This is a genomic window from Mesorhizobium sp. M8A.F.Ca.ET.021.01.1.1, assembly GCF_003998025.1.
Lineage (GTDB): Bacteria > Pseudomonadota > Alphaproteobacteria > Rhizobiales > Rhizobiaceae > Mesorhizobium.
Genome location: NZ_RZSJ01000003.1, coordinates 1 through 51,240 on the forward strand (window position 1 = coordinate 1; position 51,240 = coordinate 51,240).

At 63.9% G+C, this 51,240-nt stretch carries 54 protein-coding genes, 1 tRNA gene and 3 pseudogenes; 24 read left to right on the top strand and 34 right to left on the bottom strand.

All coding sequences use genetic code 11. The features are described 5' to 3' along the window. The 7 genes from EOA36_RS01090 to gcvA form a co-directional block, all read right to left on the bottom strand. The coding region (locus EOA36_RS01090; RefSeq protein ID WP_145969098.1) for a mannitol dehydrogenase family protein at positions 1–804 on the bottom strand (804 nt) is incomplete at its 3' end. Between the two features lie 148 nt (positions 805–952). After that, the gene (locus EOA36_RS01095; protein ID WP_127275234.1) at positions 953–1,723 is read right to left on the bottom strand and encodes an L-iditol 2-dehydrogenase; all 771 of its coding nucleotides are present in this window, start codon (positions 1,721–1,723) and stop codon (positions 953–955) included. A gap of 24 nt (positions 1,724–1,747) precedes the next feature. Next, the gene (locus EOA36_RS01100) at positions 1,748–2,752 is read right to left on the bottom strand and encodes an ABC transporter ATP-binding protein (protein ID WP_127275235.1); all 1,005 of its coding nucleotides are present in this window, start codon (positions 2,750–2,752) and stop codon (positions 1,748–1,750) included. Between the two features lie 50 nt (positions 2,753–2,802). Further along, positions 2,803–3,627 carry a carbohydrate ABC transporter permease gene (locus tag EOA36_RS01105; protein WP_127275236.1) on the bottom strand — a complete coding sequence of 275 codons (825 nt, stop codon included), beginning with the start codon at positions 3,625–3,627 and terminating at the stop codon, positions 2,803–2,805. Positions 3,628–3,638: 11 nt separating this feature from the next. After that, complete coding sequence (locus EOA36_RS01110) at positions 3,639–4,511, bottom strand: sugar ABC transporter permease (protein ID WP_127275237.1); 873 nt, start codon at positions 4,509–4,511, stop codon at positions 3,639–3,641. Positions 4,512–4,635: 124 nt separating this feature from the next. Beyond that, positions 4,636–5,946, bottom strand: a complete 1,311-nt coding sequence (locus EOA36_RS01115; RefSeq protein ID WP_127275238.1) for a sugar ABC transporter substrate-binding protein — start codon at positions 5,944–5,946, stop codon at positions 4,636–4,638. 221 nt (positions 5,947–6,167) lie between these two features. After that, positions 6,168–7,073, bottom strand: a complete 906-nt coding sequence (gcvA, locus tag EOA36_RS01120; RefSeq protein ID WP_127275239.1) for a transcriptional regulator GcvA — start codon at positions 7,071–7,073, stop codon at positions 6,168–6,170. Positions 7,074–7,183: 110 nt separating this feature from the next. Between gcvA and EOA36_RS01125 the strand changes: the two genes are divergently transcribed. After that, positions 7,184–7,369: a hypothetical protein gene (locus EOA36_RS01125; protein WP_127275240.1), complete on the top strand. Its 186-nt coding sequence runs from the start codon at positions 7,184–7,186 to the stop codon at positions 7,367–7,369. A 25-nt stretch (positions 7,370–7,394) separates the two neighbouring features. Here the strand turns inward: EOA36_RS01125 and EOA36_RS01130 are convergent, their stop codons facing one another. Continuing rightward, on the bottom strand, positions 7,395–8,354 hold the full coding sequence (locus tag EOA36_RS01130; RefSeq protein WP_127275241.1) for a sugar-binding transcriptional regulator: 960 nt from the start codon (positions 8,352–8,354) through the stop codon (positions 7,395–7,397). 243 nt (positions 8,355–8,597) lie between these two features. Between EOA36_RS01130 and EOA36_RS01135 the strand changes: the two genes are divergently transcribed. After that, positions 8,598–9,230 carry an HAD family phosphatase gene (locus tag EOA36_RS01135; RefSeq protein ID WP_127275242.1) on the top strand — a complete coding sequence of 211 codons (633 nt, stop codon included), beginning with the start codon at positions 8,598–8,600 and terminating at the stop codon, positions 9,228–9,230. Positions 9,231–9,447: 217 nt separating this feature from the next. Here the strand turns inward: EOA36_RS01135 and EOA36_RS01140 are convergent, their stop codons facing one another. The 8 genes and pseudogenes from EOA36_RS01140 to ureC all read right to left on the bottom strand — a co-directional run bounded on the left by EOA36_RS01140 (position 9,448) and on the right by ureC (position 15,747). After that, on the bottom strand, positions 9,448–10,215 hold the full coding sequence (locus EOA36_RS01140) for a class II aldolase and adducin N-terminal domain-containing protein (protein ID WP_127275243.1): 768 nt from the start codon (positions 10,213–10,215) through the stop codon (positions 9,448–9,450). An 80-nt stretch (positions 10,216–10,295) separates the two neighbouring features. After that, complete coding sequence (gene ureG / locus EOA36_RS01145) at positions 10,296–10,937, bottom strand: urease accessory protein UreG (RefSeq protein ID WP_127275244.1); 642 nt, start codon at positions 10,935–10,937, stop codon at positions 10,296–10,298. Further along, positions 10,934–11,374 carry a DUF3995 domain-containing protein gene (locus EOA36_RS01150; RefSeq protein ID WP_127275245.1) on the bottom strand — a complete coding sequence of 147 codons (441 nt, stop codon included), beginning with the start codon at positions 11,372–11,374 and terminating at the stop codon, positions 10,934–10,936. Before EOA36_RS01150 ends, ureG begins: the two co-directional genes overlap by 4 nt. Further along, positions 11,371–12,042, bottom strand: a complete 672-nt coding sequence (locus tag EOA36_RS01155) for an urease accessory protein UreF (protein ID WP_127275246.1) — start codon at positions 12,040–12,042, stop codon at positions 11,371–11,373. The genes EOA36_RS01150 and EOA36_RS01155 overlap by 4 nt, the downstream gene beginning before the upstream one ends. Then, positions 12,035–12,590 (bottom strand): annotated as a pseudogene (locus EOA36_RS01160) (urease accessory protein UreE). The gene EOA36_RS01155 and the pseudogene EOA36_RS01160 overlap by 8 nt, the downstream one beginning before the upstream one ends. Before the next feature lie 70 nt (positions 12,591–12,660). Further along, complete coding sequence (locus tag EOA36_RS01165; RefSeq protein WP_127275248.1) at positions 12,661–13,296, bottom strand: glutathione S-transferase family protein; 636 nt, start codon at positions 13,294–13,296, stop codon at positions 12,661–12,663. 44 nt (positions 13,297–13,340) lie between these two features. Continuing rightward, entirely contained in the window at positions 13,341–13,934 is a 594-nt protein-coding gene (locus EOA36_RS01170) for a hypothetical protein (protein ID WP_127275249.1), read from the bottom strand. A 97-nt stretch (positions 13,935–14,031) separates the two neighbouring features. After that, a complete protein-coding gene (ureC, locus tag EOA36_RS01175; protein WP_189522215.1) occupies positions 14,032–15,747 on the bottom strand; it encodes an urease subunit alpha in 1,716 nt (571 codons plus the stop codon). A 164-nt stretch (positions 15,748–15,911) separates the two neighbouring features. Here ureC and EOA36_RS01180 point away from each other — a divergent pair, with 164 nt between their 5' ends. Both EOA36_RS01180 and EOA36_RS01185 read left to right on the top strand, forming a co-directional pair. Then, positions 15,912–16,289: a hypothetical protein gene (locus EOA36_RS01180; protein ID WP_127275251.1), complete on the top strand. Its 378-nt coding sequence runs from the start codon at positions 15,912–15,914 to the stop codon at positions 16,287–16,289. Between the two features lie 114 nt (positions 16,290–16,403). After that, positions 16,404–16,898, top strand: a complete 495-nt coding sequence (locus EOA36_RS01185; protein ID WP_127275252.1) for a hypothetical protein — start codon at positions 16,404–16,406, stop codon at positions 16,896–16,898. A gap of 74 nt (positions 16,899–16,972) precedes the next feature. Here EOA36_RS01185 and EOA36_RS01190 read toward each other — a convergent pair whose 3' ends face one another. Genes EOA36_RS01190 through EOA36_RS01210 form a run of 5 tightly spaced genes read right to left on the bottom strand, consistent with a single transcriptional unit; the run spans position 16,973 to position 19,334 of the window. Then, positions 16,973–17,278 (bottom strand): urease subunit beta, encoded by a 306-nt coding sequence (locus EOA36_RS01190; protein WP_127275253.1) that lies wholly within the window; start codon positions 17,276–17,278, stop codon positions 16,973–16,975. A 6-nt stretch (positions 17,279–17,284) separates the two neighbouring features. Further along, positions 17,285–17,872 carry a HupE/UreJ family protein gene (locus EOA36_RS01195; protein ID WP_127275254.1) on the bottom strand — a complete coding sequence of 196 codons (588 nt, stop codon included), beginning with the start codon at positions 17,870–17,872 and terminating at the stop codon, positions 17,285–17,287. Between the two features lie 23 nt (positions 17,873–17,895). Continuing rightward, positions 17,896–18,150, bottom strand: coding sequence for a DUF1272 domain-containing protein (locus EOA36_RS01200; protein ID WP_127275255.1), 255 nt, complete (start codon positions 18,148–18,150; stop codon positions 17,896–17,898). Positions 18,151–18,160: 10 nt separating this feature from the next. Continuing rightward, a complete protein-coding gene (locus EOA36_RS01205; protein WP_127275256.1) occupies positions 18,161–18,463 on the bottom strand; it encodes an urease subunit gamma in 303 nt (100 codons plus the stop codon). Positions 18,464–18,491: 28 nt separating this feature from the next. Beyond that, a complete protein-coding gene (locus EOA36_RS01210; RefSeq protein ID WP_127275257.1) occupies positions 18,492–19,334 on the bottom strand; it encodes an urease accessory protein UreD in 843 nt (280 codons plus the stop codon). Positions 19,335–19,535: 201 nt separating this feature from the next. Here EOA36_RS01210 and EOA36_RS01215 point away from each other — a divergent pair, with 201 nt between their 5' ends. The 3 genes from EOA36_RS01215 (at position 19,536) to EOA36_RS01225 (ending at position 21,890) form a co-directional block, all read left to right on the top strand. Next, positions 19,536–19,790 carry an acyl carrier protein gene (locus tag EOA36_RS01215; RefSeq protein WP_127275258.1) on the top strand — a complete coding sequence of 85 codons (255 nt, stop codon included), beginning with the start codon at positions 19,536–19,538 and terminating at the stop codon, positions 19,788–19,790. Positions 19,791–19,794: 4 nt separating this feature from the next. After that, a complete protein-coding gene (locus tag EOA36_RS01220; protein WP_127275259.1) occupies positions 19,795–21,003 on the top strand; it encodes a beta-ketoacyl-[acyl-carrier-protein] synthase family protein in 1,209 nt (402 codons plus the stop codon). 182 nt (positions 21,004–21,185) lie between these two features. Further along, positions 21,186–21,890 carry a glutathione S-transferase N-terminal domain-containing protein gene (locus tag EOA36_RS01225; RefSeq protein WP_127275260.1) on the top strand — a complete coding sequence of 235 codons (705 nt, stop codon included), beginning with the start codon at positions 21,186–21,188 and terminating at the stop codon, positions 21,888–21,890. 25 nt (positions 21,891–21,915) lie between these two features. On the opposite strand, the gene EOA36_RS01230 is transcribed toward EOA36_RS01225, so the two are convergent. The 4 genes from EOA36_RS01230 to EOA36_RS01245 form a co-directional block, all read right to left on the bottom strand. Beyond that, positions 21,916–22,260, bottom strand: a complete 345-nt coding sequence (locus EOA36_RS01230) for a hypothetical protein (protein ID WP_127275261.1) — start codon at positions 22,258–22,260, stop codon at positions 21,916–21,918. Between the two features lie 114 nt (positions 22,261–22,374). Next, positions 22,375–22,986 (bottom strand): nucleoside triphosphate hydrolase, encoded by a 612-nt coding sequence (locus EOA36_RS01235; RefSeq protein WP_127275262.1) that lies wholly within the window; start codon positions 22,984–22,986, stop codon positions 22,375–22,377. An 81-nt stretch (positions 22,987–23,067) separates the two neighbouring features. After that, entirely contained in the window at positions 23,068–24,165 is a 1,098-nt protein-coding gene (locus EOA36_RS01240; RefSeq protein ID WP_127275263.1) for a hypothetical protein, read from the bottom strand. A 122-nt stretch (positions 24,166–24,287) separates the two neighbouring features. Then, on the bottom strand, positions 24,288–26,099 hold the full coding sequence (locus tag EOA36_RS01245; protein WP_127275264.1) for a methyl-accepting chemotaxis protein: 1,812 nt from the start codon (positions 26,097–26,099) through the stop codon (positions 24,288–24,290). Between the two features lie 226 nt (positions 26,100–26,325). On the opposite strand from EOA36_RS01245, the gene EOA36_RS01250 reads away from it, so the two are divergent. From EOA36_RS01250 to EOA36_RS37955, 5 genes and pseudogenes are all read left to right on the top strand, one after another. After that, on the top strand, positions 26,326–27,219 hold the full coding sequence (locus tag EOA36_RS01250; RefSeq protein ID WP_127275265.1) for a D-alanyl-D-alanine carboxypeptidase family protein: 894 nt from the start codon (positions 26,326–26,328) through the stop codon (positions 27,217–27,219). 403 nt (positions 27,220–27,622) lie between these two features. After that, positions 27,623–28,549, top strand: coding sequence for a DUF1003 domain-containing protein (locus tag EOA36_RS01255; RefSeq protein WP_127275266.1), 927 nt, complete (start codon positions 27,623–27,625; stop codon positions 28,547–28,549). A 199-nt stretch (positions 28,550–28,748) separates the two neighbouring features. Beyond that, positions 28,749–28,825, top strand: a tRNA-Arg gene (locus EOA36_RS01260). A 342-nt stretch (positions 28,826–29,167) separates the two neighbouring features. Next, positions 29,168–29,452: a YciI family protein gene (locus tag EOA36_RS01265; protein WP_127275267.1), complete on the top strand. Its 285-nt coding sequence runs from the start codon at positions 29,168–29,170 to the stop codon at positions 29,450–29,452. Positions 29,453–29,455: 3 nt separating this feature from the next. Continuing rightward, a pseudogene (locus EOA36_RS37955) lies at positions 29,456–29,545 on the top strand (DNA-3-methyladenine glycosylase I); the annotation flags it as partial. Between the two features lie 95 nt (positions 29,546–29,640). Here the strand turns inward: EOA36_RS37955 and EOA36_RS01275 are convergent. Then, positions 29,641–30,285, bottom strand: coding sequence for a TetR/AcrR family transcriptional regulator (locus EOA36_RS01275; protein WP_189343555.1), 645 nt, complete (start codon positions 30,283–30,285; stop codon positions 29,641–29,643). An 87-nt stretch (positions 30,286–30,372) separates the two neighbouring features. Between EOA36_RS01275 and EOA36_RS01280 the strand changes: the two genes are divergently transcribed. From EOA36_RS01280 to EOA36_RS01300, 5 genes and pseudogenes are all read left to right on the top strand, one after another. Further along, on the top strand, positions 30,373–31,056 hold the full coding sequence (locus EOA36_RS01280) for a hypothetical protein (RefSeq protein ID WP_210212391.1): 684 nt from the start codon (positions 30,373–30,375) through the stop codon (positions 31,054–31,056). A 579-nt stretch (positions 31,057–31,635) separates the two neighbouring features. Then, positions 31,636–32,325: pseudogene (locus tag EOA36_RS01285) on the top strand (HAD family hydrolase); the annotation flags it as partial. A gap of 465 nt (positions 32,326–32,790) precedes the next feature. Further along, positions 32,791–33,555 (top strand): SDR family NAD(P)-dependent oxidoreductase, encoded by a 765-nt coding sequence (locus tag EOA36_RS01290; RefSeq protein WP_127275270.1) that lies wholly within the window; start codon positions 32,791–32,793, stop codon positions 33,553–33,555. A gap of 150 nt (positions 33,556–33,705) precedes the next feature. Further along, the gene (locus EOA36_RS01295; protein ID WP_127275271.1) at positions 33,706–34,023 is read left to right on the top strand and encodes a metalloregulator ArsR/SmtB family transcription factor; all 318 of its coding nucleotides are present in this window, start codon (positions 33,706–33,708) and stop codon (positions 34,021–34,023) included. Next, positions 34,020–34,505, top strand: a complete 486-nt coding sequence (locus tag EOA36_RS01300) for an SRPBCC family protein (protein WP_127275272.1) — start codon at positions 34,020–34,022, stop codon at positions 34,503–34,505. Before EOA36_RS01295 ends, EOA36_RS01300 begins: the two co-directional genes overlap by 4 nt. A gap of 33 nt (positions 34,506–34,538) precedes the next feature. Here EOA36_RS01300 and EOA36_RS01305 read toward each other — a convergent pair whose 3' ends face one another. Both EOA36_RS01305 and EOA36_RS01310 read right to left on the bottom strand, forming a co-directional pair. After that, positions 34,539–35,339, bottom strand: a complete 801-nt coding sequence (locus EOA36_RS01305; protein ID WP_127275273.1) for a class I SAM-dependent methyltransferase — start codon at positions 35,337–35,339, stop codon at positions 34,539–34,541. A 109-nt stretch (positions 35,340–35,448) separates the two neighbouring features. Further along, positions 35,449–36,570 carry a LacI family DNA-binding transcriptional regulator gene (locus tag EOA36_RS01310; RefSeq protein ID WP_189553059.1) on the bottom strand — a complete coding sequence of 374 codons (1,122 nt, stop codon included), beginning with the start codon at positions 36,568–36,570 and terminating at the stop codon, positions 35,449–35,451. Positions 36,571–37,172: 602 nt separating this feature from the next. On the opposite strand from EOA36_RS01310, the gene EOA36_RS01315 reads away from it, so the two are divergent. The 6 genes from EOA36_RS01315 to EOA36_RS01340 all read left to right on the top strand — a co-directional run bounded on the left by EOA36_RS01315 (position 37,173) and on the right by EOA36_RS01340 (position 43,329). Then, a complete protein-coding gene (locus EOA36_RS01315; protein WP_127275274.1) occupies positions 37,173–38,135 on the top strand; it encodes a sugar-binding protein in 963 nt (320 codons plus the stop codon). 212 nt (positions 38,136–38,347) lie between these two features. Then, positions 38,348–39,886 (top strand): sugar ABC transporter ATP-binding protein, encoded by a 1,539-nt coding sequence (locus tag EOA36_RS01320; RefSeq protein ID WP_127275287.1) that lies wholly within the window; start codon positions 38,348–38,350, stop codon positions 39,884–39,886. A 99-nt stretch (positions 39,887–39,985) separates the two neighbouring features. Beyond that, positions 39,986–40,981, top strand: coding sequence for an ABC transporter permease (locus EOA36_RS01325; RefSeq protein WP_127275275.1), 996 nt, complete (start codon positions 39,986–39,988; stop codon positions 40,979–40,981). An 83-nt stretch (positions 40,982–41,064) separates the two neighbouring features. Continuing rightward, entirely contained in the window at positions 41,065–41,844 is a 780-nt protein-coding gene (locus tag EOA36_RS01330) for an SDR family NAD(P)-dependent oxidoreductase (RefSeq protein WP_127275276.1), read from the top strand. An 8-nt stretch (positions 41,845–41,852) separates the two neighbouring features. Next, positions 41,853–42,446, top strand: a complete 594-nt coding sequence (locus tag EOA36_RS01335) for an SDR family oxidoreductase (RefSeq protein ID WP_127275277.1) — start codon at positions 41,853–41,855, stop codon at positions 42,444–42,446. Then, on the top strand, positions 42,430–43,329 hold the full coding sequence (locus EOA36_RS01340) for an aldose 1-epimerase (RefSeq protein ID WP_127275278.1): 900 nt from the start codon (positions 42,430–42,432) through the stop codon (positions 43,327–43,329). The genes EOA36_RS01335 and EOA36_RS01340 overlap by 17 nt, the downstream gene beginning before the upstream one ends. On the opposite strand, the gene EOA36_RS01345 is transcribed toward EOA36_RS01340, so the two are convergent. From EOA36_RS01345 to EOA36_RS01360, 4 genes are read right to left on the bottom strand one after another with little or no spacing between them, the layout of a single operon-like run. Then, positions 43,326–44,087 carry an SDR family NAD(P)-dependent oxidoreductase gene (locus tag EOA36_RS01345; protein WP_127275279.1) on the bottom strand — a complete coding sequence of 254 codons (762 nt, stop codon included), beginning with the start codon at positions 44,085–44,087 and terminating at the stop codon, positions 43,326–43,328. The two genes, EOA36_RS01340 and EOA36_RS01345, sit on opposite strands and share 4 nt — an antisense overlap. Further along, on the bottom strand, positions 44,084–45,634 hold the full coding sequence (locus EOA36_RS01350) for a sugar ABC transporter ATP-binding protein (protein WP_127275280.1): 1,551 nt from the start codon (positions 45,632–45,634) through the stop codon (positions 44,084–44,086). The genes EOA36_RS01345 and EOA36_RS01350 overlap by 4 nt, the downstream gene beginning before the upstream one ends. Before the next feature lie 54 nt (positions 45,635–45,688). Further along, entirely contained in the window at positions 45,689–46,651 is a 963-nt protein-coding gene (locus tag EOA36_RS01355) for a substrate-binding domain-containing protein (RefSeq protein WP_127275281.1), read from the bottom strand. 54 nt (positions 46,652–46,705) lie between these two features. Further along, a complete protein-coding gene (locus EOA36_RS01360) occupies positions 46,706–47,716 on the bottom strand; it encodes an ABC transporter permease (RefSeq protein WP_127275282.1) in 1,011 nt (336 codons plus the stop codon). A gap of 242 nt (positions 47,717–47,958) precedes the next feature. Between EOA36_RS01360 and EOA36_RS01365 the strand changes: the two genes are divergently transcribed. Further along, on the top strand, positions 47,959–48,990 hold the full coding sequence (locus EOA36_RS01365; RefSeq protein ID WP_127275283.1) for a substrate-binding domain-containing protein: 1,032 nt from the start codon (positions 47,959–47,961) through the stop codon (positions 48,988–48,990). Positions 48,991–49,106: 116 nt separating this feature from the next. Here the strand turns inward: EOA36_RS01365 and EOA36_RS01370 are convergent, their stop codons facing one another. After that, positions 49,107–50,288, bottom strand: a complete 1,182-nt coding sequence (locus EOA36_RS01370; RefSeq protein ID WP_127275284.1) for a mandelate racemase/muconate lactonizing enzyme family protein — start codon at positions 50,286–50,288, stop codon at positions 49,107–49,109. A 9-nt stretch (positions 50,289–50,297) separates the two neighbouring features. Then, a partial coding sequence (locus EOA36_RS01375) for a transketolase C-terminal domain-containing protein (RefSeq protein WP_127275285.1) occupies positions 50,298–51,240 on the bottom strand: 943 nt, incomplete at its 5' end.

A 51,240-nucleotide genomic window follows, 5' to 3' on the forward strand; every position in this document is an offset into this window, starting at 1 on the left:
GTCTTCCAGCACCCATTGCCGGAATGGCTCGCAGAACACCGGCCAATTGTCTTCGAGGCCGAAATCGTCGGCGAGGATCTTGCGCTCGCGGTCGCTGGTCGCCGGCGTGATCCGATCGACCATGGCGTTCGGGAAGGCGACGTGGTCGCTGACCCAGCTCGCCAGGTCCTCGTCGATCAGGCGGGCAAGGCCGATCACACCGTCCGACGTGACATGGCCGTTATGGGGAATGTTGTCGCAGGACATGACGGTGAACGGCACGATGCCGTCCTGACGGCGGCGCAGGAGGCCAGCCAGGATGATGCCGAACACGGTCTTTGGTGTGGCGCCCGGCTGCGCGTCGGCGACAATATCAGGATGAGTCGGATTGAAGACTCCGGAGGCCGGATCGATGAAATAGCCGCCTTCAGTGATGGTCAGCGATACGATCCTGATCGCCGGATCGGCCAGCCGCTCGATGATGGCGGCGGCATCGCCCGGCATCAGGAAATCGATCATCGCGCCGGTGACGCGGGCGCTCATGTGGCCTTCGTCCTGCTCGACCACGGTGGTCAGCCAGTCCTGCTCTTCGAGCTTGCCGCGGCCGATCTTCTCGCCGTCGAACACGCCGGCGCCGACCAGCGCCCAATCATGGCCGATGCCCTGACCGAACAGGTCGTCGAGATAGACGGCCTGATGCGAGCGGTGGAAATTGCCGACACCGAAATGCACGATGCCGGCTTTCAACGCCGACCGGTCATAGTTCGGACCTGCGACCTTGGACGGAAGCGTGGCGAGGCTCGAGGAAGAGAGTTTCACGGTCATCTGCTTTACCCTTTGGCCGATTTGCAGCCCGACTGTTTCGCCTCCTTCGGGAGGGCGAGGATGAGGGGCCGCACCTGATGTTCCAGTATGCTGCCCCTCACCGCCCCTCGGCACTTCTCTGGAGGAAATGAGAGAAGCGCCTTCCCCCTCAACTCATCCATTGGCCGCCATCGACATTGTAGGTCTGGGCGACGATGTATTCGGCCTCGTCGCTGGCGAGGAACACGGCCATGCCCGCGAGGTCTTCCGGCTTGCCCATGCGGCCGTACGGTACGCCCTCGCCGACCAGCCGTTTCTTTTCGCCTTTCGGCCGGTTCTCGTATTTGGCGAACAAGGCATCGACCTCGTCCCACATGTCGCTGTCGACGACGCCGGGCGCGATGCCGTTGACATTGATGCGGTGTTTGATCAGGTCGAGTCCGGCTGACTGCGTCAGCGAGATGACCGCGGCCTTGGTGGCGCAATAGACCGCGACCAGCGGTTCGCCGCGACGCCCGGCCTGGCTCGCCATGTTGATGATCCTGCCGCCCTTGCCCCGCGCGATCATCGACCGGGCGGCTGCCTGCAACATGAACAGCGTGCCGGCGACATTGACGGAAAACAGCTTTTCGTAGCTCGCCCTCGAGATCTCCACGATCGGCGCCAGGTCGAACAGAGCGGCGTTGTTGATCAGGATATCGAGGCCGCCGGTCCTGCTCTCCACCGCCTTGACCGCGGCATCGATGGATGCCTGATCGGTGACGTCAAGCTTTAGCGCATAGGCGTGGTCACCGATTTCAGCCGCGGTCTTGCGTGCTGCGTCGAGGTTGATATCGGCAATCGCCACGGTGGCGCCTTCGCGCACATAGGCTTCGGCGAAGGCTCTGCCGATGCCGCGCGCCGACCCCGTGATCAGCGCCGATTTGCCTGTCAGCCTCACCGCTCCATCCTCACCGCTCCATCCTCACTGGGCCATCGCCTTGCCGTCGGGGCCGAAGCGGTGCAGCTTGGCTTGGTCGGGCGTGAGATAGATGGTGTCGCCATGGCGGACCGCCAGTTCGCCGTCTGCGCGCACCGTCAGCGGCCCGACACCATCGGCCTGGACGTGCAGGAACGTGTCGGAACCCAGATGCTCGGCCACGCCGACGGCGGCCTTCCAGTCGCCCGCCGTGGTCGAGATCTGCATATGTTCAGGCCGGATGCCGATCGTCTTGGCGCCATATTTGGCGGCCGGTGCGCCCTCGATCAGGTTCATCTTCGGCGAACCGATGAAGCCGGCGACGAACAGGTTGCGCGGCGTCTTGTAGAGCTCCATCGGCGAGCCGACCTGCTCGATGTTGCCGGCGTTGAGCACGACGATCTTGTCGGCCATGGTCATGGCCTCGACCTGGTCGTGGGTGACGTAGATCATCGTCGTCTTGAGCTGATGGTGCAGCTCGCTGATTTCGAGCCGCATTGTGCCGCGCAGTGCCGCGTCGAGGTTGGACAAGGGCTCGTCGAACAGGAAGGCCGAGGGCTGGCGCACGATGGCGCGGCCGATGGCGACGCGCTGGCGCTGGCCGCCGGAGAGCTGGCCGGGACGGCGTTCGAGATAGTTGGTGAGGTTCAAGACGCGCGCCGCGTCCTTCACCTTCCTGTCGATGGTCGCCTGATCCTCGCCCGCCATCTTCAATGGGAAGGCGATGTTCTTGGCAACCGTCATATGCGGGTAGAGCGCATAGGATTGGAACACCATGGCGAGCTTGCGCTTGGCCGGCGCCTCGCCGGTTACGTCACGGCCATCGATGTTGATGGTGCCGCCGCTGGTGTCTTCCAGGCCGGCGATCAGCCTCAGCAATGTCGACTTGCCGCAGCCCGACGGGCCGACGAAGACGACGAACTCACCATTCTCGATCACCAGGTCGAGACCGGGGATGATGGACGTCGATCCAAAGGATTTGGAGACGTTCTTGAGCGTGATGTTTCCCATGGTTTCCTCCCCGAGAGCTATTTTTCGCCGATTGCTTCAGGCAATTTCCGTTACTTCACCGCACCAAAGGTCAGGCCTCGTACCAGCTGCTTCTGGCTGAACCAGCCCATGATCAGGATCGGTGCGATGGCCAGCGTCGAGGCCGCCGAAAGCTTGGCCCAGAATAGGCCTTGCGGGCTGGAGAAGGAGCTGATGAAGGCGGTAAGCGGTGCTGCTTCCGTGGTCGTCAGCCGGATCGTCCAGAATGCCTCGTTCCAGGCCAGGATGATGTTGAGCAGCATCGTCGAGGCGATGCCCGGCACCGCCATCGGCGTCAGCACATAGATGATCTCGTTCCACAGCGAGGCGCCGTCCATGCGGGCCGCTTCCAGGATCTCGCCGGGGATCTCGCGGAAATAGGTGTAGAGCATCCAGATCACGATCGGCAGGTTGATCAGCATCAGCATGACCATCAGGCCGATGCGGCTGTCGAGCAGACCGGTGTCGCGGAAGATCAGGTAGATCGGAAACAGCACCGCGACCGCCGGCATCATCTTGGTGGACAGCATCCACATCAGGATGTCCTTGGTCCGCTTGGTCGGCGAGAAGGCCATCGACCATGCCGCCGGAATGGCGACGAGCAGGGCCAGGACGGTCGAGCCGACCGAGAGCAGCACCGAGTTGAAGAAGAACTTGAAATAGCCGCTCTGCGCTTGGACCTCGGAATAGCTTTCGAAGGTTCCCGACGGGATCAGGTTGAAGCCCTGGATCGCCTCCTGTTCCGACTTGAACGAGGTGATGATCGTGTACAGGATCGGAAAGAAGATCAGCAGGGCGACGATCCAGGCGGCTGCCGTCGCGATGGTCTTGTGCTGGGTGGTGACTGCGCGTGCCATCTTGTCCTCCCTTACTTGTCCAGGTTCTTGCCGACGGCGCGCATGGCGAAGAAGGCGACGATGTTGGCGAGAATGACGGCGATCACACCGCCCGCGGATGCCTGGCCGATTTTGAACTCCAGCAGCGCCTTCTGGTAGACGAGGAAGGGCAGGTTGGTGGAGGCATAGCCGGGGCCGCCATTGGTGGTGACCAGGATCTCGGCATAGACGGAGAGCAGGAAGATCGTCTGGATCAGGATGACCACGGTGATCGCTCGCGACATGTGCGGCAGCGTCAGATAGATGAAGCGGCTGATGAAGCCGGCGCCGTCCATCTCGGCGGCTTCCTTCTGCTCGCCGTCGAGCGATTGCAGCGCGGTCAGCAGGATCAATGTCGCGAAAGGCAGCCATTGCCAGGCGACGATGATGATGATCGCCGTCATAGGATGCTGCCCGAACCAGTCGATCGGTTGCGCCCCGAAGAAGCGCGCTATGTCGGCGAAGACGCCATATTGCGGGTGCATGATCATGTTCTTCCACACCAGAGCGGCGACCGGCGGCATGACGAAGAACGGCGAGATGACGAGGATGCGCACGATCCCTTGGCCCCACATCGGCTGATCGATGAGCAGTGCCAGCAGGATGCCGCCGATCACCGTGATCAGCAGCACGCTGACCACCAGGACCAGCGTGTTGAGGATCGACTGCAGGAAAGCCGGGTTGGAATAGAACAGCGCGTAGTTCGAGAGGCCGACGAAGCCATCGCGAACCGGATTGAGCGGGTTGTACTGCTGGAAGGAGAACCACAGCGTGAGAGCGAGCGGAACAACCATCCAGACCAGCAGCAGCACCACGGATGGCGCCATCATGAATCGGGCAAGCGAACGGGTCTGCTGAGTAGCCATGACGGTCACCCTTCAAGGATCAGACTGAATTTTCACAGGCGTTGGAAAGGCGGCCGCCCGAACTGGGTTTCGGGCGGCCGTTGCCGGTCGAGGAGGTGACCGGCATTCGGCACCGGGAGGAGCCTTACTTGATATAACCGCCCTCGGTCATCGCCGCGGTCGCGGCGTCCTGGGCCTGCTTCAACGCATCGTCGACGCTCGACTGACCGGCAAGTGCCGCCGAGAAGAGCTGGCCGACGGTTGTGCCAAGGCCCTGGAATTCAGGGATGGCGACGAACTGCACGCCGACATAGGGCACCGGCTTGACGGTCGGATGCGTCGGGTCGGCGGCGTTGATGGAGTCCAGTGTCATCTTGGCGAACGGAGCCGCCTTCTGGTACTCGGCGTTCGCATAAAGCGAGGAGCGCGTGCCCGGAGGTACGTTGGCCCAGCCTTCCTTCGACGCGGCGAGCTCCGCATAGTGCTTGCTGGTCGCCCAGGAGACGAACTTCTCGGCAGCGTCGGCCTTCTGCGTGCCGGCGGGGATCGCCAGCGACCACGCCCATAGCCAGTTGCCGCGCTTGCCAAGGCCGTTGTCAGGCGCCAAGGCGTAACCGACCTTGTCGGCGACGGTCGAGTTCTTCGGGTCGGAGACGAAGGACGCCGCGACTGTGGCGTCGATCCACATGCCGCACTTGCCCTGCTGGAAGAGCGCCAGGTTTTCGTTGAAGCCGTTGGAGGACGCGCCTTCGGGGCCGTCGGCCTTCATCAGGTCGACATAGAACTGCAGCGTCTTCTTCCACTCGGGCTGGTCGAACTGCGGCTTCCAGTTCTCGTCGAACCAGCGGGCGCCGAACGAGTTCGACATGGCGGTCAGGAAGGCCATGTTCTCGCCCCAGCCGGCCTTGCCGCGCAGGCAGACGCCGTTCACGCCATTGGCGCGGTCGGTCATCTTGTCGGCGGCCTGTTTGATGAAGTCCCAGGTCGGCGCATCGGGCATCTTCAGCCCAGCCTTCTCCATCAGGTCCTTGCGGTACATGACGAAGGAGCTTTCGCCGTAGAACGGCGCGGCATAGAGCTTGCCGTCGACCGAGAGGCCGCCGGCGATGGCCGGGATGATGTCCTTGGCGTCGTAGTCGTCGCCGAGCTTGTCGAGCGGCAGCAGCCAGCTCTGCTTGGCCCAGATCGGAACCTCGTAGGTGCCGATGGTCATCACGTCATACTGGCCGCCCTTGGTGGCGATGTCGGTGGTGACACGCTCGCGCAGCACGTTCTCTTCGAGCGTGACCCAGTTGAGCTGGATGTCGGGGTTGGCCTTGGTGAAGTCGTCGGTCAGCTTCTGCATGCGGACCATATCGCCATTGTTGACGGTGGCGATGGTGATGGATTCGGCATGTGCGGCGAAAGCCAGCGCGCTGGCCGAGCACAAGCCCAGGATGAGCGTACGAAGTTTCATCAAATTCCTCCCATGGACCAAGATGAGCATTTGCCTTGGCTGTGAGCAATTACTCACTAAGTGTGAATTATGTCAAGCCGGATTCGATGCTGCAGCGCAGCACCGGGCTTGCCGATGGACCGCCGACGGATGGAAGTTGGAGACGACGAGCCGCGCGCGTGCCGGATATCAGGCAACGGGACAGGAAGGGGTCCAGGATCGAAGCGGGCGCGACGAACCGGTCAGCAGGCGATCTCGGCCAGCAGCCAATCGCGGAAGGCGCGGATCTTGGGCACGTTGCGGCGGGCTTCCGGATAGACCAACCAGTAGGCGTGGCCGTCGTCGCCGACCAGGTCGAACGGCTGGATCAGGCGGCCGTCGGCGAGTTCGGCCTTGAACAGGGCCCGGGTCAGGATGGCCACGCCATGGCCCGATATGGCCGCGTTGGCTTCATAGGCTTGCGCGCCCATGCTGCTGCCGGGCCGCCTGGCAAGGTCGTGGCTGTGCACGCCGGCGGCCTCGAACCATTGCGTCCACCAGATATCGCTGGGATCGAGGATCGGCAGCTTGAGCAGATCGGCCGGTTCGTTGATGCCGCCGATGCTCGCCGCGAGCTTCGGGCTCAGCATCGGCGTGAAATCGGCATCGAGCAGCTTGTGGGCTTCCAGCCCGGGCCATTTGCCGCCGCCAGAACGAATGGCGAGGTCGACGTCCTCGCGGGAGAAATCCGTCAGCCGGCTCGACGTCTCGAGCCGCACGGCAAGCGACGGATGCGCGATCTGGAACGCGCCCAGATGATGCGCCAGCCAATTCGAGGCAAAGGTCAGCACCGTGGTGACACATAGCAGCCCGTCCGCGCCGCCGCGCGCGGCGGCATAGGCCTGGCTGAGGATGGCAAAGGCCTCGCTGACAGCCGGCGCTAGGCGCTGGCCCGCTTCGGTCAGTTCGATCTGTCGCGGCCGGCGCAGGAACAGCGGCGCGCCGACGCGCTCCTCCAGCACCTTGATCTGGTAGCTGACCGCGGCTTGCGTCATGGCGAGTTCCCCGGCGGCCTTGGTGAAAGAAAGATGCCGCGCCACCGCCTCGAACACCCGGATCGCCTGCAATGGCGGCAGTTGCGAAACCTGCGGCGCGCTGAGGTCAGGCATAAAGCCTCCTTATGGGTCGTTATCGACGTTCGATTGGCAAAGGCGGCCGGCAAGGCCGACATTCATCCTCAACCCGTCATTCGGGTTCAGGATAGCGAAGGTTGACGATCATGACCATGACGCAGCAAAAATGCACTCCCGCTCCCGATCATCGCTGGATTTCGTGGTTGGTGGACGGATTCGGCTGGTTCGCGCCCCGAAAAAAGGCGCATCTCGACATCAGGGACCTGTCGCCCCATCTGCAGCGCGACCTCGGTTTTCTCGACGGCAACGACCCTTTCGGCCGGCACCAATAGCCTTCCTGGCTTTATCAGGAAGCCGTCAAATACCGGCCAGCAGGGCGGTCGCCGTCCGCTCGTCGGTGATGAGCCCGTTGACCAGCCGCCGGTTCACGGCCGCCAGGATTCCCGGCAGCTTACGCTCGCCCATGGCGAGCGCGATGACCAGCGACTTCTCGCGCGACGGCAGCGCCGCCGACGACACCCGGTCATTGGTGATGCCTTCGATCATGCGGCCCTCGCGATCGAACACCCAGCCGACGATTTCGGCGACGCCGCCCGCCTTCTGCAAGGCTTTCAGCTCGCTTTCGGAAATGAAGCCGTCCTCGTAGAGCGGCGCCTTCGGGCCGAGGTCGCCAATGCCGATGAAGGTGACATCGGCCTCGGCGGCAAGCGCCAGCGTCGGCTGGATCATCGGCTGGTTGAGCAGCATTTCGCGCTCCTGCGGCGAGGAGGCGATGACCGGCAGCGGCATCGGGAAGGACCGCGCCTTGACCCTGTCGGCCATGGTGAAGATGACGTTGTAGAAGGCGGCCGAACCGTCCGGCGAGATGTTGCCGGTCAAGGACACCACCTTATGCTGCGGGCATTCCATCGGCGGCAATTGTTCGATCGCCGCCTTCAGCGTGCGTCCGGTGCCGATGCCCATGACGATCGGTGTCGGCGACCGCAGCCGCCGTTCGATCTCGGCGGCGGCCGCTTCGGCGATGCCGATGGTGGTGGAGGATGAGTTGGGATCGCTCGGCACCACCTCGACAAGGTCGAGCGCGAAGCGTGATTTCAGCCGCGCGGCAAGGTCCAGGCAGTTGGCGATCGGATGATCGACGCGGACCTTGATCAAGCCTTCCGACACCGCCAGCGACACCAGCCGCTGCGCCGTCTGCCTCGATATGCCGAGCGTGGCGGCGATCTGGTCCTGTGTGTTGCCGGCAACATAATAGAGCCAGCCGGCGCGCGCCGCGTCGTCCAGCCTGTTGCTGCCGCCATCCTGCCGGCTATTCACGTCCTGCCTCCCGAAACCCGCCGATCATCAGGCGATCCGTATCAGTTTCGCAGGGAATGGCGGCCTGCGCAATTGTCAATCTCAAGAGCAAATGCCTACGCTGATACAGCGGAGGTTTCTCGGCCAATACCCGGTCGGAGAAAACGCGGCCGGTTCCGTTTCGCTTTGAAGGCATGTTCTATGGCCGCCAAAGGTTTATCTCCCGCCGCAAACCCTTTAAGGGATCGCAAAAAGGAGCGCTGCATGACACCGAAGGCGGTTTTCTGGGACATGGACGGCACGCTGGTCGACAGCGAACCGCTGCATGAGGCAGCCCTCATTGCAGCGATGCGCAATGCCGGCCTGACGCCGCCTGACGATCTGCATGAGCGCGTGCTGGGCGTCGCCGCCTGGCCGGTCTACGAAATGATGCGCGACGAGTTCGGGCTGCGACTGCCCTTCGACGAGTGGATCGTTCACAAATATGAGCATTACCTGCCGCTGGTCGAAGGGCTGAAGCCGCGCCCAGGCGCTATCGAGGTCTTCCACGAACTGCACGCGCTCGGCGTGCAGCAGGCGGTGGTGTCCAATTCGGACCGGATGATCGTCGACGCCAATCTGCGCATGGTCGGCCTCACCTATCCCGGCATGAAGACGATCAGCCGCAACGACGTGCGCGACGGCAAGCCGCACGCCGAGCCTTTCTTGCGCGCCGCCTATCTGGCCGACGTCGATCCCGCGCACGCCGTCGCGGTCGACGACAGCTGGCCGGGCGCCATGGCGGGGCTGGCGGCGGGAATGAAGACCATCTTCTGGCCTGAAAAGCCGATGGAAGGACCGCCCGGCGCCATCGTCATCAACAGCGCCGGGGAATTGCGGGCTCAGCTCGGGCTGTGAGTAGCCTCCTTCTCCCCCGTCACTATACGGGGAGAAGGTGCCGGCAGGCGGATGAGGGGCAGCGCTGACTTGGCAAAACGTCGGCGTGCAGGTTCTGATTTCTGAGACCTTGGTGCCGCCCCTCATTGTCCTGCCGGACATTTCTCCCCGTATAGTGACGGGGAGAAAGTGGCGGTGCTGACGGTTTCGCCAATTACCGGCGTTGCGAAATGATCGCTTAATTCCGGTACACCGGCTCCTGCTCGTCGAGGATCGCCTTCAACTCGGCGAGGTGACGCTCGGCCTGGCCGGGATAGTCGTCCATCTCGCTCGCCGCCTTCTCGGCGATCGCGTCGGAGAGCGTGCGCAGCGGGCGACCGGTCCACAGCGCCTTGATGTAGGTCTCGGCGGCGCGCTCGAAATAGAACATGCGGTTGAAGGCGTCGGCGACGGTGTCGCCGATGACCAGCACGCCATGGTTGCCCATCACCATCACCTTGACCTTGGGGTCAGCGAGAAGCTGCGAGCAGCGTTCGCCCTCTTCCTCGAAGGCCAGCCCGCCATAGTGCGCGTCAACGACATGGCGGTTGAAGAACATTGCCGAATTCTGGTCGATCGGCGGCAGCGTCGAGTCGGCCAGCGAGGCCAGCACGGTGGCGTGGATCGAATGGACATGCATGACGCAGCGCGCGTGCGGTACGTTGCGATGGACGGCGCCGTGCAAGCCCCATGCCGTCGGGTCGGGTGCATTAGGCCCCGAAAGCGTGTCGGGGTCGTTGGCGTCGATCTCGATCAGGTCGCTCGCCTTGACGCGTGAGAAATGCACCTGGTTGGGGTTCATCAGGAACCTGGTGCCGTCGTCGTTGATGGCCAGCGAGAAATGGTTGGCCACCGCTTCGTGCATGTTGAGCCGCGCCGTCCAGCGGAAGGCGCAGGCGAGATCGACGCGCTCTTCGTAGAAGGGCAGGTTGGTCAGCTTTTCCTTCTGCAGGCGGGCAATGCTCATGCTAAAATTCCTCCGGTTTCGGCAAGAATGCCGCGCTCCGCTGGTGCCCGCAACCGCTTTCGCTTGGTGCAGACGGCCAGCTATGCCGCGGTGCTTGCGGCGCCAATGGTCCGCAGTCCGCCGTGCTCGACGATAAAATCGATCACCTCCCGCAGGCCCTTGCCGCGTGAAAGATCGGTGAAGCCGAACGGCCGCTTGCCGCGCATGCGGCCGGCGTCGCTCTCCATGACATCGAGATTGACGTTCACATAGGGCGCGAGGTCGCTCTTGTTGATGATGAGGAAATCGGAACGGGTGATCGCCGGGCCGCCCTTTCTCGGAATCTCCTCGCCCTGGCAGACCGAGATGACATAGAGCGTCAGGTCGGCAAGGTCCGGCGAGAAGGTGGCGGCCAGGTTGTCGCCGCCGGATTCGATGAAGATGATGTCGAGATCGGGGAATTTGCGGTTCAGTTCGGCGATCGCCTGCAAATTGATCGAGGCGTCCTCGCGGATGGCGGTGTGCGGGCAGCCGCCGGTTTCGACGCCGACGATGCGGTCCTCCGGCAGCGCCTGCAGCCGGACCAGCATCATGGCGTCTTCCCTGGTGTAGATGTCGTTGGTGACGACGGCGATGGAAAACTCGTCGCGCAGCGCCTTGCAGAGTTTTTCGGTGAGCGTCGTCTTGCCGGAACCGACGGGGCCGCCAATGCCGATGCGAAGAGGACCGTTAGCTTGTGTCATATCGGAAACTCCATAATGGCAAGAGCCGCGAAGCCGAGCCCGATCAGCAGGCACAGCGGCGAATAGAGACTGGTATCGAGCCACGCGAAAGGCTGTTGCGGCGCCAGCCGGCGCCACCAGGGCGTGAAACCGGCAATGCCACGCCCCAGGAACACCAGACCGATCAGCATCGACGTGGCGGCAAGGCCCTCCTTGGGAAAGGGCGAGGCGAAGAACCCGATGAGCGCCAGCGGCCAGAGCGTCGCCAGGCCAAGGCAGGCGGCAACGGCGAAACTGGCGATCGGTGTCGGCATTTCGTCGACGCCGCGAAAACCGACGACGGCATGGGCGCAGGACGCGGCATCCCTGCCCGGCCAGATGCCGCCGATGCCCCAATAGACATGCAGTGCCGTGATCAGCAGCAGGACGAATGAGAGGACGAAGGCGAGTAGGATCATGAGCGGAACAATCGCGAATACTGGGTTTCGTGCTTCATCGCCATGACGTCGGAGACGAAGGCGCAGCCGCCGAGATCGTCCGATGTCGAGCGGGACGCGCGCGCCGCCGTCGAGAGCGCCAGCGGCTCGAAGCCGGCAAGCAGCGCGGTGGCTTCGTTCTGACCGATGACGCCGAGCCGGATCGCGGCCTGGACGAGGTTGGAAAAGAAGGCTTGCAGGAAGGCGGACAGCGCGTCCTGCAGCGCAATGCCATTGCCCCCGGCGACGGCGCCGACAGCGACGCAATAGGCGCATTCGGCCGGCAAGCGCTCCAGCACGGAATTGGGCCAGGCGCCGGCCGCTTTAAGGAAGGCCGCACCTTGCAGCATGGCCTCGGCGTGGCGTTCGCGCGAGCCGGCCAGTGCCTCGGCCAGCGCGGCGACCTCGGCCGGATCGCCGCCTTCGCGGGCGCGGCGCCAGCTCTCGGCGAACAGCACGGCATCGTTCCAGCCGGAGCCCATCTCGACCAGTGTCTCCAGCCAGCTGGCAAGGCCGGCGGCATCGGCCACCAACCCGTCATGCACCGCGCGCTCCAGACCATGGCTGTAGGCAAAGCCGCCGACCGGAAAGGCCGGCGACAGCCATGCCATCAGCCGCAGCAGGGCGATGCCGGAGGGCTGGTCAGTCATGATGATGATCGTGATGCATGGCTGTGCGAATGGGATTCGCCGTGGCCATGGCTGTGCGCCTCGGCGTGGGCATGGCCATGCCCGCCGGAATAGGCGCCGCGCACCGGCTTGAACGGCTCCGAGACGTCGCGCACCGTGGCGCCGAGCCCCTCCAGCATCGCCTTGATGACATGGTCGCGCAGGATGAGGATACGGTGCGCCTCGATGCCGGCGGCGAGGTGGCGGTTGCCGATATGCCAGGCGAGTTCGGTCAGATGCACGGCGTCGCGGGCGCGGATGTCATAGACCTCTTCGGGCGCCGCGATAATCTCGATATGACCGCCGTCCTCCAGCACCAGCCGGTCGCCGTCGTTCAGGGCAACGGGCTCGGGCAGGTCGACCAGCACCTTGCCGCCGTCGGCAAGTTCGATGGCGCGGCGGCGCAGATGCCGCTCGTCATGGGCGAGGACCGCACGGCCGGAAGGCACGGTGGCCGCGGCCGTGCCGGCAGGCAGCACCGAGACGGCGCGCGGAAATTTGGTGAAGTCGGTGTTGAGGTTGAGCTTCATTTCATGGCTCCGCCATTAGAGCGCCGCGCGTCCCCTTGGACGCGCAAAGGACGCTCTAACATGTTTGAATCTATGCATCGTGCTTTCCGAAAACCGATTCCGATTTTCGGGCCGATGCATTGGCTTGGGCACGGGCGCGGGCTGGGCGGCCCAGCACGCGGTCGAAATAGGCGTTGACGCGGTCGGATTCGATCGGGAAGCGGCCGGCTCGGGCCCAGCCGCCCATATCGCCGAGCAGCACGTCGACGGCGGAAAACCGGTCGCCGAGTGCGAACGGTTTGTCGCCGAGCCGGCGATCCAGTGCCTTGAGCTCCGTAGCGAAATCATAGGCCGCCGCGGGGCCGACCTCGACCCGCACTTCCCTGGGTAAGAGGAAGCGATGGCGCAATTTGTTCCACAGCGGCGCCTCGAATTCGCTCTGGGCAAAATGCATCCAGGAATCCATCTCGGCACGGCCCGCAAGGCCCGGATTGGCACCCATGCCTTTATCGGCGTGCTTGTCGGCGAGATAGACGCAGATCGCCGCCGAATCCGTCACGATCAGCTCACCGTCGATGAGGATCGGCACCTTGCCCGACGGATTGAGCGCATAGGCTTCCGGCGAGCGGAGCTTGACCTCGACGAATTCATAGGGCTGCCCGAGTTCCTCGAGCATCCAGAGGACGCGGCTGACCCGGGACCCACGCGATCCAATGGCCTTGTACATCGCTGAACCTGCCTTTCCCCGAAACTCTAGATCATCGGCTGGCGTCATACGATCGTGTCGAAGAGCCGCAGGATGAACGATATCTGGTAGATCAGCGCCGCCGTGACGAAGGCGATGTGGAAGCGGCGGTCGCGGACCAGGATCGCGGCGATGCAGAGCGCGACGAAGATCGGCGTTCGGAACAGATATTCGTTGCCGAAGCGGGCGAAATGCTCCGGCCCTTTCAGCAGGGTGTCGATCACATCGAGCAGATAAGTCGCCGCCAGAAGGCCGAAGAACCAGGCGCGGCGCGAGTAAAAATAGTCCTCGTAGCTGGTGTAATCGAGCATCGAATCCGGAAACAGCAGCGCGCACAGCAGGAACAGCGTGATGGCGTAGAAGATGATGAACAGGTACTTGCCGAAGGTCCAGGTTTCGATGGCGTAAAGGCCGAACTCCCACCACCAGAAATGCACCATCATCAGAAGCACCGAACCGACCCAGGCGAGGTGCACGGGATAGAGCCGGTACTGGCCCGGATGCTGGACGATGCGAGCCAGCCCCGACAGAAGGCGAGTGACGCCGAGCCCGATCACCATGCCCATGACGATGCGAATATGCGGGAAGATGTCGTGGGGAGAGGCTATTTCGGTGGCCATGCCTAATCACAATACGGCTTTTCGAGGCCGCATATTGCGGTGTGGAATCCTCCCTGCAATGGATTTTGCACCACTTGAGGCGGTCGCCGATTTCGCGTCAAAACAGAAAATACCGCTGCGCCATCGGCAGCACGGTCGCCGGCTCGCAGGTCAGCAGTTCGCCATCGGCGCGCACCTCGTAGGTTTCGGGATCGACCTCGACATGCGGCGTCGCGTCGTTGAGCACCATCGAGTGCTTGCCGATTCCGCCGCGTGTGTTTTCGACGGCGACGAACTGCTTGTCGACGCCGAGCCGGCCATGCAGCCCCGACTCGAGCGCGGCTTTCGAAACGAAGGTCACGGACGAATTGGTCCTGGCTTTGCCATAGGCGCCGAACATCGGCCGGTAGTGCATTGGCTGCGGCGTCGGGATCGAGGCGTTGGGGTCGCCCATCGGGGCGGCGGCGATCATGCCGCCGATCAGCACCATGTCCGGCTTGACGCCGAAGAAGGCCGGGTTCCATAGCACCAGATCGGCGCGTTTGCCGACCGCGATCGAGCCGATGTCCTTGGACAGGCCATGGGCGATGGCAGGATTGATCGTGTATTTGGCGATGTAGCGGCGGACGCGGAAATTGTCGTTGTCGCCGGTCTCCTGCGGCAATGACCCGCGCTGGCGCTTCATCTTGTCGGCGGTCTGCCAGGTGCGGATCGCCACCTCGCCGACGCGGCCCATGGCCTGGCTGTCCGACGAGATGATCGAGAAGGCGCCGATGTCGTGCAGTATGTCCTCGGCCGCGATGGTCTCCTTGCGGATGCGGCTTTCGGCAAAAGCGATGTCCTCGGGAATCGATGGCGACAGATGATGGCAGACCATCAGCATGTCGAGATGCTCGGCCAGGGTGTTGACCGTGTAGGGCCGCGTCGGATTGGTCGAGGACGGGATGACGTTGGGCAGGCCGCAGACCTTGATGATGTCGGGTGCGTGGCCGCCACCGGCGCCCTCGGTGTGGAAGGCATGGATGGTGCGGCCCTTGATCGCCGCCACAGTGTTCTCGACAAAGCCGGATTCGTTCAGCGTATCGGTGTGGATCATGACCTGCACGTCGTGGTCGTCGGCGACCGACAGGCAGCAATCGATCGCCGCCGGCGTCGTGCCCCAGTCCTCATGCAGCTTGAGCGAGCAGGCGCCGCCCAGCACCATCTCCTCAAGCGCTGCCGGCAGAGAGGCGTTGCCCTTGCCCGACAGGCCGATATTCATCGGAAAGGCGTCGAAGGACTGGATCATGCGCGCCATGTGCCATGGCCCGGGCGTGCAGGTGGTGGCCAGCGTGCCATGCGCCGGGCCGGTGCCGCCGCCGAGCATGGTGGTGATGCCCGACATCAGCGCTTCCTCGATCTGCTGCGGGCAGATGAAGTGGATATGCGCGTCGAAGCCGCCGGCGGTGAGGATCTTGCCTTCCCCGGCGATGATCTCGGTGCCGGGTCCGATGATGATGGTGACGCCGCCTTGAGTGTCGGGATTGCCGGCCTTGCCTATTGCGGCGATGCGACCGTCCCTGAGGCCGATGTCGGCCTTGAAGATGCCGGCGCTGGCATCGATCACCAGCGCGTTGGTGATGACGGTGTCGACCGCTCCTTGGGCACGGGAAACCTGGCTCTGGCCCATGCCGTCGCGAATGACCTTACCGCCGCCGAATTTCACCTCTTCGCCATGGATGGTGAAATCCTTCTCGACCTCGATGATCAGCTCCGTGTCGGCAAGCCGCACTCTGTCGCCGACCGTTGGGCCATACATCTGGGCGTAGGCGGCACGGCTCAGTCTGGCCATCAGCGATTGCTCCCGAAATGCGATATGGTCGAAACCCGGCTACACATTGCCGCCACCCAATGGTCACGCAATGACCCGCTGGGCGACACCTTCTGATCCCATTTGGCGGTTGAGGTTGGCAGGCCACCCCAAAACGACCGTTTGCCAAACCGATGGAAGGAAAATCCATGCGCAAAACGATAGTTCTTGCAACCGCCGCCAGCCTGATGCTGGCGGGTGCCGCCAGTGCCCAGCAGCAGCCTGCTCAACAGCCCGCTCCGACCGCGCCGGCCCCAGCCGCCCCCGGCGGCCAGCAGGCCGCGCCGGCGATTCAGAGCGTCAACATCGTCGACATCAGCGAGTTGCCGAAGGACACCCAGACGCAGGTCAACCAGGTGATCACCCAGCGTGGCGATGCCGGCCTGCAGAAGCTGCGCAGCTCGATCGATGCCACGCCCAAGGTGAAGTCCGCCCTCCAGGCCAAGGGAATGACCTCGGCCCAGGTGGTCGCGGCCAGCATGGAGCCAAACGGCGCGCTGACCCTGATCACCAAAAAGGCGAGTTAAAGGCCCGGCGCGGCGGGCCGGTATCCGGTCCGCCCACCGAATCGGAGAGGGAACCGTGGCAGGGTTGGCGTCGTTTTGTTTCCTGAGCGTTGGAACAAACCGCGGAAGTGAACGATGACCGATACCACCTTGCCCGATATCCGTTGGCTGCATGCCATTGCAGCGGCTGCGTTTCTGGCAGTGGGCCTCCCCCAGGCCGCGCTGAACGCGCAGGGCCTTCAGAGCCCGGAAACCGTCGACCGCATCGTCGGCTCGCAAGTCAACCAGGAAGAGGCCAAGACGACCGCCGAGATTGGAAAGGTCAATTCGGCGATCGACCGCACGCGGGAAAACATCAGTACGGTGCGCAAGACGTCCAAGCTCGACAAGGTCGATATCGTGTTCCTGACCGATGCGGCGCGCAGCGAAGGCGGCCCGCCGCCGGTCATCGAGAACAAGGTCCGGCAGCATCAGGACGATGTTACCGAGCTGCGCAAGGAGATCGAGGCCAACGCCCTGCTCTTCAACGCCATCGAGTCGCGGCGCGTGCTTGCGCAAGACGTTCTCGCCGTGGAGTTCGACGATCCCGGAAAGATCGTCATCTACGCGGCCGCCAAGCCATCGGACTGAGTGACGCGCAGCGCGTGCGTTCATGCCTGCCCTGAAGCCGCTCGCCGGCCTTGCGCGCCACGCATGAGACGTCCTCACAGCTTACCCATCACCTTCTGCTGGAATCCATAGACCTCGCGCTTGCCGCCAAGCGGCACCAGCGTGACGTCGCGTTCCTGCCCCGGCTCGAAGCGCGTGGCGGTGCCGGCGGCGATGTCGAGGCGCATGCCGCGCGCGCTCTCGCGGTCGAATGTCAGCGCCTCATTGGTTTCGAAGAAATGGTAATGGCTGCCGACCTGAACCGGCCGGTCGCCGCTGTTGGCCACTTTCAGGGTGACGGTCGGCAGACCCTTGTTGAGTTCGATGTCGCCTTGGGCAGGGATGATTTCGCCGGGGATCATCGGACCTCACACGACGCCGAAAACGAGGCCGACGCCGATCGCCGCGCAGGCGGCACCCACGATGCGGGCCACACCACGAAATCTCATGCCGCGGCCGAGCCCGGCGGCGATGCCTATGGCATGGAGCAGCACGGTGGCGATGGCAAAGCCGGCCATATATTCGAGCCCGCCGGCATTTTCCGGCACTTCCGTGCCATGGGCGTGGCCGTGAAACAGCGCAAACAGGCCGATGATAGCGACACCGGCCGAAACGGGGAGATCGACCGCCAGCGCGACCAGCAGCCCGAGCGCCACGACCGAGGCCAGTATGCCCGGCTCAACGAACGGCAACGGCAGATGGGCCATGCCAAGGGCCGCGCCGGCCAGCATGATGCCGACGAACGCCGCCGGCCAGGCCCAGATCGCCTTGCCGCCCTTGAGGGCCGCCCACAGGCCGACAGCGAGCATCACCGTCATGTGGTCGAGGCCCGACAATGGATGCGTGAAGCCGGCCATGAGGGAGGACGTCGGGCCGATGCCGACATGGGCGTAGGCAGGCATGGCTGCCGCCACGAGCAGGATCGCCGAGAGGCACAGGCGTTTGACAGGGATCATTTACTTGCCTTTCCTTTGCGGTGTCAGGCGGCCCTGCGGGGACCGCAGCCCTCGGCCTTGAGCACGCGTTTGGTCGAAGCCGGATATTTCTTCAGCATCGCGGCGGGACGGATCGGCCGGGCTGTAAAATCGCCGCCGCAGTTCGGGCAGACGCCGCCAAGCACGTTTTCGACACAGCCGGCGCAGAAGGTGCACTCGAAGGTGCAGATCCGCGCATCCCGGGCTTCCGGTGGCAGGTCCTTGTCGCAGCATTCGCAGTTCGGGCGCAGCTCAAGCATGTCGGCCTCCTCACCTGATCGGTTCGTGCACGGTCACCAGCTTGGTGCCATCGGGAAAGGTCGCTTCCACCTGCACGTCATGGATCATCTCGGCGATGCCTTGCATCACCTGCGCGCGGCTGACGACATGGGCGCCGGCCTCCATCAGTTCGGCCACCGGGCGGCCATCGCGGGCGCCCTCGACGACGAAATCGGTGATCAGCGCGATGGCTTCCGGATGGTTGAGCTTGACGCCGCGCTCCAGCCGCTTGCGCGCCACGATCGCCGCCATGGCGATCAGCAGCTTGTCCTTTTCCCTTGGCGTCAGGTTCATGCGTCTTCCTGAAATGATGCGGACACAGTCACAGTGACCATAATTTGGGCAACCCCGCCCTTCCGTTGAGCAATCCGACGAGCGGAACCAGCCGTTGGCGCAGCTGGTAGCCGTCCTCGGCGTAGAGCCTCGCAAGAAGCTTGCCAGATGTCGTCACGGTCCAGACACTGGCGCCACCTCGGTCGCCAATGATCTCCCGGACCGGATCGAGCAGAGCCTCGGCTCGCGGCGACACCAGCAGCAGCGTTGCCACGGCGATCGCGCCACCGGATATCGCCGTACGGGCCAGGGTGTCGGCAATGGCAGGTCCGATGCGGAAATCCTCGGCATGAATGAGGGCTCCTTGCCTGCGGATACGCCAGCGATCGCGAAAAGTGCCCTGCGCGGCACGTTCGCCCATGGCCAGGCGGCCGAAGACGGCCGCTTCCAGCACCAGCGCCTCGGCTCCGGCCGCAAGCTCGACATCGAGCGTGCGGGCAAAGGCGGCGCGGTCGAAGACGATGGTTTCCTGCGGCAGCCAGGCGATGCTGCCGTTCTCGCCGACGGTCAGCTTGACCCGCACTTCGGCATGGTCCGATGCGGCGCGATAGACTTTTTCGCAGGCCTGGGTTGTTACCGCGGCGCTGGCATCCGCGCCGACATCCACGTCCCAACCGAGGCGGTCGCCGCCGGTCAGCCCGCCGGCGGTGTTGATCAGGACGGCCTCCAGCGGACCGGCCGAAACGGCCGGCAGCCTTATCTTGGCCGAGCCGTCCTGATAGAGGCGCCGCAGCCGCGTGCGGCCGTCGACGCTGGCGCAACCAAGCTGCGCCTTGCCCGCCGCGCGCTGGGCCAGTTGACCTGATAACTTCGTATTTTCGATCGTATCCACGCCGTCAGGTTAAGCACTGTGGCGGTTTTGTCGACATATAGCTTGTTGCTTGATGGCGTTTCCGTTTCTATAGAAGGAACCACCTTGGTACGGTCGGGCGACGCTTGACGGGGGTATAAGGCGAAGATCGCGGCCTGATATCGAGGATAAGAAGGCGCTGTTCAGTTGGCGCCGGGAAACGACAAGTGGGGAAGAAACCGAATGGCTGACCAGCTGGCAACGGACATCATCGAGAAGATCAAGGCCCATGCCGAGCCGGGCGGCGAGGAAATCACCACCACTACCGAATTGACGGCGCTCGGCATCCATTCGCTGGAGTTGACCGAGATCATCTTCGACCTCGAGGAGCAATATGGCATCGAAATCGAGATGAACACGGTCGATGCCTGGAGCAATCTCAAGAATGTCGGCGACATGGTCGAGGCCGTTCGCGCGCTGATCGAAAAAAAAGCCTGACCGAATGCTGAAGCGCGTCGTCATTACCGGCATCGGCGGGCTGTGCGGATTGGGCACCGATGCGCAGGCAATCTGGGCCGAGATGCGGGCCGGCCGGTCGGCGATCGGCCCGATCGACAATCCCTTCCTGCACGACCTGAAGGTCAAGACCGGCTGCGAGATCAAGGCACTGCCGGATCACGGCATCGAGCGCAAGCAACTGGTGTCGATGGATCGCTTCAGCCTGCTGGCGGTGATCGCGGCGAAGGAAGCCATGCGGCAGTCCGGATTGGTGCCGCATGCGGACAATACCTATCGGATGGGAACCATCGTCGGTGTTGGCGTCTGCGGGTTCGAGACGGTCGAGGAGAACTATCGCGCCATCCTGATCGAGGGCAAGAATCGCGCCGGCATCTTCACCGTTCCCCGGGTCATGCCGGGCGCGGCCGCCGGCCAGGTCAGCATGCATCTGGGTTTGCGCGGACCGGTGTTCGGCGTCACTTCGGCCTGTTCGTCAGCCAATCATGCCATCGCCTCTGCGGTCGACCAGATCAGGCTCGGCCGCGCCGACGTCATGGTGGCCGGTGGCACCGATGCGCCGCTGGTGTGGGGCGTGCTGAAGGGCTGGGAGGCGCTGCGCGTTCTGTCGCCCGACACGTGCAGGCCGTTCTCGGCCGACCGCCAGGGCCTAGTGCTGGGCGAAGGCGCCGGCATGGCGGTTCTGGAAAGCTACGACCACGCGATGGCGCGCGGCGCCACCATTTTGGCCGAGATCGCCGGCGCCGGCCTTTCGGCCGACGCCTCCGATATCGTCGCGCCGACCGTCGAGGGCCCGGAAGCCGCCATGCGCTTCTGCCTGGCCGATGCCGGCCTCAATCCCGAGGATGTCGACTACCTCAACGCGCACGGCACCGGCACCAAAGCCAACGACCAGATCGAAACCCTCGCGATCAAGCGCGTCTTCGGCGACCATGCCCGCGCGCTCTCCGTCTCATCGACCAAGTCGATGCACGCGCATTGCCTCGGCGCCTCGGGCGGGCTGGAGATGATCGCCTGCGTCATGGCGATCCGCGAAGGCGTCGTGCCGCCAACGGCGAATTACCGCGAGGCCGATCCCGACTGCGATCTCGACGTGACGCCGAATGTCGCGCGCGAGCGCAAGGTGCGCGCCGCCATCAGCAATGGCTTTGCCTTCGGCGGCACCAATGCGGTGCTGGCCTTCAAGGCCATCTAGTACCGGGCGGTCACCACCTGTTCGGGCGGCTACTATCCGCCCGGGCGATCCGATCGATTGACTATCCATGCACGGTGAAAGCGTCGCCGCCATATTGATCCGGCCCGACCGCAGCCCTAATTCTTGGCCGACCCGCCAACACCGCGCCGCTTGGTGCGAATCCCCCCGCTCAGGAGTTCTCGATGGCCGACCTGTCCGCCTTTCCGATCGCAACCCGTTGGCCTGCCAAGCATCCCGACCAGATCCAGCTCTATTCGGCAACGACGCCGAACGGAGTGAAGATATCGATCGCGCTGGAGGAACTCGGCCTGCCCTATGAGCCGCATCTGATCAACATCGGCAAGAACGAGAGCTGGACGCCGGAATTCCTGTCGCTCAACCCCAATGGCAAGATCCCGGCGATCATCGATCCCGACGGCCCGGACGGCGCGCCGATCGGCCTTTTCGAATCCGGCGCCATCCTGCTCTACCTGGCGGAGAAGACCGGCCTGCTCATGCCCGTTGACGCGGCGCGGCGCTACGAGACGATCCAGTGGGTCTTCTTCCAGATGGCGGCGATCGGGCCGATGTTCGGCCAGGTCGGTTTCTTCCACAAATTCGCCGGCCGCGAGATCGCCGACAAGCGGCCGCTGGAGCGTTACCGCGACGAATCGCGCCGCCTGCTCGGCGTTCTCGACGTCAGGCTGAAGGGCCGCAAGTGGATCATGGACAATGACTACACCATCGCCGACATCTCGCTGCTCGGCTGGGTGCGCAACCTGATTGGCTTCTACGAGGCGCGCGACCTGGTCGGCTTCGACGATTTCGCCAATCTGGCAGCGTGGCTGGAGCGCGGCCTGGCGCGGCCGGCGGTACAGAAGGGCCTGACCATCCCGGCGCGAAGCTGAATCTGCCCCGCCGGGAAGCGCGTCGCTACTTTGCTTTCGCCTTGGACCCGCCCTTGCCGACGACGGATGCGGCGAGAGACGCGACACTCCGCGCCGTGGCCACGACCGCTCCGGCCGCGACGTTGGCTGCCGTGCGAACCTTCGAGCCGCCGGCCGCGGCCGGTTTCTTCGCCTGGGCGGTCTTCGCTGCCGCTTTGGGCGCGGTCACCTTCGACGCGCTGCCTGGCACGACTTTCTTGGGCGATGCCTTGCCGAAGGCCGGCTTGGCATCCTTTGAGCGCTGGGCGACCGCTGGAGCCCCGGCCTTCGATTGCGTCGCTTTCGGTTGGGCTGACTTGCCCCTGACGGGCTTTTTTGCCTTGGTTGCCATCGGACGGAATCCCTCTTCTGGCATGATTGCCTGACCGGGATAACGCCTTGTAAGTCTTAAGGTTCCCGTCGAAAAATATTGAAAATTAAGCGGGTTAATCGAGATTAACCCGGGTTAACCAATGACCAGGTCGGCCGCCCGGCGTCGTGCCAGCACGCGTTCGATGTTGGGCATGTCGTTGGAAGCTATCCAGGCCCGCGCGTCGGCTTCGGAAAGGCCATGCTCGTGCCAACGTTCCATCAGGCGGCGTTCGAGTTCATTGCGCGGTACGTCGACGAAGATCGAGAAATCGAACAGTGGCGCAAGGCGCGACCACGGCTCCTCGTCGAGCAGCAGGTAATTGCCTTCGACCAGGATGAATTTGGTCTCGGCATCGACGATCGCCGCGGCGGCGCGCGACAATTCCATGCTGCGGTCGAAGACCGGAATGGCAATGTCGGGCTCGCCGGCGCGGATGCGCTTCAGAAGCGTCTCGAAGCCGCCGAAGTCGAACGTGTCCGGCGCACCCTTTCGCGCGCGCAGGCCGCGCCGCTCGAGCACGATGTCGTCAAAGTGGAAGCCGTCCATGGGCACGACTTCCACCGCGCCTTCCGGCAAAAGGTCGTGCAGGCCCGCCGATAGTGTCGACTTGCCGGCGCCCGGCGGCCCGGCAATGGCGACGATGAAGCGCTTGGCCTTGCCGGCGCGCTTGAAGATGGTGGCGGCGAGGTGGGCGATTTCAGACATTTTGGCTCCTTCCGCACGATTTCAGGCGCATCTTGTCGGCAGTTGGCGGAAATTTCAAACCCTGCCGTTGGCTGGGTTGCACTATGTCGCCGCTGGCTGGCCGATGCGCAGGAAATCACTGTCGAACGGGACCTCCGATGCCGCGGAACCGGCCAACCGAAGGCGGCCATCCGCCGTGGTGATCTCTCGTGGGGGTTCGCCATCCGACAGCGGCAACGCACCGATGACATGGCGGAACGAGACGCGGCGGCCTTCGCCGAGCGCGAATGCCGTCGCCACGCCTTCGCGCTTCAGCCAGTTGTCGCCGAGCGAGGCGGCGTGGCCAATCGCCGTGCGCCCATCCTCGATGCCGAGCACGCCGAGATGGCGGCCGCTCCACGGCGCGTAGTCGCGCCCGCCATTGCTGAACCACAGCATGGTGACCGGCAGTTCGGCCGGGTTCTTCAGCACCAGCACCAGATCGTCCTCGGCCTGGCGCGCAAGCGCGGTCCAGCCAGGTCCGCCATGATCGGCCTCGACCAAGGTGAGGAAATCCTCGCGCCGATCCTCCATGCGGTAGTCCGTGATATCCAGCGTGCCGCCGCCGGCAGCGGGGAAATGCGCTAGGTCGGACGACCGGCTGGGATAGGCCAGCATGAAGCGGCCACGTGCAGTATCCGGCTCCAGCGGATCGGCCGGCGTGGCGGCAAACCGCTTCGGCGAGAAAGCCAGCCTGCCGCCGCATTTCATCGCCGTCATCGGGTGATGGGCGACCGAGATCGCGCCATGGCCGCCGGAAAATACGTGTTCCTGGTAGAGGAAGGGATGGTCGTCGCGCAGCGTGAAAATCTTGTCGACGCTGGCGCCCATCACCTTGTGGCGCAGCCGGAAGACGGCGCGCCATCCGCCCTCCGTGGCGCCGCTTTCGACCACATCCCAGGCGCTGTTGGCCGGCCAGCCATGCAGCGGCGCCTCCTCGACATCGCTGCGCGAAAAAGGCGCACAGAGAAAGTCGCCGGAGAGCCGGACGGTGCCCTGCGGCAGGTCTTGAGGCAGCGTCTCGCTTGCGTCGACCCATGGCGCGCGGTGCAGTGGCCGCAATTGGCGCCCGCCGCTCTCGATGCTCATGTCGGCGATGTGGCCGACCGTGAGGTCGAGCGAAACCGAAATGCCTTTGGCCTTGATCGTAACTGTATCCATGGCGCTCTCACCCGAATCTGACGGGTGCCAAGAAGAACCGGTTCGGCGCACCGCGCAAGCGCGCGGGCGCGCATTTTGCATCAGATTTATGCCCGCCTTCCCACACGCCGAAAGGTGCGAGCCTACTGCCGCTTGTATTCCCGCACCGGCGATTTTGTCCCGTCGGTATAGGTCACCTGCACCGACATCGATTTCACGCTGTCGGCAACCTTGAAATAGGGCTGGAAATCATCGGGGATGGCGTAGGGGTCCTTGGCATTGCAGGGCGGCATGGCAAGCGCCTTGTCGAGCACGGCGCCATTCAGGCTGTAACGCACCTCCTTGATGGCGCAGCGGTAGGACAGCATCTGCGTGAAATAGACCAGCCCATGATTGCCGCTGGCGTCGAAGGCGATCCATGACGTCCAGAACTGGTCGAGGATCTGCTTGTTGCCTTGCTGCAGGGCGGCATCCGGATCGAAGCGGATGTCGAACGGGCCGGTCTCGCGCCCCCTGATGTCGAGATATTTGATGGCGATGGTGGTCGCCGCCGTGCTGTCGGGCAGCTCAAAGCTCGGATTGGGCATCGGCTTGCCGGTGCGCTGGTCGTTGAGCGCCAGCGGGCCGGTGTCGGTGAAGGGGCCGGTGTCGCCAAGACGCCAGGATATCGCGGTTGCCGGCTCGGGCAGCGAAATGGTCATCGACCAGCCCTGGTTGGAGCGCATCGGCGTCAGCGAAGGCACGAAGCGGGCGGGGTCGAGGACGCCGCCAAGGGCCGCCAGCCGGCTGCGGCTGCGGTCCAGCCAGTCGGCAAGCTGGGTCTGGTCGACGAAATATTTGAGCAGCCCGCCATCCTTTTCGTAGGAGACGAATTTGGTCAGCGACTGGGCTTCGCTGCGCTTGTCGGCCAGCGTCTGGCTGCCGAGGCGATCTTCCGAAAACTCCTGCGCCTCGAGGTAATAGACCGGCGCGAAATCCGGATTGGCCGATATGAAGGCGCTGAGCTTGTCGAGCCGCTGCGCGTCGTCGAACTGCATGATATGCACCAGCTTGATCGACAGCGCCTTGCCCTTGTCGGCCAGTGCTCCGAACACTTCGCGGGCGCCCGCCTTGCCGTCCTGGACCCGCAGCAGCGTGGCAAAGCGCGTATAGGGGTCGATGGCGTCGACATCGAAACCGGCAAAGGCGAGGTAGGAGCGCCGCGCGTTGAGCATGTCGCCCGACAGCTCGTAGACACGGGCATTGTGGTAGAATTCGTCCGGCCGTTTCGGTTCGGCGATGGCGCCGCCTTGCGCGGCCAAGGTGGCAAACCCCTTGGCGATCGTGTCGATCGAGGCGGCGATCTGTTCGGTCGTCGCCTGCAGCTTTTCGGCCTGGGCCACTTGCTGCTGCTGGCCTGCGGCGAGCGTCTCGGTCGTCTGCTTGACCGCTTCGACGGTCTTTTGCGTCTGCGCCCCTTGCGCCGTCTGCTGCTGCTGGACGGAGGCGATCTGATCGGTTTTTTGCGCAGCCGTGTCGGTCGATTTCTTGACCTCTTCGACGGTTTTCTGTGTCTGCGTGACGGTCTGCTCGATCCTGGCCACCTTTTCGGCGACGATGCCCATCGACTTCTGCAGTTGCGCGATCGCCGGCACCAGGCCGGCGATGATGCCGTTCTGCGAACTGGTCTCCTTCTGCACGGCGTAGACGCCGCCGGCAACCGCCGCCGCACTGGTGGCGAACACCAGCGCCGGCAGTGCCTTGGCCGCCAGCACCAGCCTGAGCACGATGGCAATGGCGATGATCACGGCCGCGATCGAGGCAACCAGCGCGATATAGGCGGCAAACGGCGCCAGCGGGTTGAGAATGTCGGAAACGGCGCCGCCGATGAAGGCGATGCTGCCGGCCCATTTGCCGGTGCGGCTGAGCGATGCCCTGATCAATGACGGCGCGGCGCCAGCCCCAATGTCAGTCATTTTGCAACCCCCAAGCCGCCAGATGCCACACTCGTTCCCACGGGAAACGCGGCTCTGGCAAGGAAAGACAGGAACGGGGCGATTTCGGGGCGGCGGAAGCGGAGCTCGAGTTCCTCGCCCCACTCGACATTCCCAGGGCTAACCGGCATTAACCAAATGGACGCATCCGCCGCGTTACGTTAGCTTCGCCTTATCTCAGCAACAGCATCGCCAGAACAGTCAGCCCTTGTCCTTTCCGCGTCTCTTTCCGCTCTTCCAGAAAATCCTGGCTGTCCTGGCCCTGGCGGCCTTGGTTGCCGGCTGCTCGACCACAACCCCGCCCGACACGGTGCTGTCCGTGCCGGCGCCGCCGCAGAAATACGCCGCCATCGTCGTCGATGGAAAGAGCGGCAAGCAGCTGTTCGAGGTCAATTCGACGGCGCAGCGCTATCCGGCGTCGCTGACCAAGATGATGACGCTCTACCTGCTGTTCGAGGCGATGGACACCGGCCGCGTCACCAAGGAGACGCAGATCCCGGTTTCCGATCACGCCGCCTCGCAGCCGCCGACCAAGATGCGCTTCCGGCGCGGGGAGACGATCGACGTCGATTCCGCCATCCGTGCCATCGTCGTCAAATCGGCCAACGACGTGGCGGTGGCGGTGGGCGAATATCTCGGCGGCTCGGAAGACCAGTTCGCCGCCATGATGACATCCAAGGCGCGCCAGCTCGGCATGAGCAGCACCACCTTCCGCAACGCATCCGGCCTGCCCGACGACGGCCAGATGACGACCGCGCACGACATGGCGGTGCTCGGCATGTCGTTGCAGCGGCGCTTCCCGCAGCACTTCCACTATTTCTCCGAAAGCGACTTCATGTTCCGCGGCCGGCTGGTGCGCGGCCACAACGACATGCTCGGCCGCGTGCGCGGCGTGAACGGCATCAAGACAGGCTATATCAGGGCGTCGGGCTTCAACATCGTCACCTCATACGACGCCGACGGCCGCCAGCTGATCGTGGTGGTGATGGGCGCCGACTCAGCCCGCCAGCGCAACGACCATGTCGAAGCGCTGATCCAGCGCAGCCTGTCGCCCACCATGGCCGACACCAAGACCAGGCTGATGTACGCCGAACAGCAGTAAACTGGCCTTGTTGCCGGTGATTGCGCGGAGCCTCCCCCGAATTCGTCATCCACGGGCGGAGCAAGGAGCGTAGCGACGCGGCGCAGACCCGAGGATCCATGCCGGGACTCTGAAGCTGTCGCCACGGTCCAGAGTTCTGCACCGTTGCACCCTCCGACAAAAGTCGCGGCATGGATCCTCGGGTCTCCGCGACGCCGCTGCGCGGCTGCTCCGCCCGTGGATGACGAAGCGCCTGCGGAGGCCGTCGCCGCCAAGAAGCTAACAAAAACCCTGCAGCCGGCTATTGTTTCACGACTGTCACGCAATCGTGCGGAAGGCATGCCATACGCTGCGAAAACCCATGGTGGCACTGCCCCGCCGCCATGGCGTATCCTAACTTACAGCGCGACAGCAGGAGCCCATCATGAGCACCGTTCCCAAGGCATCCGAGCAGCAGGGCGCCGACAACCAGAACGACAGCGGCGGCGAGTATTTCGAGGCGCCGACCACCGAGGCCAATCTGCAGGAGGTTTCGGACGAGCATTTCGACACACCCGAAGTGCCGGACTCCGAACCGACGCCGCCCGACGCGTCGCGGATAAAGCCCAGGAAGAAACCGTCGGCGATCTCGGGCCGCAAATTCCGCAAGCGCGACCTGGTGCGCATCGACACGCTGCGCCCGAGCCTTGCCGACCGTATCCGCTCCGACCATCCGGACCTGCCCAAGGGCGCGCGCGTCAGCCGCGAGGAGCTCGGCCGCTACCGCATGCGCTACATGGAGGAGCTCCTGCAGCAGGAGCACGGCGAATTCTCCGAGCTCGACCGCCAGGTGGTGGAATCGATCGCCAAGCAGGACACGATCTCCGAAAACTCGGAAGAGGAATTCGAGGAGCACAGGACCTTTCCCGACCGCGTCTCCGACAACATGGCGGCCTTCGGCGGCAGCTGGTGGTTCCTGATCTCGTTCGCCACCGTGCTTCTGGTCTGGATCGGCATCAACCTGTTCGAGGGCTTGAACGGCGCCTTCGACCCCTACCCGTTCATCCTGCTCAACCTCTTGCTCTCCTGCATCGCCGCCATCCAGGCGCCGGTCATCATGATGAGCCAGAAGCGCCAGGAGGTGAAAGACCGCCTGCGCTCGTTCAACGAATACCGCGTCAACCTCAAGGCCGAGCTCGAAGTGCGCCACCTGCACGAAAAGCTCGACTATTTGATCTCGCGCCAATGGACACGGCTGGCCGAAATGCAGCAGATGCAGCTCGATGCGATGAACGAGCTGGCCGGCGCCAAGAAAGCCAAACGCGCGGTGCGCCGGCGGCGGACGGCGAAGGGTGCGGCGGGGCCACAGTGAGGAGTTCCTCGCCCCCACAATGTGGGGGAGAGATGGCTCGGCGAAGCCGAGACGGAGAGGGGGAGCGCCATATCCAACAAGCGCACGCCGTGAGAGGGCAATCGCCAATTGCCCGTTGAAGCCAGCGCCTGCTTCCGCTAAGAAGCCGTGACTTGCCGGTTCACCGGCTGGTTCGTTTTCCGGACTCCTTGTCCCGAAAGCACCCGTAGCTCAGCTGGATAGAGCGCTGCCCTCCGAAGGCAGAGGTCACAGGTTCGAATCCTGTCGGGTGCGCCATTTCTCTTTTTTGCCAAGGTTGAGATCGAGGGTTCAAATCCCCCGGATCGCGCCACGCCTTAAGCTGCTAATCCGAATCGACGGTTCGCGTTCAGCTGGGCTCACTAATCTCTTTCCCACACGGCCGAGAAGTCAGCCGGACCGCTGCCCATAGGTTCTAACCGGGGCGCACCGCGATCGCATTGAACCGCGCCTTGAGATTGTCGAGAAGCCAGGTGCCTGCACGGCCCAAGGGGCGGTCTCGCAACTGCGCGGCATGGATGACCAGGGGCCCGTGAACGCTGGCGGGATCGTCTTCTATTGGCAGCGGGACAAGGCGTTTCTCGGCCTGATGGAGAGACCATGTTCGTCGTCACCCTTCGCTTTGCTGACAAGACCAAAGCGCCCCTATTCATGGATGGGCACAACGCCTGGATCAAACGCGGCTTCGACGATGGCGTTTTCCTGCTGACCGGCAGCCTTCAGCCGAGCGCAGGCGGTGCGATCCTCGCGCACAATGCGTCTCCTGAAGAGATCGAGGCTCGTGTGCAGGATGACCCCTTCGTCGCCGAGGGGATTGTCAGCGCTGAAATCCTCCCCATCACACCGGGCCGTACCGACGAACGGCTCGCCTTTCTGAAAGGCTGAGTGATGAGCGCGACGATCCTCGGGCCGGACGGACGCCCGCGTTGCCGCTGGTGCGCGGCCGCGCCCGAATTCCTCGCTTATCACGACACCGATGGGGCAAGACGAGGTCAAGGTCGTGCACGTCGATATGCGGCTCATCCCAGTCGATCAGAGACGAAACTTTATCACCAGACGCGCCACGATGGCCGCTATGGTGCCGTGCCCAACTCTTTGAACAATATACGTGCGTAGAACTCCACGCATTCTCCAACCCGTGCGGTGACTTCCTCATCGCTATCGTTCCATGGTGTTTCAAGGCCGATAGCGGCCCTGCGCAAGGGTTCAGCAACAAGAGCGGCAAGGATCATCCGGGCAGATCGGATGCCATCAAATGATTGGACATCGGCTTGGTACTCGCGCAGCCAGTTCGCCACGGCCAGCACTCCCCGCTCGACTCCGTTTCGATTATAGATTTCTGCGAGCCGTTCTCGGCCCTCCGTGTCAGCGCAGATGAGACGGAAAAGGGCTACAGCTTCCTTGGATAGGGCGATCCGAAAAATCCTGCTCAATAGCTCCCGCAAGCTCCCCGGATCAGGACGCGGCTCGCCCGGCCGGTGATCTCCACTGGTTTGGAGTTGCTCAGTCCAGGACGCTACGATTTTCCCGACCAGTTCCTCACGATTGGCCGCCATAGCGTAAACAGTCTTTTTGGCAACTCCTGCGCTACGCGACACCGCATCTATGCTGAACTTGGCAAATCCCTGGTCAAACAGAAGCTGTGTTGAGGCTTGGAGAATTTTGCGTTCCACCTCAAGCCGATTACGGGCCGGACGCCCTCTCGCTCGCTTTTCCAATCTTGATCTCCTTGACCAACGTCGTACGAACGGTATACCGATCATATTTAGGAAACGAAGAGCGTTTCCTAAATATGGGAGATGGAAATGCAACATGAATTGGACGCAGCAATCCCTGTCGCACTGCTGCACGCCGACCCAATTAGACTCGAAATGGGTATCGAGCGCTTCGCCTCCGGCACCCTCACGGTCGCCTGCAGAACGATAATGCCAGGGTGCAATGGAGCGATGCTGGAATGGTGGTTCAAGTATTTTGAAACCGACGAACACCTTCGCTGGTGGCACCCAATTGATCACAAGCGCCATTTCGGTTGGGACGAGCTTTGGAAAAAAGGTGAGAACTACATCGGCGCGACGATAAGGGCGACGGAGTCGCTAGGAGAGGTTCCTCCGGTCAAAGCAACCATCAAATTCCTGAGCCCAGCCGCATACTTCAGTGCCACGGACATCGATGCCGCAAAGAAGGTGGGCGGCGTATCCGCACTTTTCTACGCCGGAATTGGCTTTGGCGATGATGTTGAGGTTGACGAGCATGGAATTCCAACAAGCGGCCGGATGATGCACGTCACACGGGACACGCCCGATGGCCTCGTTCTGCGAAGCAGATTCGTTCTTGGTCTCGATAGCGACAAGGGCGGCCACGCTGTCCCGGACGAGATCGGACTGGGGCTGATGCGCCATTGCCATTCGGAGTTCTCGTTCCTCGCGAAGGCACTTCCGTCTGTATATTATGGTGATCTCGCAAATTCTCGACCTGCCGACAACTGGTAGCCTCTCCCGACTGAAATAACGCTAGATAGCCGAGCGTCTGCGCATCAGAGACGCTCGGCCTTCTAAGATGCCTCGTTGATAAGGCACAGCTCTAACAAGCCCTGCTGCCAAGCGTTGGGAGGAGCGGTCTTCCACGCCCTGTCCAACACTCTTGGCACTTTTCCAGTTGTCGTCTATGCGCGCTCTGCGACATTGCGGTCGCGGTGCGGGTAGGTGGGCTGCCGACCAATCGGTTCGGTCAATGACACTCGGGTTCAGGTCGCCACTTGCTCGAGTTCCGATGGCCCATTTGGCGACAGGCAATAGGTTGTTGAATGGCAGACATGGGACCGTGAGCCGAATGTCGGCTTATTCAGGTCGTCTGGCCGGAACCGGCCTTTCTGGAGTCGGCCCCATTCAGACCTTCAAACGTTGCCCGATTGCATGGAGTCCTCCTTCGTCAGCCGCTTTGTGCAACGGGGCAATCGGCGGTCTGCTGAAATCCTCGGTGCGAAACTGCCTAAAGGAGGGCTATAGCGTAGACGTAGTTCTCATCATCACCCGGCGCGGCGCGCCATCAGGCAGTTGATCGATGGCGCCAAATCGGTGATTTCCAACGACCAGAAGGCCTGGCTCGCTTCGGGCGAGAAGGGGATTTTCGAGATCATGGCGGCGACGCACGCCGGAATGACCACGGAGGAGTTCACAAAGGCGGTCGTCGAATAGACAAAAAACGCCCGGCACCCACGCTTTAATCGCGCCTATGTCGAACTTGTCTACCAGCCGATGCTGGAGTTGCTGGAGTATCTGCGGCAAAACGAGCTCAAGATGTTCATCGTTTCGGGCGGTGGAATTGATTTCATGCGCCCCTGGGTGGAGCAGGTCTACGGCATTCCGCCCGAAAGGATTGTCGGCTCGTCAGGGATTACGAAATTCACGGTTCAGCCGGATGGAACGCCGGCATTGGTCAAGGATGCGAAAGTCGATTTCATCGACGATGGTCCGGGCAAGCCTGTCGGTATCCACAGGTTCATTGGGCGCAAGCCGATCCTTGCCTTCGGCAATTCGGATGGTGACCAGCAGATGTTGGAATGGACCGCCTCCGGCAATGGAGCGCGATTCATGGGGATCGTGCATCACACCGACGCCAAGCGCGAATACGCCTATGACCGAAATTCGCCGGTCGGCAAGCTTGACAAGGCCTGGGACCAGGCGACCAAGCGGGGCTGGATTGTCGTCGACATGAAGCAGGATTGGAAGAAGGTCTTTCCATTCGAAATCGCCGACTAAGGCTTGCTCGGCAGCGCGCCTTGGTGGTGACGCCGCGCTATCTCCCTGGGACCGAACCATCGCTCCTTTTCGCTGCCATACCGACCTCCCGTTCCGGACCCTCGCCGTAAGGGCGGCCCCAGGGTCCGATGCAAGAGCTCGTCGGCCGGTTCGCTCGCGCCGACCGCTCACCACCGTCCCAGCCTCTCCGGGAGTCCGTTCGGCAGGAGCCAATCTTCGCGCCGGCAGGCGCTTTTGCCTCTCAATCGCAGCAGGCCTATCATAGCGTCCCCTCGCAGCACATCGCGCCGCAAGCCGTAGCTGGGTGATTGAGGCCGTTATTGCTGGGGTGTGGTGTGGACTTAGTTGTCGCTTTCCTCCACCGTGCGATGCCAGTTCCATAGGGTCCGTTCCCGACACACAGGTTACGGTTTGTACCGGAGACATAGGTGACACGTTTGGCCCGAACGGGTTTTGGAGCCTGATTTGGCCGCAACCACCCCCAAAACCAGGCGTGTCCTGATCACCGGCGCCGGCGCTGTCGACGGCATCGGCTTCGCCATTGCGCGCCAGTTTGGCCAGGCCGGGCATGCCGTTTTCCTGACCGGCGCCAGCGCGCGAGTGCTTGAGCGCGCCGGCGGGCTTCGCGGCGAGGGCATCGATGCCAAAGCCGCTATCGCCGATCTCACCATCGCCGCGGAGGTGGAGCGGCTGCGGGCCGAGGTCGGCGCTGTCGACATCCTGGTCAACAATGCCGGCATGGGATCGCTGGCCTCGCCGTCCATCGACAAGACGTTTCTGACGATGAGCGAGGCCGAGTGGGACCAGGGCATAGACACCAGCCTGAAGACGGCGTTTCTCGTCACCAGGGCGTTTCTGCCGGCGATGGTCGAAGCGGGATATGGGCGCATCGTCAATGTCGCATCGGTGACCGGGCCGCTGGTTTCCTACCAGGGCACCGCCGCCTATTCCGCGGCTAAGGCCGGGATGGTCGGCCTGACCCGGACATTGGCGCTGGAAGTGGCGCGCCACGGCGTCACCGCCAATGCCGTGGCGCCGGGCTGGATCGAGACAGGCGCCTCGAGCGAGCCGGAGCGGATAGCGGCCCTGCATGCGCCGCCGGGCCGCGCCGGCCGGCCGGACGAGGTCGCGGCGGCAGTCGTGTTCCTGGCCTCCGAGAGCGCCAGCTATATCAACGGCGCCTTGCTCGTCGTCGACGGCGGCAACAGCCTTGAAGAACGCAAGGGATAGATCTCGCGGCCGGGTGGATCTCGACCTGACGTAATTCCTTCCATCCAAACGAATGCGATCTGTCTTTCGGGAGAAATTCCCGCACTGCCAAACAGGGCCTACTAGGTGCGCCCGCTTGACTCAATCATCAGTCTGCACTAATCATAAGTCATGACTGTTGATAGTGCACAGCTTGCCGCCTTGGGCGATCCGACCCGAAGGCAGATTTTCGAGCTGATCGCGGAGCGGCCGCGCTCGGTGGCGGAGGTCACGCGGCAGGTCAGCGTGTCGCAGTCCGCGGTGTCACAACACCTGAAGGTGCTCAGGGATTCGCGGCTGGTGCGCGCGGAGCCGAAGGGCGCCAGCAACGTCTACCACATCGATCCGCACGGGCTTGGCCAGATGCGCGCCTGGGTCGACCGGTTCTGGAGCAAGACTCTCGCGGCCTACAAGCTGGCTGTCGAGACCCCACCAGAGGAGTCACCATGAACACCCAGGTCCCCATCGCCTCCGTGAAACAGTCCGTCGTGGTCGAGGCGCCGATCGAACGCGCCTTCAAGGTTTTCACCGAGGATTTCGGCAGTTTCAAACCGCCAGAGCACAATCTGCTTGCAGCCGAGGTCGCCGAGACGGTGTTCGAGCCTCGGGTCGGTGGCCACGTCTATGATCGCGGCGTCGACGGCAGCGAGTGCCGCTGGGCGCGCGTGCTGGCCTATGACCCGCCCAACCGCGTGCTCCTGAGCTGGGACATCAGCCCGCAATGGCGCATCGAGACCGACCCGGCCAGAACCAGCGAGTGGGAGGTGCGGTTCACCGCCGAAACGGCTGAGCGTACCCACGTCGAGATCGAGCACAGGAACCTGGAGCGCCATGGCCAGGGCTGGGAAGGCGTCCGCGATGCCGTCGCCGGCGATCAGGGCTGGCCACTCTACCTGCAACGCTATGTCGATCTGGTTGCACGGCAGGCCTGACAGCAGCTTTTAAAGGCGCTTCGCCGCCTGCGGTCAGGGCACCATGCCCCTGCACGCCCAGGCGACATTGGCGAACGACCTCGGCCCGTCCGGTCGTCCGGCCTGATAGGCATCGCGAACGGCAGCCTCGGCGCGCTCGCGTTCGGCTGCCTCCAGCGTGGTCATGTATTTGCCGAGCGGGCCCTCGCCGGCTGATATCGGCGCCCAATAATCGGCGAAGTCCTGATAATCCATGCGGATCATCAGCTCGGTTTCGGTCACGTCGGCCAGCCCCTGTTCCACGAAACTCCGCTTCATTTCGCCGGGCTGCATCATCGGCTGGAAGCAATAGCGGCTGCGCAGCTGGCGTCCGCTCTCGCTGAGCGCCGCCACAGTGTCGATCATCATGCGCATGCCCGCCATGCCGCCGAGATGGTCCCACACCACGGCCGCGACCACGCCGCCCGGCCGCGTAACACGGCGCATTTCGGCAACCGCCTTGCCGGCTTCCGGCACGAAATGAAGCACCAGCAGGGCCAGCGCACGGTCGAACGCATTGTCCGCGAACGGCAAGGCGGTGGCGTCCGCCTGCTGGATTGCGATGCGCGGATCGGCGTTGCGCCGCTTTGCCGCCTCGACGAAAACAGGCGAAAAGTCGATTGCCTCGATCGCCGCGAGTTCGGCGGATTTCGCCAGCTCGAACGTCAGGCTGCCGGTGCCGCAGCCAACGTCGAGTATCTTTTCGCCAGGGGCAAGTCCGGCGAAGCCGATGAACTTGGGCGCGAGCTTTCGGCTCCAGCGGCCCATGAGTTGCTCGTAGCCGGACGCGTCATGAACGGTGAAACTCGATGTCATAGGCGCCTCCCCCGGCTGCAGGCGCAGGCTAGACCCCTATCGAGATGAAGCCAAGACGCGGGGAGCACGGTGAATGCCTGCATCCGGGACGGGACAAGGGACCGGTGGTTTATGCGAAGCCCCTGAACGTCGCCACACTCTCCCGCTCCACCAGCGGACACTCCAGCTTGGTGATGGGATAGCGCCCCCGTCCCGCCACCGCCGGCGCTTCCAGCTGCTCGATCGCCCATTGGCCCATGGCCATATGCGGCAGGATCGAGGTGGTCAGCGGCGGGAAGAGATGGCGGGCGATTTCCTCGTCGTCGTAGCCGACGACGGAGATATCTTGCGGGATGTGCAGGCCGGCTTCCTTCAGCGCTTCGTAGCAGCCGATCGCCGTGCGGTCGTTCTGGCAGAAGATGGCGGTCGGGCGGTCCTTCAGGGCCAGCAGCTTCACAGTCGCGGCGTAGCCGGCGCTGGCCGACCAGTCGCCCTCCACCACCAATTCGCCGTCGAACGGGATGTCGGCGGTGGCGAGCGCCCGGCGGTAACCTTTCAGCCGGTCCTGCGCCGCCTGCATCCAGGGTTCGCCTGTGATGGTGGCGATGCGGCGGTGGCCGTGACTGATCAGATGGCGGGTCGAGCTCTGGCCGCCGGCGATCTCGGAGGGCACGACGGCGGGGAAGGCATAGTCCGTCGTGTAGCAGTTGAGCAGGATGACCGGGATGTCGAGGCCGTAGAGGAAGTCGGGCGCCGTGATCTCGCGGGTGAAGATGGTCATGTAGATCAGCGCCGAAATGCCCCGCCTGGTCAGCGCTGAAATGGCGCGCGGCTCCATCACGGCGTCGCCCATGGTCTGCGCCACCAGCAGCACGTTGCCGGCATTCCACGACGCCTGGCGCGCGCCCTCGATGGCGACCACGGCCTCCGGGCTGGTGGCGAGCTGGTCGACAGCGAAGCCGATCACGCCGTCGAGTCCGTCGAAGGCGGCGCCCTCGAAAGCCGCAACCGGCTGCTTCAGCGCCGAGAAGGCGGGGGCGCTGTAGCCGAGCGCCCGCGCCGCCTCGATCACCCGCTCGCGGGTCTGCTGCGACAGGCGAATGCCGGGCGAATTGTTGAGCACGAAGGAAACCGTGGCCTGCGAGCAACCGGCGGCGCGCGCAATGTCGGTCATGGTGACGCGGCCCTTGGGCTTTGCCGGCGCCTTGCGGCGCTTCGCGATTGCGATGTCCGGATCCGTCGTCTCGCTCATGCCGTAGATGTTCCCCAATTCCCAGCCTGTCTAACGGCGGCCTGGCGGGCCGACAAGATGGCGTGACGCTGCCAGTCCCTGGGCGCATCGGCTAAACTAATAGTTATTATCATCCTTGCGGCCCATCCCGTCATGCAGGCCCAGCCTCGCAAAAATACCATATTTGCAAGGCTCCGGCTCGGCGTGGTCAAGCATCGCAGCGTCACCGAATCGGCTCGCTATGACACCCGAGCGCCACCAGATCGGCCCTTTGCTAATAGTATTTACTAATACAAGGATGCGCTGTACCGTCAATCCATCGCATCCGGCCCGATCGGTCCGGCCGCGATGGACGTGCCTGTGAATGGCCCGATGGCGAGCGGATATTGCTTCCGCAAACCATGTCTCAGATATGTGATATGTCAGACAAATCGGACTATTTACGAATGAAGAATGGTTGTCTAAAGTCCCTGGCGTGGCTGGGAACGACGCCATTCTTCTCAGTGCCGGGAACCCCTTGAGGAGGAGGGCGTCCACGCCGCAGACGGCAATTCAGGTGAGCAAGACAATTCTAGTGAGCAAGTCCGGCCAGTCCTACGACTGACCAAAACGGGAGGTTGAACATGAAATCCTTGATACGCAATGCATCCATGGCCGCCGCGGCCCTGGCTGTCGGCCTGACGGCGACGGCCATCGCGCGCGCCGACGACAAGCCGACGCTGGCCTTCGTCGTCAACGGCGCTTCCGACTTCTGGAAAGCGGCCGAAGCCGGCGTCAAGAAGGCGCAGGGCGAACTGCCCGACTACACGCTCGAACTCAAATATCCCGAACAATCCTCGGTCGCCATCCAGCAGCGGCTGATGGACGATCTGGTGACCGCCGGCGTCAAGGGCATCATGGTCTCGGCCGTCGATCCCAAGACCTCGACCGATGGCTTGAACAAGATCGCCTCGCAAACGGCGCTGTTCACCACGGACTCCGATGCTCCGCAGACCAAGCGTGTCGCCTATATCGGCTCGTCCAATGTCGACGCCGGCAAGCAGGCGGCCGAAATCGCCAAGAAGGCGATGCCGAACGGCGGCAAGTGCCTCGGCTTCGTCGGCCTGCTCGGCGCCGACAATGCCAAGGAGCGCATCCAGGGCATGAAGGATGGTCTGGCCGGCACCAAGATCGAGCTCGTCGACGTGCGCGGCGACGACATCGACCAGGCGCGCGCCAAGAAGAATGTCGAGGACGCGCTGGTCGCCAGCCCCGACGTCACCTGCATGGTCGGCTTCTACTCCTACAACACGCCGCGCATCTATGAAGCGCTGCGCGACGCCGGCAAGCTCGGCTCGATCACCGTCGTCGGCTTCGATGACGATCCGATCACGCTGGGCGGCGTCAAGGAAGGCACAGTTGCCGCCACCGTCGTGCAGCAGCCCTTCGAATGGGCCTATCAGGGCATGAAGCTGATGGCCGCCTATCTCAAGGGCGACAAGTCGGGTATCCCGGCCGGCAATCTGATCATCATCCCGACCAAGATCATCGGCAAGGATGACGTCGACGCCTATGCCGCCAATCTCAAGGCGATGGCAGGTAACTGATCGGCGTTGGCGCTGCCCCTCATCCGCCTGCCGGCACCTTCTCCCCGTATAGTGACGGGGAGAAGGGAGATGGCCGCGACGCTGGCGACCCCCTCTCCCCGTCTCTATACGGGGAGAGGGTAAGGGTGAGGGGCGGCGCGACGTTTCGCTTTTTATTGACGGGTTCGATCAGGCCAGTCAGGCTGTGAGCCCGCCAAACGCTGTCAGGCATGATGAATTATTCCGACACATCCATCGCTGCGACCACCCCGTTCCTCAGCTTGGAGAACGTGCGCAAGACCTATCCGGGCGTCGTGGCGCTCGACGGGTTTTCGATGGAGGTCAGGCCGGGCGAGGTCATCGGCCTGGTCGGCGAGAACGGCGCGGGCAAATCCACGCTGATGAAAATCCTCGGTGGCGTCACCACGCCGGATACCGGCACCATCACGGTCGACGGCACCGCCCATAACGGCCTGAGCGTGGAGGGCAGCCTGGGGTCGGGCATCGCCTTCGTTCACCAGGAACTCAATCTGTTCGAAAATCTCGATGTCGCCGCCAACATCTTCTTCGGCCGCGAGCCGCTGCGCGCCGGGCCGCTGCGGCTGGTCGACCGCGCGAAACTGCGCGAAATGGTGGCGCCGCTGCTGAAGCGCGTCGGCGCCAATTTTTCCGCCGACACACAGGTCGCGGATCTCTCGCTGGCGCAGCAGCAGATGGTCGAGATCGCCAAGGCGCTGTCGATCAAGGCAAGGCTGGTCATCCTCGACGAGCCGACATCGAGCCTGCCGCTCGCCGAGACCGACAAGCTGCTCGACGTCATCAAGGCGCTGAAGGCCCACGGCATCTCGGTCATCTTCATCTCGCACCGCCTGCACGAGATCGAGCGCGTCGCCGACCGCGTCGTCGTGCTGCGCGACGGCATGCTGGCCGGAACATTGGGCAAACGCGACATCAACCACGACCAGATGGTCAAGCTGATGATCGGCCGCATGCTGAAGGAACGCGAGAAGGCCTCCGAGGCCGCGCGTGCCCCCGGCGCCGTGGCGCTCTCGGCCAAGGCGGTCCGCACCCCCACCTATCCTAGCCGGCCGGTCGATCTCGACGTCAGGCGCGGCGAAATCCTTGGTCTCGCCGGCCTCGTCGGCTCCGGCCGCACCGAACTGGCACGGGTCTTCTTCGGCATCGAAGCCAGCCTTGGCGGCACGCTGGAGCTCAACGGCAAGCCGCTGACGCTGGCGAGCGCGGCGGACGCCGTCGCGCAAGGCATTTTCCTCGTGCCGGAAGACCGCAAGCTGACCGGCATCCTGCTCGACCTGTCGATCGCGCAGAACATTTCACTGCCCAATTTGCCGGCACATGCGAAGCGAACGCTGGTCTCGAACAGCGCGGAAGCGGCTACCGCCGAGAAGCAAAAGAAGAATCTCGGCATCAAGGCGCCTTCGGTGCAGACGCGCACGGGCACGCTGTCGGGCGGCAACCAGCAAAAGGTCGTGCTCGGCAAATGGCTGGCCATGAACCCCAAGGTGATGATCCTCGACGAGCCGACGCGCGGCATCGACATCGGCGCCAAGGCGGAGATCTACGGGTTGATGCGGGCGCTGGCCGACGCCGGCGTCGCCGTGCTGATGATCTCCAGCGACATGGAAGAGGTGATCGGCGTCTCCGACCGCATCGCCGTGATGCATGAGGGCCAGATCTCGGGCATCCTCGACAAGGACCATTTCAGCCAGGAAAACGTGCTTTTGCTCGCGGTGGGCAAGCCGGCAAACTAATGCATGCCCGCGCAAAAGTTGCCCGCGGTTTTTGCGGCAACGGCATGCATAAACAAAGAGCTGAAGCGCGCGACGCGCCTTAGCTAAGCGGAGACGACGATGACAAAGAAAGATCTCGGCCTGCTGATCCTGATCCTGGTGGTCGGAGCGATCGTTGCCATCATCAATCCGCGCTTCCTGTTGCCGATCAATCTCGCCAACACCTCGAACCTCATCGGTCTCTTCGGTATCCTGTCGATCGGCCAAGCCTTCGTCATCATCACCGGCGGCATCGAGCTCTCCGTCGGCTCCGTCGTCGCGCTGCTGGGCACGCTGTTCATCGACTTCATCGCCGTGCGCGGCATGGGATGGCCTATCGCCTTCGTACTGATCCTGGTGCTCGGCGCGATCATCGGGCTGGCGCATGGCTGGCTGATCACGCGGCTCAAGCTGCAGCCCTTCGTCGTCACCCTGTGCGGCCTGTTGATCTATCGCGGCGTCGCGCGCTTCTACACCGCCGACGGCACGGCCGGCTTCGCCTTCGGCCAGAATTTTCCCGATCTCGAATTCCTGACCGCCGGCCGCTCCTGGGGCGTGCCTAACTCCTTCTTCGCGCTGATCGTCATCGCCATCGTCATGTGGGTGGTGCTGCACCGCTCGGTGTTCGGGCGCTATCTCTACGCCATCGGCAAGAACGAGGAGGCGGCGAAATATTCGGGCATCCGCACCGGACGCGTCGTCATGGCGGCTTACGTCATCTGCGGCGTGCTAACCGCGCTGTCGGCGATTTATTTCGCCATGTACACGCGCTCGATCTCGCCGGCCAGCCATGGCCAGTTCTACGAGCTCTACGCCATTGCGGCGGCCGTGCTCGGCGGCTTCTCGCTGCGCGGCGGCGAGGGCTCGCTGATAGGCGTCATCCTCGGCACGGTGCTGCTGCAGGAATTGCAGAACCTGGTCAACCTGCTCGGCATCCCCTCCTCGCTCAACTTCGCGGTGATGGGGGGCGTCATCCTCATCGGCGTGCTGGTCGACCAGCAATGGGGCGTGTTCCGGGCGCGCCGGCGGATGGTCGATGCCGCCCGCAAGGGCGCGGTCGGGGCGGCCGCGGAATAAGTCCCGCGCGCCCGTGCAGCTGCTTGTCCGCGCCACCAGATTATTATAATAGCATAACCTGTGCTGCGGGAGGCTGACGGGACATGCGCTGCGATTTGCGAGGCAAGGTGGCGCTGGTCACGGGAGCCGCCGGCGCCATCGGCAGTTCGATCGCCAAACGCCTGTCGGACAATGGCGCGGCGATCGTCGTGGCCGACATCAATGGCGAGGGCGCAAGCCAGGTCGCGGCCGGGTTGAGCGATGCGATGGCCTGCGCCACCGACATCCGCGATCCCATATCGGTGGACGCCGCGATTGCCGCGCTCATGCGGCGCTATGGTCGCCTCGACATCCTCATCAACAATGCCGGCGTCAACACGCTGGCGCATCGCGTCACATTAGACGAATTCCCGGCCGACGAATGGGACCGCATCACCGGCATCGACCTCGATGGCCTCTACATCGTGAGCCGTGCAGCACTGGCCCCGATGCTCGCCGCCGGCAAGGGCGGGCGCATCGTCAACATCGCCTCCGTCGTCGGGCTCGCCGCCATGCGGCTGCAAAGCCCGTTCGTCGCCGCCAAGGCCGGCATCATCCATCTGACGCGGTCGATGGCAATCGAACTCGGCGCCAGGGGAATTCTCACCAACGCCATCGCGCCGGGGTCGGTGATGACGGCGCTGACCGCCAAGCTGTTCTATGGCGAGGACGGCAAGTTCGCCGGGCGCACGCAGGAATTCCTCGACCATGTGCCCCTCGCCCGGCCTGCCCAGCCGGAAGAGATCGCCGAGGCGGTGCTGTTCCTGGCCTCGCCGGCCGCCAGCTATGTCAACGGCCAGGTGCTGGCCGTCGATGGCGGCTGGACGGCGGGATACATGATGTGAGCGGGGCCATGGAAATCGATCTCACTGGCTCGACAATAGAACTGGAAGGCGCGAGCAATCCGGTTGCCGAGGCGGCACTCGCCGCCTTGCGCGCCAATGGCGGCCGCGTCCTCGAAGGGGCGCGGCACGCCAGCGTCCTTTCCCCCGACATCGTTCTGGTATCATGCCCTCTGCGTCCGGGAAGCACGGCCGAAAATCCCGGCACCTTGTACGCGGCGGCGCGCAAGGCGGCGGTGGCCATGACCGAGCGCAACGGCGGACGCATCGTCTTCCTGCTTTCGGTGACCGCCGGCATGCCGATGCGCCGCCATCCGCGCTTCTCCATGGAGAACGCCTCGATCCTGGCCGGCATGCGCACGCTGGCCATGGAGTTCGGCCCCAAAATCCTGGTCAATGCCGTCGGCGTCGGCTTGGTCGAGGACGAGACCATGGTTTCGGGTGACAAGGCGATGCTCAGCCACGTCCCGGTCAACCGCGCCGGCAATATCGAGGAAGCGGTTGCGGCCGTGCTGTTCTTCTGCGATCCACTGAACACCTATACGACGGGCCAGATGCTGGGCGTCGACGGTGGATGGATGGCAGGCTATGGGCGTAATTTCTGAGCCGCTGGCGCTGACGGCCGGCGCAATCGAGGTCGGGCTGGTGTCGCAAATCGGCGGCTCCGTGAGTTCACTGCGCTGGCGCGGCATCGATCTGATGCGCCGGCTTTCGGACGGCGATCGCGAGGCCGGCAACGTGCTGGGCGTCGCCATGTTCCCGATGACGCCCTATGCCAACCGCATCGCCGGAAATGCCTTTGAGTTCAGGTCAAAGCGTTGGCAGGTCCTGCCCAACAATCCGCCGGAAAAATTCAACGTGCATGGCAGCGGCTGGCAGCTTGCCTGGACTGTCGTGGAGGCAGGAGCCGGTAGCGCAACCCTGGCGCTGGATATTGCTGGCGCCGGCGAACCCTATTCCTATCGCGCGATGCAGACTTTCGTGGTTTCCGACGAGGGGCTTGACGTGACCATGACGCTGACCAACACCGGACCGGTTTCCCTACCGTTCGGCTTCGGCCTGCACCCCTGGTTCGATCGCGACCCGGACGCCACTCTGCAATTCAAGGCCAAGTGTTTCTATCTCGAAGAGCCCGACGGTGTTTCCGGCGACCCGATCACGCTGCCACCCGAACTCGACTTCGCCGAGGGCCGGCCATTGCCGGCGGGCTGGCGCAACAATGATTATGGCGGCTGGGGCGGCGAGGCGATCATCCGCTTTCCCTCGCGCGGCGCGGGGCTGCGGATCACGGCCGATCCGGTCTTCAGGCACCTGATGCTCTATGCCGACCCGACAAAACCGTTTTTCTGCGTCGAACCCCAGACCAATGCCTCCGGCGCCTTCAACCGCGGCCGATGGGATGATCCGGAAGAGGGCGTCATCGTGCTTGGCCCGGGGGAAAGTGCAGCCGGCGCTGTTTCGTTCATGCCCTTCGCGCTTCAATCCTAAAGCAGCCGAGCCAGCAGGCCGCCATCCACCTGCATGGCACTGCCGGTGACGAAGGAAGAGGCGTCCGAGATCAGGAAGCCTATTGCCGTGGCGATCTCGGCAGGGTTGGCGATGCGCGCGATCCGGTTCGGTTCGAAAGACAGGCCCAGCGCTTCCGCGCCGCCGGCTGCCTCCAGCCCGTCGAGCGTCATGCGGGTGGCGACCGAGCCGACCAGCACGGCGTTGACGCGGATGCGGTCGACGGCATAGTCGAGCGCCATCTGCCGCGACAGGCCGACGACCGCCGCCTTGGTCGCCGCATAGGCGGGCACGCCGGGTACGGTGGCGTCGGCATGGACGGAGGCGATGTTGACGATCGAGCCGCCGCCGGCCTCGCGCAGCAGCGGCAAGGTCGCCCGGCAGACGCGGAAAATGGCCGTCAGATTGACTGATATGGTCCTGTCCCACTCCTCGTCGGAAAGCTCTTCCAGCCGCTTGCCTGTCGGATAGATGCCGGCGCAATTGACGACCGCGTCGAGCCCGCCGAACCGTTCCGCCGCCGCCGCGACGGTTGCCCGGACGTCTGCTTCGCGCGTGAGGTCGCTCTCCCGGAAGATCAGCCGGCTCTCGCCATAACGGCTCGCCAGTGATTTGCCGTCATCGCCGTCCAGCCCGGCGCCAAAGACCTTGGCGCCCTCGGCGACAAGGTATTCCGCCGTTGCCCGGCCAATCCCGGTCGCGGCGCCAGTGACGAAAATGCGTTTGCCGGCAAATATCATGCGGAAACCTGTGCCTGACGCTCGGCCTGCGCCGCGGTGACCGAACGCAAGACGCGATCCTCGCCGCCTTCGCCGCGGCCGAATTCATCGACGATGCGGCCGTCGGCCACGACGAGGCAGCGGTCGCAAAGACCGATCAATTCCTCGAGTTCCGACGCGACGATCAGCAGTGAAACGCCCTTGTCGGCCAACTCGACCACGAGCCGGTAGATCTCATGCCGGGTTGCCGCGTCGACGCCCTTGGTCGGCTCGTCGAGCAGCAGTACCTTCGGCGCCCGCATCAGCACGCGGGCAAACAGCAGTTTCTGCTGGTTGCCGCCCGACAGATGGGTGACCGAGGCCCGCGGCGACGATGCCTTGACGTTGAGGGCACGCATGGCTGCCACGATGGCGTTGCGCTCCAGCCCGCCGCGCACCACGCCGCGCCGCGACAAGGGCGCGAGATTGCCGATGGTGATGTTGGCGCCGACCGGCAGGTTGAACAGCAGGCCGTCACGCTTGCGATCCTCGGTCAGCAGCGCGATGCCGGCCGCGCGGGCATCGGCGGGCGACTTGATCGATACCTCCTTGCCGCCGACGTGGATCTCGCCCTCGGACAGCACGCGGCCGTAGATGCCGTGCAGGATCTCGCTGCGGCCGGGGCCAAGCAGTCCCGCCAATCCGACGATCTCGCCGGCCGCGACGGACAGGTTGATGTCCCTCGCGCCATGGACAGCACCGCCGTGGCCGTCGACGCTGAGGCGGCGAACCTCCAGCGCGGTCGGGGTGCCGACAGGCGCGGCATGCTCGGGGAACAGCCGCTGCAACCTTTGCCCGGACATCGAGAAGATGAAGGTCTCGGCGTCGAAATCCTCGCGGGCAATGCGCACCGCCACCTGTCCGTCGCGCAGCACGGTGGCGCGGTCGCAGATGGCAAGCACTTCCGGCAGGCGATGGGTGATGTAGATCATCGCCACGCCCTGTGCCTTGAGCCGACGCAGCACGGCAAACAGCGCGTCGACTTCGGTGCCCGAGAGCGACGCGGTCGGCTCGTCCAGCATCAGCACGCGCGGCTTCATGACGATGGCGCGGGCAATCATCACCAGATGACGCTGCGCCGAGGGCAGCGATGCGACATAGGCCCTTGGGTCGATATCGATGCCAAGATCGGCAAATATCTCGGCCGCCCGCTGCTCGAGCTTCCGCTGGTGAACCAGCACGCCGTCGCCCAGACCGGTGCGGCCGGCAAAGACATTCTCGGCGACCGAGAGCTGTTCGAGCACCTCGATTTCTTGCGGGACATAACCGACGCCGTTCGATCGCGCGTCGGCCGGCGAGGCAAAGCTGACGGGCTGGCCGTCGAGCTGGATCGTGCCGGTGTAGGAGCCGGCCGGATGCACGCCATTGAGGATCTTCACAAGGGTGGACTTGCCGGCGCCGTTCTGGCCAAGCAGAGCATGGATTTCACCAGAGACCACGTCGAAATCGACCCCGCGCAACGCCTGCACGCCGCCAAAATTCTTGGCGATCGCGGTGGCTGAAAACAGCGGCGCTTGGTTGGTCGACACAGTGGTCCCTCAGGATGTTGCCGGGTCCGCAAGATGCGGGCCCGGCGGCAGGCGTTACTGGCCGGCGCTGTCCAGCATCTTGTAGTAGGGGGCAAGGTCGGCTGCGGTGATCACCTTGGCCGGCAACGGATTGCTGTAGGGAACCGTCTTGCCCTGGGCGAGGTCGCCGAGCAGTTCGGCCACCTTGGCGCTTTCCTCGTAGAGCGGCTGTGCGACGATGCCGTAGGCGGCGCCCGATTTCACCAGATCGAGGTTCTGCCTGATATAGTCCATGCCGATGATGACGACGTCGCGCCCGGCCTTGCGGGCCGCGCCCGACCAGGTCTGGATGCTGTTGCCGGTGGTGCCGAAGGCGGCGGTCACGTCGGGATTGCCCTGCAGGATGGCCACCGCCTTGGCTTCGGCGGCGGAAGGCTCGAAGCCTTCCATCTGCGTATCGAGCACCTTGATGCCGGGATACTTTGCCGCGATGGTCTTGCGGAAGGCATCCGACATGGCGTTCTCGGTGTCGTTGGAAGCGCCTTGCGTCAGCGCCACAGTGCCCTTGCCGCCGAGCTTGTCGCCGATGGCGATGGCCGCATTGGCGCCGACCTCGGCAATGTCTTCTCCGGTCGCAGCCTTCAGTCCATTGACGGTGCCTTCCGGCGGCAGGACGTGCCAGGTGACGATCGGGAAGCCCTCCTTGGCAAGCTTGGTGATGTAGGAATAGATGGCCGGGTCCACCCCGTAGACGCCGATGGCGTCATATTTGGTACGGGCAAGCGCGGCCTCGGCAAGTGGCAAGGTCGCGGGGATGTCCCAGTTGGTGGCGCTCGGGTCGCCGACGACCTCGCAGGTGTAGCCGAGCTCCTTGCACTTGTTGAGGAAGCCCGCCTGCATCAGCCGGTGCACCGGGTGATCCTTCATCGCCTGCACCCAGAGCAGATGCACATCCGCCGCCCGCGCTAGGCCCGAGGTGGCGACTGTCGCCGCCACCAATGCGGCCCGGATCAGCCCCTTCTTCACCTGAATTTTCATGCCTTACCTCCCATGGTTCACCGGCATTTTTGCCGGCGCAATATCTCGGCCGGTTCAAGCCCCGGCGATGAAGTAGCGGCGGCGCACTATGTCGAGGCCGACGGCCATGACCATGATCACGCCGACCGCAATCTGCTGCCAGTTGGAGTTGACGCCGATGACGACGAGGCCGCTCTGCACCACTTTCAGCATCAGGATGCCGACGACACCGCCGGCGACCGTGCCGGCGCCGCCGAACAGGCTGACGCCGCCGACCACGACACCGGCGATGACCGTCAGTTCCCAGCCACTGCCGATCGATGTGCCGCCGCTGCCGAGATCGGCCATGACGAACATGCCGGCGATCGCCGACAGCGCGCCGACGGTGATGAAGGCGCCGATCTTGCAGGCATTGGTGTTGATGCCGACGAGATGCGCCACTTCCTTGTTGCCGCCGGTGGCATAGATGTTGCGGCCGAGTACGGTGCGCCGCAGCACGAAATCGGCTGCCACCGCCGCGATGATGAAGAAGGCGAAACTCCAGCCGAGGCCGAAGGCGAGATCCGTACCGCCGATCGTATTGATCGCCTCCGGCAGCGGATAGACCGGATAGCCTCCGGTCACCACCTGGATCAGCCCCTGACCGATGAACAGCATGCCGAGCGTCTGGATGAAGGCGGGGATACCGAGCCTGACGACGATCAAGCCGTTGAGCAGGCCGATCAATGCGCCGACGCCGATGCCGCCGAGAATGCCGACGGTCACCGGCAAGGCGGCAGCGGTCATCAGCTTGGCGGCGACCACTGCGGACAGCCCGGCGACCGAGCCGACGGACAGGTCGAACTCGCCGGCAACCAGCAGAATCGTCTGGCCGATGGCGATGATGCCGACAAAGGAGACGACGTTGAGAATGGCGCGGATGTTGCGCTCCGACAGGAAAGCCGGTTCGAGCAACCAGAAGAAGGCAATCAGCAAGGCCATCGCCGCCAGCACGCCGACTTCGCCCACCGCAATCAAGCCGATCAGTCGCCGCCGGAACGATTGCATGTCCCGGCGCGGAGAGCTCACCTCAGCCGCGCTGTTCATCCTGACCTCCCTGGCGGCGCCTGTTGCCGGATCCCGCGGCCGGCTCCATTCACCCGCGCCAATCCCGGCGCACTCCTCGTCTTCATTAAGATTATAATATTATAACTTGTCAACGATGAAAATTCCACGCCTCGCGACAGCGCGTCGCGTCGCTGGAAAGCGTCCGCTGCAACCGCTATGAATGGGCTGATGTGATCCGTGGGACTTTGCCTTGGTGGATCGCGCTCTCTTGGAGCAGGGTGATGACCGATAAGCCGCCGGCGGGCGAGAAAAAGCCGCAGCGCCTCGGCGTTCGCGAGATCGCCAAGCGCGTCGGCGTTGCGCCGATGACGGTGTCACGTGCGCTGTCCAATCCCGACATGGTGTCGCCGGAGACGCGCGCCAAGGTGCTCGAGGCGATCGAGCAGGCCGGCTTCGTGCCCAACCGCCTGGCCTCCAGCATGCGCGGCAATGGCCGCATGATCGGCACGGTTGTGCCGCCGCTGATCAATTCGGGCATAGCCGAACAGGTGCAAGGCATGTCCGACGAATGCCACGAGAGCGGCTATTCGATGCTCCTGGTGCAAGGTGAATTCACGCAGGAGGCCGAGGAGAAGGCGATCCGCAATCTGCTTGGTTGGCGCCCGGTCGGCATGATCCTGCAGAGCTTCGTGCAAAGCGAGACGGCGCGCGCGCTGCTGAAGAGCAGCGGCGCACCGGTGGTCGAGATCTCCGAGATCAAGGGCCGCAAGCCAATCGACATGGTGGTCGGCGTCTCCAATTTCGAGACAGCCTATGCCATGACCATGCATCTGGCGGCGAAGGGCTACAAGCGCATCGGCTTCGTCTCGACGCCGATCCACGGCAACGATCGTCTCCAGCAACGCCGCACCGGCTACCACGCGGCCTTGACCGAACTCGGCTTCAAGAACCATGCCGACCTGGAGGTCGAGGTGCCGATCACCGCGCAAGGCGGCGCCGAAGCGCTGGTGACGCTGACCTCCCGCCACAGGGATATCGACGCGATCTTCTTTTCCAGCGATACGCTCGCTGTCGGCGCCGTGCAGGAATGCCACCGGCGCGGTTGGGCGGTGCCTGGAAAAATCGCCATTGCCGGCTATGGCGACATGGATCTGGCCGCGCAGCTTCATCCGCCGCTGACCACGGTGAAGGTCAACCGCTACGAGATGGGACGGCGCGCGGTGCGGCAATTGCTGGCAAGGCTCGGCGGCGACACCAAGGTGCCGACCATCACCAGCCTCGGCTTCGAGATCGTCGACCGCGAAAGCGCTTGACGTCTTGATGTTAGTCGAAACGCGCCCCTAGCTTCGTCATCCTAGGGTCTGCGCCGCGTCGCTTCGCTCCTTGCTCCGCCCTAGGATGACGAATTGGCCGGAGGGCTTTTGCCAACCTAAAGGCCACGCTTCCCCGCCTCTTCGCGCCGCCCGAGGCGTTTCTCCCAGCCTTCGGCATGGACGTTGAGATAGGCGTTGGGATCGTAGGGATGATCCTTGATCGCATCGATGTCGAGGTCGATGCCGAGCCCCGGCGCGTCCGGTAGCGACAGATGGCCATTGTCGGGATTGACGGTCGGATGCCAGCTCACCAGCTCGCGCGTCCAGGGGTCGTTGAAGGCGTCGAAATGTTCCTGAATGAGGAAGTTCGGCACCGCCGCCGCCAGTTGCAGGCAAACCGCCGTCGCCACCGGTCCGCCGCTCTGGTGCGGCGCGATATGGCTGCCATGAGCAAGCGCCAGATTGGCCACCTGCATCGACGGCCCGATGCCGCCGAGCGACATCGGCTCGGGCTGGAAGATGTTGACGCCGCCGCCGGCCGCCAGCGTGTAGAACTGACCGACCGTGTCGTACATCTCGCCCGTCGCCACCGGGATCGGCGAGCGGTGCGCCACTTCATGCACGGTCTCCTGGCGGTCGCGCGAGGTCGGCTCTTCCCACCAGTAGATGTCGAGATCGGCGAATTTTTGCGCCGCCTGCAGTGCGGCGATCTCGGTGAAGCGCGCATGCACGTCAATCAGGATCAGCGTGTCCTTTGGCAGCCTGTCACGTAAGGTCCGGCAGATGGCGTAGGAAAGCTCCAGCTCCTCGCGCGAAATGAAGCCTTGGGCGGTGCCGAACGGGTCGAGTTTGAATGCCTTGAAGCCTTTGGCCAGCACCGCTTTCGCCGCATCGAGAAAGGCCTCGGGCGAGCGCTCGGTGCGGTACCAGCCATTGGCATAGCCGAGCACGCTGTCGCGCACCTGGCCGCCGAGCAATTGGTGGATCGGCACGCCGAGGCTCTTGCCCAGTATGTCCCAGCATGCGACTTCGATGGCCGCGATCACCGTGCGGTGGATGTGGCCGCCGTCGAGCGAGACGCTGTCCAGCATGCGTTTGGCCAGCGCGTTGATGCGGCGCGGGTCCTGGCCGATGGCGAGGTGTTTCAACTCGTGCACGCCGGCTTCGGTAGTCTTGATGAAACCGTTCAGCGTGCCTTCGCCGATCCCGTGGATGCCCTTGTCGGTATGTACTTTGACAAACAGCCAGTTCTTCCAGCCGGCGCCGACGGCAAAGGTCTCGATCTCTGTAATCTTCATGGGAGAACCCTAGCTCAATGCGGCAATGGTCGCGATGACGGCCTCGGTCGTCAGTCCGTATTTCGCTTGCAAGGTCGGCACCGCGCCGCATTCGATATAGCGGTCCGGCAGGCCGACGCGCGTCACTGTCTTCGCAATGCCGGCATCGAACAAGGTCTCGACCACAAGGCTCGCCAGGCCACCGACCACGACGTGGTTTTCCACTGTCACGATACGGTCAACCGACGCGGCGAATTCGGCCACCGCCTCGCTGTCGAACGGCTTTATGGTCGGCACATGCAGCACGCCGGCAGCAACGCCCCGTTTTTGCAAAGCATCGGCTGCATCCAATGTCCTTTCGGTCATCAGGCCGGTCGAGATGATGCCGACATCGCTACCCTGGCGCAGGCGGCGCGCCTTGCCGATCTCGAAGACGTAACCGGGCTCGAACACAACCGGCACGCTGCCGCGCAGCAGCCGCATGTAGACCGGTCCTCGATGTTGGGCGATCGCTTCGGTCGCGGCTTCGATCTCGGTCGCGTCGCAGGGGTCGATGATAGTGAGGCCGGGGATCATGCGCATCAGCGCAAGGTCCTCGATCGCCTGATGGGTGCCGCCATAGCCGGTCGTCAGACCGGGGAGGCCCGCGACGATCTTGACGTCGAGATTGGAGTGGGCGAGCGCGATGGCGACGAAATCATAGGCGCGCCGCGTCGCGAACACGCCGTAAGTGGTGGCGAACGGCACCTTGCCGGTGCGCGCCAGCCCGGCGGCGACGGCGACCAGATTCTGCTCGGCCATGCCGACATTGAAGAAGCGCTCCGGGAAAGCGTCTCGGAACGGCAGGATGTCGGTGTATTTGCCGAGATCGGCGGTCAGTCCGACAATGTCGGGGCGGCTCACGCCGAGCCTTGCCAATGCTCGGCCGAAGGGTGCCTCCACACTCCGCCGTCCGCCGCCGACGGCCTCGTCC

Bases quoted from the DNA above. Each gene is read 5' to 3' on its own strand.
- EOA36_RS01335 (WP_127275277.1), top strand. From the start codon at position 41,853: ATGGAAATCGATCTCACTGGCTCGACAATAGAACTGGAAGGCGCGAGC.
- gcvA (WP_127275239.1), bottom strand. From the start codon at position 7,073: ATGCCTGACCTCAGCGCGCCGCAGGTTTCGCAACTGCCGCCATTGCAG.
- EOA36_RS01225 (WP_127275260.1), top strand. From the start codon at position 21,186: ATGGCCGACCTGTCCGCCTTTCCGATCGCAACCCGTTGGCCTGCCAAG.
- EOA36_RS01215 (WP_127275258.1), top strand. From the start codon at position 19,536: ATGGCTGACCAGCTGGCAACGGACATCATCGAGAAGATCAAGGCCCAT.
- EOA36_RS01135 (WP_127275242.1), top strand. From the start codon at position 8,598: ATGACACCGAAGGCGGTTTTCTGGGACATGGACGGCACGCTGGTCGAC.
- EOA36_RS01320 (WP_127275287.1), top strand. From the start codon at position 38,348: ATGAATTATTCCGACACATCCATCGCTGCGACCACCCCGTTCCTCAGC.
- EOA36_RS01230 (WP_127275261.1), bottom strand. From the start codon at position 22,260: ATGGCAACCAAGGCAAAAAAGCCCGTCAGGGGCAAGTCAGCCCAACCG.
- EOA36_RS01355 (WP_127275281.1), bottom strand. From the start codon at position 46,651: ATGAAAATTCAGGTGAAGAAGGGGCTGATCCGGGCCGCATTGGTGGCG.
- EOA36_RS01170 (WP_127275249.1), bottom strand. From the start codon at position 13,934: ATGGCCACCGAAATAGCCTCTCCCCACGACATCTTCCCGCATATTCGC.
- EOA36_RS01100 (WP_127275235.1), bottom strand. From the start codon at position 2,752: ATGGGAAACATCACGCTCAAGAACGTCTCCAAATCCTTTGGATCGACG.
- EOA36_RS01240 (WP_127275263.1), bottom strand. From the start codon at position 24,165: ATGGATACAGTTACGATCAAGGCCAAAGGCATTTCGGTTTCGCTCGAC.
- EOA36_RS01330 (WP_127275276.1), top strand. From the start codon at position 41,065: ATGCGCTGCGATTTGCGAGGCAAGGTGGCGCTGGTCACGGGAGCCGCC.
- EOA36_RS01180 (WP_127275251.1), top strand. From the start codon at position 15,912: ATGCGCAAAACGATAGTTCTTGCAACCGCCGCCAGCCTGATGCTGGCG.
- EOA36_RS01110 (WP_127275237.1), bottom strand. From the start codon at position 4,511: ATGGCTACTCAGCAGACCCGTTCGCTTGCCCGATTCATGATGGCGCCA.
- EOA36_RS01235 (WP_127275262.1), bottom strand. From the start codon at position 22,986: ATGTCTGAAATCGCCCACCTCGCCGCCACCATCTTCAAGCGCGCCGGC.
- EOA36_RS01325 (WP_127275275.1), top strand. From the start codon at position 39,986: ATGACAAAGAAAGATCTCGGCCTGCTGATCCTGATCCTGGTGGTCGGA.
- EOA36_RS01255 (WP_127275266.1), top strand. From the start codon at position 27,623: ATGAGCACCGTTCCCAAGGCATCCGAGCAGCAGGGCGCCGACAACCAG.
- EOA36_RS01155 (WP_127275246.1), bottom strand. From the start codon at position 12,042: ATGACTGACCAGCCCTCCGGCATCGCCCTGCTGCGGCTGATGGCATGG.
- EOA36_RS01310 (WP_189553059.1), bottom strand. From the start codon at position 36,570: ATGAGCGAGACGACGGATCCGGACATCGCAATCGCGAAGCGCCGCAAG.
- EOA36_RS01125 (WP_127275240.1), top strand. From the start codon at position 7,184: ATGACCATGACGCAGCAAAAATGCACTCCCGCTCCCGATCATCGCTGG.
- ureG (WP_127275244.1), bottom strand. From the start codon at position 10,937: ATGACACAAGCTAACGGTCCTCTTCGCATCGGCATTGGCGGCCCCGTC.
- EOA36_RS01280 (WP_210212391.1), top strand. From the start codon at position 30,373: ATGCAACATGAATTGGACGCAGCAATCCCTGTCGCACTGCTGCACGCC.
- EOA36_RS01205 (WP_127275256.1), bottom strand. From the start codon at position 18,463: ATGAACCTGACGCCAAGGGAAAAGGACAAGCTGCTGATCGCCATGGCG.
- EOA36_RS01295 (WP_127275271.1), top strand. From the start codon at position 33,706: ATGACTGTTGATAGTGCACAGCTTGCCGCCTTGGGCGATCCGACCCGA.
- EOA36_RS01360 (WP_127275282.1), bottom strand. From the start codon at position 47,716: ATGAACAGCGCGGCTGAGGTGAGCTCTCCGCGCCGGGACATGCAATCG.
- EOA36_RS01190 (WP_127275253.1), bottom strand. From the start codon at position 17,278: ATGATCCCCGGCGAAATCATCCCTGCCCAAGGCGACATCGAACTCAAC.
- EOA36_RS01220 (WP_127275259.1), top strand. From the start codon at position 19,795: ATGCTGAAGCGCGTCGTCATTACCGGCATCGGCGGGCTGTGCGGATTG.
- EOA36_RS01185 (WP_127275252.1), top strand. From the start codon at position 16,404: ATGACCGATACCACCTTGCCCGATATCCGTTGGCTGCATGCCATTGCA.
- EOA36_RS01370 (WP_127275284.1), bottom strand. From the start codon at position 50,288: ATGAAGATTACAGAGATCGAGACCTTTGCCGTCGGCGCCGGCTGGAAG.
- EOA36_RS01165 (WP_127275248.1), bottom strand. From the start codon at position 13,296: ATGTACAAGGCCATTGGATCGCGTGGGTCCCGGGTCAGCCGCGTCCTC.
- EOA36_RS01115 (WP_127275238.1), bottom strand. From the start codon at position 5,946: ATGAAACTTCGTACGCTCATCCTGGGCTTGTGCTCGGCCAGCGCGCTG.
- EOA36_RS01265 (WP_127275267.1), top strand. From the start codon at position 29,168: ATGTTCGTCGTCACCCTTCGCTTTGCTGACAAGACCAAAGCGCCCCTA.
- EOA36_RS01195 (WP_127275254.1), bottom strand. From the start codon at position 17,872: ATGATCCCTGTCAAACGCCTGTGCCTCTCGGCGATCCTGCTCGTGGCG.
- EOA36_RS01315 (WP_127275274.1), top strand. From the start codon at position 37,173: ATGAAATCCTTGATACGCAATGCATCCATGGCCGCCGCGGCCCTGGCT.
- EOA36_RS01340 (WP_127275278.1), top strand. From the start codon at position 42,430: ATGGGCGTAATTTCTGAGCCGCTGGCGCTGACGGCCGGCGCAATCGAG.
- EOA36_RS01305 (WP_127275273.1), bottom strand. From the start codon at position 35,339: ATGACATCGAGTTTCACCGTTCATGACGCGTCCGGCTACGAGCAACTC.
- EOA36_RS01200 (WP_127275255.1), bottom strand. From the start codon at position 18,150: ATGCTTGAGCTGCGCCCGAACTGCGAATGCTGCGACAAGGACCTGCCA.
- EOA36_RS01245 (WP_127275264.1), bottom strand. From the start codon at position 26,099: ATGACTGACATTGGGGCTGGCGCCGCGCCGTCATTGATCAGGGCATCG.
- EOA36_RS01345 (WP_127275279.1), bottom strand. From the start codon at position 44,087: ATGATATTTGCCGGCAAACGCATTTTCGTCACTGGCGCCGCGACCGGG.
- EOA36_RS01300 (WP_127275272.1), top strand. From the start codon at position 34,020: ATGAACACCCAGGTCCCCATCGCCTCCGTGAAACAGTCCGTCGTGGTC.
- EOA36_RS01105 (WP_127275236.1), bottom strand. From the start codon at position 3,627: ATGGCACGCGCAGTCACCACCCAGCACAAGACCATCGCGACGGCAGCC.
- EOA36_RS01140 (WP_127275243.1), bottom strand. From the start codon at position 10,215: ATGAGCATTGCCCGCCTGCAGAAGGAAAAGCTGACCAACCTGCCCTTC.
- EOA36_RS01150 (WP_127275245.1), bottom strand. From the start codon at position 11,374: ATGATCCTACTCGCCTTCGTCCTCTCATTCGTCCTGCTGCTGATCACG.
- EOA36_RS01365 (WP_127275283.1), top strand. From the start codon at position 47,959: ATGACCGATAAGCCGCCGGCGGGCGAGAAAAAGCCGCAGCGCCTCGGC.